63 protein-coding genes (1 of these 63 running past the window's edge) are annotated in these 57,671 nt (G+C 53.0%); 58 read left to right on the top strand and 5 right to left on the bottom strand.

Translation table 11 applies throughout. The features are described 5' to 3' along the window. On the top strand, positions 1–869 hold the 3' portion of the coding sequence (locus EVJ22_RS04015; protein WP_071399634.1) for an ABC transporter permease. It extends 91 nt beyond the left edge of the window; only the last 869 of its 960 coding nucleotides appear in the window; its start codon lies beyond the left edge, outside the window; the stop codon is at positions 867–869. 83 nt (positions 870–952) lie between these two features. Next, positions 953–1,762, top strand: a complete 810-nt coding sequence (locus tag EVJ22_RS04010) for a thermonuclease family protein (RefSeq protein WP_131443337.1) — start codon at positions 953–955, stop codon at positions 1,760–1,762. A 38-nt stretch (positions 1,763–1,800) separates the two neighbouring features. Here EVJ22_RS04010 and EVJ22_RS04005 read toward each other — a convergent pair whose 3' ends face one another. Then, positions 1,801–2,049 (bottom strand): ferredoxin, encoded by a 249-nt coding sequence (locus EVJ22_RS04005; RefSeq protein WP_016510114.1) that lies wholly within the window; start codon positions 2,047–2,049, stop codon positions 1,801–1,803. A gap of 144 nt (positions 2,050–2,193) precedes the next feature. Between EVJ22_RS04005 and EVJ22_RS04000 the strand changes: the two genes are divergently transcribed. From EVJ22_RS04000 to EVJ22_RS03970, 7 genes are all read left to right on the top strand, one after another. Next, positions 2,194–3,216, top strand: a complete 1,023-nt coding sequence (locus EVJ22_RS04000) for a YpbB family protein (protein WP_071399636.1) — start codon at positions 2,194–2,196, stop codon at positions 3,214–3,216. After that, a complete protein-coding gene (locus EVJ22_RS03995; protein ID WP_131440210.1) occupies positions 3,200–4,627 on the top strand; it encodes a RecQ family ATP-dependent DNA helicase in 1,428 nt (475 codons plus the stop codon). The genes EVJ22_RS04000 and EVJ22_RS03995 overlap by 17 nt, the downstream gene beginning before the upstream one ends. A 41-nt stretch (positions 4,628–4,668) precedes the next feature. Then, a complete protein-coding gene (locus EVJ22_RS03990) occupies positions 4,669–4,872 on the top strand; it encodes a hypothetical protein (RefSeq protein ID WP_070327448.1) in 204 nt (67 codons plus the stop codon). A gap of 170 nt (positions 4,873–5,042) precedes the next feature. After that, positions 5,043–5,900 (top strand): MerR family transcriptional regulator, encoded by an 858-nt coding sequence (locus tag EVJ22_RS03985; protein ID WP_071399644.1) that lies wholly within the window; start codon positions 5,043–5,045, stop codon positions 5,898–5,900. Between the two features lie 60 nt (positions 5,901–5,960). Continuing rightward, the gene (locus EVJ22_RS03980; protein ID WP_071399645.1) at positions 5,961–6,542 is read left to right on the top strand and encodes an adaptor protein MecA; all 582 of its coding nucleotides are present in this window, start codon (positions 5,961–5,963) and stop codon (positions 6,540–6,542) included. Positions 6,543–6,638: 96 nt separating this feature from the next. After that, positions 6,639–7,556, top strand: coding sequence for a D-alanine--D-alanine ligase (locus EVJ22_RS03975; RefSeq protein ID WP_070327445.1), 918 nt, complete (start codon positions 6,639–6,641; stop codon positions 7,554–7,556). A gap of 147 nt (positions 7,557–7,703) precedes the next feature. After that, positions 7,704–8,972 (top strand): Glu/Leu/Phe/Val family dehydrogenase, encoded by a 1,269-nt coding sequence (locus EVJ22_RS03970; protein ID WP_070327444.1) that lies wholly within the window; start codon positions 7,704–7,706, stop codon positions 8,970–8,972. A gap of 76 nt (positions 8,973–9,048) precedes the next feature. On the opposite strand, the gene EVJ22_RS03965 is transcribed toward EVJ22_RS03970, so the two are convergent. Both EVJ22_RS03965 and EVJ22_RS03960 read right to left on the bottom strand, forming a co-directional pair. After that, positions 9,049–10,059, bottom strand: coding sequence for a YpdA family putative bacillithiol disulfide reductase (locus EVJ22_RS03965; protein ID WP_070327443.1), 1,011 nt, complete (start codon positions 10,057–10,059; stop codon positions 9,049–9,051). A 28-nt stretch (positions 10,060–10,087) separates the two neighbouring features. Further along, complete coding sequence (locus tag EVJ22_RS03960; protein WP_071399647.1) at positions 10,088–11,059, bottom strand: asparaginase; 972 nt, start codon at positions 11,057–11,059, stop codon at positions 10,088–10,090. 108 nt (positions 11,060–11,167) lie between these two features. Between EVJ22_RS03960 and prsW the strand changes: the two genes are divergently transcribed. From prsW to EVJ22_RS03825, 27 genes are all read left to right on the top strand, one after another. After that, positions 11,168–11,824, top strand: a complete 657-nt coding sequence (gene prsW, locus EVJ22_RS03955; RefSeq protein WP_071399648.1) for a glutamic-type intramembrane protease PrsW — start codon at positions 11,168–11,170, stop codon at positions 11,822–11,824. A gap of 19 nt (positions 11,825–11,843) precedes the next feature. After that, on the top strand, positions 11,844–12,509 hold the full coding sequence (locus EVJ22_RS03950; RefSeq protein WP_070327440.1) for a flagellar brake protein: 666 nt from the start codon (positions 11,844–11,846) through the stop codon (positions 12,507–12,509). A 74-nt stretch (positions 12,510–12,583) separates the two neighbouring features. Beyond that, positions 12,584–13,261, top strand: coding sequence for a (d)CMP kinase (gene cmk, locus EVJ22_RS03945; RefSeq protein WP_070327439.1), 678 nt, complete (start codon positions 12,584–12,586; stop codon positions 13,259–13,261). After that, entirely contained in the window at positions 13,258–13,881 is a 624-nt protein-coding gene (locus tag EVJ22_RS03940) for a lysophospholipid acyltransferase family protein (RefSeq protein ID WP_131443335.1), read from the top strand. Before cmk ends, EVJ22_RS03940 begins: the two co-directional genes overlap by 4 nt. Before the next feature lie 141 nt (positions 13,882–14,022). After that, positions 14,023–15,171, top strand: coding sequence for a 30S ribosomal protein S1 (rpsA, locus tag EVJ22_RS03935; protein ID WP_070327437.1), 1,149 nt, complete (start codon positions 14,023–14,025; stop codon positions 15,169–15,171). A 129-nt stretch (positions 15,172–15,300) separates the two neighbouring features. Then, positions 15,301–16,611: a ribosome biogenesis GTPase Der gene (gene der, locus EVJ22_RS03930; RefSeq protein WP_035386714.1), complete on the top strand. Its 1,311-nt coding sequence runs from the start codon at positions 15,301–15,303 to the stop codon at positions 16,609–16,611. Between the two features lie 17 nt (positions 16,612–16,628). Then, positions 16,629–17,657 carry an NAD(P)H-dependent glycerol-3-phosphate dehydrogenase gene (locus EVJ22_RS03925; protein ID WP_131443333.1) on the top strand — a complete coding sequence of 343 codons (1,029 nt, stop codon included), beginning with the start codon at positions 16,629–16,631 and terminating at the stop codon, positions 17,655–17,657. A 116-nt stretch (positions 17,658–17,773) separates the two neighbouring features. Then, positions 17,774–17,953, top strand: coding sequence for a DUF2768 domain-containing protein (locus EVJ22_RS03920; protein ID WP_233589594.1), 180 nt, complete (start codon positions 17,774–17,776; stop codon positions 17,951–17,953). A gap of 12 nt (positions 17,954–17,965) precedes the next feature. Then, a complete protein-coding gene (locus EVJ22_RS03915; protein WP_131443536.1) occupies positions 17,966–18,667 on the top strand; it encodes a hypothetical protein in 702 nt (233 codons plus the stop codon). Between the two features lie 107 nt (positions 18,668–18,774). Next, positions 18,775–19,050, top strand: a complete 276-nt coding sequence (locus tag EVJ22_RS03910; RefSeq protein ID WP_198010937.1) for an HU family DNA-binding protein — start codon at positions 18,775–18,777, stop codon at positions 19,048–19,050. A gap of 128 nt (positions 19,051–19,178) precedes the next feature. Then, positions 19,179–19,751, top strand: a complete 573-nt coding sequence (locus EVJ22_RS03905; protein WP_071399652.1) for a heptaprenyl diphosphate synthase component 1 — start codon at positions 19,179–19,181, stop codon at positions 19,749–19,751. A 20-nt stretch (positions 19,752–19,771) separates the two neighbouring features. After that, positions 19,772–20,473: a demethylmenaquinone methyltransferase gene (locus EVJ22_RS03900; protein ID WP_035386712.1), complete on the top strand. Its 702-nt coding sequence runs from the start codon at positions 19,772–19,774 to the stop codon at positions 20,471–20,473. 30 nt (positions 20,474–20,503) lie between these two features. Further along, positions 20,504–21,439 (top strand): polyprenyl synthetase family protein, encoded by a 936-nt coding sequence (locus EVJ22_RS03895; RefSeq protein WP_233589593.1) that lies wholly within the window; start codon positions 20,504–20,506, stop codon positions 21,437–21,439. Between the two features lie 91 nt (positions 21,440–21,530). Beyond that, a complete protein-coding gene (gene ndk / locus EVJ22_RS03890) occupies positions 21,531–21,947 on the top strand; it encodes a nucleoside-diphosphate kinase (RefSeq protein WP_070327431.1) in 417 nt (138 codons plus the stop codon). Positions 21,948–22,063: 116 nt separating this feature from the next. Continuing rightward, positions 22,064–22,843 carry a CheR family methyltransferase gene (locus EVJ22_RS03885; protein WP_070327943.1) on the top strand — a complete coding sequence of 260 codons (780 nt, stop codon included), beginning with the start codon at positions 22,064–22,066 and terminating at the stop codon, positions 22,841–22,843. A 10-nt stretch (positions 22,844–22,853) separates the two neighbouring features. Then, positions 22,854–24,017: a chorismate synthase gene (gene aroC, locus EVJ22_RS03880; RefSeq protein WP_131443331.1), complete on the top strand. Its 1,164-nt coding sequence runs from the start codon at positions 22,854–22,856 to the stop codon at positions 24,015–24,017. After that, positions 24,011–25,060, top strand: a complete 1,050-nt coding sequence (locus EVJ22_RS03875; protein ID WP_131443329.1) for a 3-dehydroquinate synthase — start codon at positions 24,011–24,013, stop codon at positions 25,058–25,060. Before aroC ends, EVJ22_RS03875 begins: the two co-directional genes overlap by 7 nt. Continuing rightward, entirely contained in the window at positions 25,060–26,310 is a 1,251-nt protein-coding gene (gene aroA, locus EVJ22_RS03870) for a 3-phosphoshikimate 1-carboxyvinyltransferase (protein ID WP_131443327.1), read from the top strand. Before EVJ22_RS03875 ends, aroA begins: the two co-directional genes overlap by 1 nt. A gap of 35 nt (positions 26,311–26,345) precedes the next feature. Continuing rightward, the gene (locus EVJ22_RS03865) at positions 26,346–27,617 is read left to right on the top strand and encodes a tetratricopeptide repeat protein (protein WP_131443325.1); all 1,272 of its coding nucleotides are present in this window, start codon (positions 26,346–26,348) and stop codon (positions 27,615–27,617) included. A 24-nt stretch (positions 27,618–27,641) separates the two neighbouring features. Next, entirely contained in the window at positions 27,642–28,175 is a 534-nt protein-coding gene (locus EVJ22_RS03860) for a ReoY family proteolytic degradation factor (protein ID WP_016509965.1), read from the top strand. 166 nt (positions 28,176–28,341) lie between these two features. Continuing rightward, a complete protein-coding gene (locus EVJ22_RS03855) occupies positions 28,342–28,782 on the top strand; it encodes a DUF2487 family protein (protein ID WP_071399659.1) in 441 nt (146 codons plus the stop codon). A gap of 110 nt (positions 28,783–28,892) precedes the next feature. Beyond that, positions 28,893–29,396: a QcrA and Rieske domain-containing protein gene (locus EVJ22_RS03850; protein ID WP_070327425.1), complete on the top strand. Its 504-nt coding sequence runs from the start codon at positions 28,893–28,895 to the stop codon at positions 29,394–29,396. 16 nt (positions 29,397–29,412) lie between these two features. Beyond that, positions 29,413–30,084: a menaquinol-cytochrome c reductase cytochrome b subunit gene (qcrB, locus tag EVJ22_RS03845; protein ID WP_016509980.1), complete on the top strand. Its 672-nt coding sequence runs from the start codon at positions 29,413–29,415 to the stop codon at positions 30,082–30,084. 33 nt (positions 30,085–30,117) lie between these two features. Beyond that, positions 30,118–30,912, top strand: coding sequence for a menaquinol-cytochrome c reductase cytochrome b/c subunit (locus EVJ22_RS03840; RefSeq protein ID WP_071399660.1), 795 nt, complete (start codon positions 30,118–30,120; stop codon positions 30,910–30,912). Between the two features lie 87 nt (positions 30,913–30,999). Further along, positions 31,000–31,617 (top strand): DUF1405 domain-containing protein, encoded by a 618-nt coding sequence (locus EVJ22_RS03835; RefSeq protein ID WP_071399661.1) that lies wholly within the window; start codon positions 31,000–31,002, stop codon positions 31,615–31,617. Positions 31,618–31,655: 38 nt separating this feature from the next. Continuing rightward, positions 31,656–32,339 carry a zinc metallopeptidase gene (locus tag EVJ22_RS03830; protein ID WP_071399662.1) on the top strand — a complete coding sequence of 228 codons (684 nt, stop codon included), beginning with the start codon at positions 31,656–31,658 and terminating at the stop codon, positions 32,337–32,339. A gap of 50 nt (positions 32,340–32,389) precedes the next feature. After that, positions 32,390–32,854, top strand: coding sequence for a GreA/GreB family elongation factor (locus tag EVJ22_RS03825; RefSeq protein ID WP_131443323.1), 465 nt, complete (start codon positions 32,390–32,392; stop codon positions 32,852–32,854). Between the two features lie 60 nt (positions 32,855–32,914). Here the strand turns inward: EVJ22_RS03825 and EVJ22_RS03820 are convergent, their stop codons facing one another. After that, positions 32,915–33,790 carry a YitT family protein gene (locus EVJ22_RS03820; RefSeq protein ID WP_016509982.1) on the bottom strand — a complete coding sequence of 292 codons (876 nt, stop codon included), beginning with the start codon at positions 33,788–33,790 and terminating at the stop codon, positions 32,915–32,917. Between the two features lie 113 nt (positions 33,791–33,903). Between EVJ22_RS03820 and bshB1 the strand changes: the two genes are divergently transcribed. The 14 genes from bshB1 to nth all read left to right on the top strand — a co-directional run bounded on the left by bshB1 (position 33,904) and on the right by nth (position 47,539). Continuing rightward, positions 33,904–34,587 (top strand): bacillithiol biosynthesis deacetylase BshB1, encoded by a 684-nt coding sequence (gene bshB1 / locus EVJ22_RS03815; protein ID WP_131443321.1) that lies wholly within the window; start codon positions 33,904–33,906, stop codon positions 34,585–34,587. Then, positions 34,584–35,705, top strand: coding sequence for an N-acetyl-alpha-D-glucosaminyl L-malate synthase BshA (gene bshA, locus EVJ22_RS03810; protein WP_131443319.1), 1,122 nt, complete (start codon positions 34,584–34,586; stop codon positions 35,703–35,705). Before bshB1 ends, bshA begins: the two co-directional genes overlap by 4 nt. Next, positions 35,702–36,841: a CCA tRNA nucleotidyltransferase gene (locus EVJ22_RS03805; protein ID WP_131443317.1), complete on the top strand. Its 1,140-nt coding sequence runs from the start codon at positions 35,702–35,704 to the stop codon at positions 36,839–36,841. Before bshA ends, EVJ22_RS03805 begins: the two co-directional genes overlap by 4 nt. Continuing rightward, positions 36,814–37,776: a biotin--[acetyl-CoA-carboxylase] ligase gene (locus tag EVJ22_RS03800; RefSeq protein WP_131440168.1), complete on the top strand. Its 963-nt coding sequence runs from the start codon at positions 36,814–36,816 to the stop codon at positions 37,774–37,776. Before EVJ22_RS03805 ends, EVJ22_RS03800 begins: the two co-directional genes overlap by 28 nt. Positions 37,777–37,990: 214 nt before the next feature. Beyond that, complete coding sequence (panB, locus tag EVJ22_RS03795; RefSeq protein ID WP_070327416.1) at positions 37,991–38,827, top strand: 3-methyl-2-oxobutanoate hydroxymethyltransferase; 837 nt, start codon at positions 37,991–37,993, stop codon at positions 38,825–38,827. Next, on the top strand, positions 38,824–39,654 hold the full coding sequence (panC, locus tag EVJ22_RS03790) for a pantoate--beta-alanine ligase (protein ID WP_131443315.1): 831 nt from the start codon (positions 38,824–38,826) through the stop codon (positions 39,652–39,654). Before panB ends, panC begins: the two co-directional genes overlap by 4 nt. A gap of 5 nt (positions 39,655–39,659) precedes the next feature. Beyond that, a complete protein-coding gene (gene panD / locus EVJ22_RS03785; protein WP_070327414.1) occupies positions 39,660–40,043 on the top strand; it encodes an aspartate 1-decarboxylase in 384 nt (127 codons plus the stop codon). A gap of 116 nt (positions 40,044–40,159) precedes the next feature. Beyond that, positions 40,160–42,970 carry an ATP-dependent DNA helicase DinG gene (dinG, locus tag EVJ22_RS03780; RefSeq protein WP_131443313.1) on the top strand — a complete coding sequence of 937 codons (2,811 nt, stop codon included), beginning with the start codon at positions 40,160–40,162 and terminating at the stop codon, positions 42,968–42,970. A 64-nt stretch (positions 42,971–43,034) separates the two neighbouring features. Further along, positions 43,035–43,220 (top strand): YpmA family protein, encoded by a 186-nt coding sequence (locus EVJ22_RS03775; RefSeq protein WP_016509977.1) that lies wholly within the window; start codon positions 43,035–43,037, stop codon positions 43,218–43,220. After that, positions 43,217–43,696: a hypothetical protein gene (locus EVJ22_RS03770; protein ID WP_131440158.1), complete on the top strand. Its 480-nt coding sequence runs from the start codon at positions 43,217–43,219 to the stop codon at positions 43,694–43,696. Before EVJ22_RS03775 ends, EVJ22_RS03770 begins: the two co-directional genes overlap by 4 nt. 22 nt (positions 43,697–43,718) lie before the next feature. After that, positions 43,719–44,906: a pyridoxal phosphate-dependent aminotransferase gene (locus EVJ22_RS03765; RefSeq protein ID WP_131440157.1), complete on the top strand. Its 1,188-nt coding sequence runs from the start codon at positions 43,719–43,721 to the stop codon at positions 44,904–44,906. 20 nt (positions 44,907–44,926) lie between these two features. Further along, positions 44,927–46,228, top strand: coding sequence for an asparagine--tRNA ligase (gene asnS, locus EVJ22_RS03760; RefSeq protein WP_070327410.1), 1,302 nt, complete (start codon positions 44,927–44,929; stop codon positions 46,226–46,228). Positions 46,229–46,289: 61 nt separating this feature from the next. Further along, entirely contained in the window at positions 46,290–46,877 is a 588-nt protein-coding gene (locus tag EVJ22_RS03755; protein WP_070327409.1) for a DnaD domain-containing protein, read from the top strand. Continuing rightward, positions 46,877–47,539 (top strand): endonuclease III, encoded by a 663-nt coding sequence (nth, locus tag EVJ22_RS03750; RefSeq protein WP_071399673.1) that lies wholly within the window; start codon positions 46,877–46,879, stop codon positions 47,537–47,539. The genes EVJ22_RS03755 and nth overlap by 1 nt, the downstream gene beginning before the upstream one ends. Positions 47,540–47,573: 34 nt before the next feature. On the opposite strand, the gene EVJ22_RS03745 is transcribed toward nth, so the two are convergent. Continuing rightward, positions 47,574–48,425 carry a DUF3800 domain-containing protein gene (locus EVJ22_RS03745; protein WP_083273962.1) on the bottom strand — a complete coding sequence of 284 codons (852 nt, stop codon included), beginning with the start codon at positions 48,423–48,425 and terminating at the stop codon, positions 47,574–47,576. A gap of 351 nt (positions 48,426–48,776) precedes the next feature. Here EVJ22_RS03745 and recU point away from each other — a divergent pair, with 351 nt between their 5' ends. The 8 genes from recU (at position 48,777) to EVJ22_RS03705 (ending at position 57,516) form a co-directional block, all read left to right on the top strand. Continuing rightward, positions 48,777–49,373 carry a Holliday junction resolvase RecU gene (gene recU / locus EVJ22_RS03740; protein WP_083273961.1) on the top strand — a complete coding sequence of 199 codons (597 nt, stop codon included), beginning with the start codon at positions 48,777–48,779 and terminating at the stop codon, positions 49,371–49,373. Between the two features lie 20 nt (positions 49,374–49,393). Further along, on the top strand, positions 49,394–52,006 hold the full coding sequence (locus EVJ22_RS03735; protein ID WP_131443311.1) for a transglycosylase domain-containing protein: 2,613 nt from the start codon (positions 49,394–49,396) through the stop codon (positions 52,004–52,006). Positions 52,007–52,095: 89 nt separating this feature from the next. Then, complete coding sequence (locus EVJ22_RS03730; protein WP_233589592.1) at positions 52,096–52,656, top strand: hypothetical protein; 561 nt, start codon at positions 52,096–52,098, stop codon at positions 52,654–52,656. An 18-nt stretch (positions 52,657–52,674) separates the two neighbouring features. Next, entirely contained in the window at positions 52,675–54,924 is a 2,250-nt protein-coding gene (locus tag EVJ22_RS03725; protein WP_131443309.1) for a DEAD/DEAH box helicase, read from the top strand. Further along, positions 54,921–56,078 carry a ribonuclease H-like domain-containing protein gene (locus EVJ22_RS03720; protein WP_131443307.1) on the top strand — a complete coding sequence of 386 codons (1,158 nt, stop codon included), beginning with the start codon at positions 54,921–54,923 and terminating at the stop codon, positions 56,076–56,078. Before EVJ22_RS03725 ends, EVJ22_RS03720 begins: the two co-directional genes overlap by 4 nt. Then, complete coding sequence (locus tag EVJ22_RS03715) at positions 56,075–56,620, top strand: SLOG family protein (RefSeq protein WP_016509942.1); 546 nt, start codon at positions 56,075–56,077, stop codon at positions 56,618–56,620. The genes EVJ22_RS03720 and EVJ22_RS03715 overlap by 4 nt, the downstream gene beginning before the upstream one ends. Before the next feature lie 5 nt (positions 56,621–56,625). Continuing rightward, entirely contained in the window at positions 56,626–56,922 is a 297-nt protein-coding gene (gene gpsB, locus EVJ22_RS03710) for a cell division regulator GpsB (RefSeq protein ID WP_051121542.1), read from the top strand. An 18-nt stretch (positions 56,923–56,940) separates the two neighbouring features. Then, positions 56,941–57,516, top strand: a complete 576-nt coding sequence (locus tag EVJ22_RS03705; protein ID WP_070327404.1) for a nuclease-related domain-containing protein — start codon at positions 56,941–56,943, stop codon at positions 57,514–57,516. Positions 57,517–57,671: the final 155 nt, after the last annotated feature.

The following is a 57,671-nucleotide window of genomic DNA, read 5'->3' as shown; positions in this document are numbered from 1 at the left end:
GTGAACGTTCGGGTGTCGTCAACATCGCTCTAGAAGGTATCATGGTCATCGGTGCGGCGACGGGGATCATCGTCACGCTCACATTGACCGATATGGGATTTGGCGGCCTCAGCCCGTGGCTCTCACTGTTGATCGCCATGGTCGTCGGCGCGCTGTTCTCGCTGTTCTTGGCCGTTCCTGCCATCCTCTGGCGGGCTGACCAAACCGTTCTCGGTGTCGCGATCAACATGCTCGCCGTCGGGCTCGCCATCTTCGTCGTTCGGGTTCTTTACAATAAAGGACAGACCGATTTCATCGAATATCGGATCGCTAAAGAGAACGTGCCGATTCTGTCAGACATCCCGGTGCTCCGCATGTTCTTCATCAACGTCCAATACACGTCGTTCATCGCGATCATCCTCGCGTTCGTTGTCTGGTTCGTCATCTTCAAGACGCCGTTCGGTCTTCGCCTTCGTTCAGTCGGTGAACATCCGATGGCGGCGGACACGATGGGAATCAACGTCACGAAGATGCGCTTCATGGGCGTCATGCTCTCAGGTGCGTTCGGTGGTTTGGCTGGTGCGGTCTATGCCGTCACGGTTACGACCAACTTCAGTGGGACGACGATCGTCGGACAAGGCTTCCTCGCCATTGCCGCGATGATCTTCGGGAAATGGAACCCGCTCGGTGCCCTAGGCGCTGGTCTATTCTTCGGGTTCGCCCAAGCGCTGTCAATCATCGGCAGTAACTTGCCGGTCATCAATAACGTACCGCAAGTATTGCTCTTGATCGCGCCGTACGCGTTGACGATCCTCGCCCTAGCAGGTGTCGTCGGACGAGCGGACGCTCCGAAATCAGTTGGTATCCCGTATATTAAAGGGAAGCGCTGACGAGGGAAAGGACATATGTCTCGTTTTGCCAAGGTTGTTTGACGCTTAAGTCAAACAACCTTTTTTGTTATACTGGTGTAGAGGTGAGACAATTGAAACAATGGTGGCAACTACTGCTCGTTCTCGTGCTGAGCGTTTCGTTAGCCGGTTGCTCGGTCGATGATTGGTTCGCCGAGCAAGTCGAGCCGCCGGAATCACTCGTCGAACTCGAGGCAGATTACCCGGCAGCGGACGTCGGAACAAAAGTCCGAGTGCCGATCGGCAAGACGGAGACGGTCACGTTAGACCGCGTCATCGATGGCGATACGCTTAAAGTCGAGTTTGAGAGCGGTGCGACGGAGTCGATTCGACTCCTGCTCGTCGACACGCCTGAGACGAGTCATCCGACGTTGCCGGTCCAACCGTTCGGTGAGGACGCGAAGGCGTTCGTCACGCGTTGGTTGCCGGAAGGTGAGACGATCGTCCTCGAGTACGACGTCGGGCGGTACGACCGCTATCAGCGGACGCTCGCTTACGTATGGTATGATGATGCGATGCTCAATGAAGAGCTGCTGCGTCGCGGTCTCGCACGAGTCGCATACGTTTACGCCCCGAACACCCAGCACGTCGATGCATTCCGCGATGTCGAACGCGCGGCCCGGCGCGAGCTGCTCGGCATTTGGAGCATCGAGGACTACGTGACCGGCAACGGTTTCGACCATGAAGCGGCGCGACCGGCGAAACCTCGACCGGAGCCGAGCGAAGCGTGTGACATTAAAGGGAACATTAATCGGGAAGGCGAGAAAATTTATCACGTGCCGGGCGGTGCGAGCTATGAACGAACGATCGCTGAAGAGATGTTCTGTTCGGAAGACGAGGCCGAGACGGCCGGGTTCAGAAAAGCGGCCCGTTAAAAAAAGACATGTGTGTCAACTTGACACACATGTCTCTCTTATTCGTATTTGAGTGCGTCGCCATCAAACGATTCGTCAGCGACTTTGATTGAGTCGGTCGGACATCCTTCGAACGCGTCCATCAAATCTTCCGACAGTTCGTCAGGTACTTCGACTGTACCTGTGTTGTCGTCCATCAAGTTGAAGGCGAGACCTTCGTCATCATAGTCGAAGATGTCGGGAGCAGCTGCTCCGCAAGCACCACATGCGATACATGTATCTTTGTCAACGATAGTAAATTTTGCCATTTGTAACCCTCCATACGTTTCGTCTCTCTGCATAGAAATGACTTTCTACTGACTATGAGTAATTGTAGTCTACATACCCTAATATTTCAATGAGGAAACGAATAACGTTTTGGAGGGATAGTGATAATGAGAGAGGGTGGAAGGATGGTTCATTTAGCCGACGGAGTGTTGCTCTTATCGATTCAACGCTTAAAAGGGGAGCGCAGCGAACGCAGTCTGTTCCACGTTTTAAACGGAAAGCGTTCGGCGACGACGCTCCAAGATGCTTTTTTTTATGACCTTGAACCGATTTTCGGACTGTTCCCTTATACGAAATATGATTATGAGAAGTTGTTAGCCTCGTTTGAGAAAAGAGGCTGGCTCAATCGGGCGACGTTCACGTTAACCGAAGCCGGAAGTATGCTCGCTAGTCCGGACGCGGTCAATCAGTTGTTCGACCGGCTCGGAGGCGAGTATCGTGACTACACGACGATGACATGGAAACGTCTCAGTTTATTTATCCAAACGTTCATGTCACTCGAACACGAGCGCACATTTTATCCGGTCCAAGCCGATCGGATGGCCGAGCGGTGGGTCAAGCAAATCGTGCGAACGGAACGAGATTGGAAAGAACTGATCGCCTCGTTTCATCAAGAACTTGAAACGGCGCTTGAAACGGTCGGTGATCCATATGCGACGGCAGTCGTCTATCGCTTCACCGGGGCGTTCGAGACGGGATACACGTATGAACAGATCGCGACGCTCCTTGACGTCGATGCTCGGACGGCACGACTTTATTTCTTGGCCGGATGGAACGCGCTGTTACGGACTGTTCCGCGAGACGCCAAAATACTAGGGTTTGCCCACGGATTGTCGGATGAGCGGATGACGTTATCGGCGCGCGAATCGTTCGATTTATTTTTGGCCGGTCGCACGTTCGCGCAAGTACAATCAATCAGGCGCTTGCGCACGAGCACGATCGAAGACCACGTCGTCGAGATGGCGATGTATTTGGACGACTTCCCGCTCGATCAATTCGTACCAGCCGACGCGATTGCCGAAGTCGAACGGTTACGGGAAGAAGACAGCTGGGCGCTAAAGCCGATCTTCGAGAAAACCGACAATCTCAGTTACTTCCAAATTCGGTTAGTGTTCGCGAGATTGAAACGAGGTGAGACATTTGTATGAAAAAACGTTAAAGCGTGTGTTCGGTCACGAGACGTTTCGTCCCGGACAGCGTGACGTCATCGAAGCGGTCGCCGAAGGGCAGGACGTATTGGCGATCATGCCGACGGGTGCCGGAAAATCATTGACGTTCCAACTCCCGTCGTATTTAAAGAACGAAGGCTTGACGATTATCGTCTCGCCGCTCTTGTCGTTGATCGAAGACCAAATGCTCCATATTCGGGAGCGCGGCGAGCGGGGCGTGGCGAGGCTGACGTCGATGGAGACGTTAGAAGAGAAACAAGACATATTGAATCATTTGAAGCGCTATCGGTTCTTATACCTATCTCCCGAACAACTCGCCGTGCCGCACGTGACCCGAGCGCTCGCAAGGACTCCGATTCAAATGCTCGTCATCGATGAAGCGCACTGCATCTCGCAATGGGGTCACGAGTTCAGGCCGGAATACGCACGGCTCGGGGAGCTCCGTAAACAACTCGGTAGCCCGCAATGCATGGCCGTCACGGCGACGGCCCCGGAAAACGTGAAACGGGACATTATTGAAAAATTAGCTTTATTCTCGCCGTCCCAGTTCGTCCATTCGGCCAATCGGCCTGAGATCCGTCTTATCGTCGAACGGCTCGAGACGGAACGGAAGATGCCGCGACTGATCGAACTCGTTCGAGAAGTGCCGACACCGGCCGTCATCTATACGGCGACACGACGGGAAGCTGAAGCGCTCGCGCTTCAACTCGATGACGCCTTGTTTTATCACGGTGGGATGTCGACCGAAGACCGGCGCCTCGTTCAATCACAATTTTTACGCGATGAAGTCGCGATCATGGTATGTACGAGTGCGTTCGGGATGGGCGTCAACAAAGATAACGTGCGCTCTGTCATCCATTTCCAACTGCCGGCGACGCTCGAGGCGTATATGCAAGAGATTGGTCGGGCCGGCCGGGACGGCGAACCGGCGTTTGCCGTCTTACTGTATGCCGAAGGGGATGAACGGATCCAACAGTTTTTAATCGATCAACAGTACCCGAAAGATAAAGACATCCGCATAGCTTATTTAGAACGGGACAACGGCACGAGCTTGTCGCAATTACCGCGGCTGTTGAAAATGAACGAGGAAGACCCGGTATGGGGCTTGCTAAACCAAATGCTCGCTGAACGCACGCTTGCCGATGCGGTCGATTGGGTAAAAGAGAGAAAGCGGGCCCGGTACCGCCAGCTCGGTCAAATGATCGACTACGCGCTCATCAAGAAGTGCCGGCGTGATTACTTGCTGAATTACTTTTCAGAGCAACCAGTCAAACAAGCCGATTGCTGTGACGTCTGTGGTGAGATTTCATTCCCGCCGTCGGTTCAAGTTGTGTCTAAAAATGTGACAGATTGGAAACATCGGTTGGCACGCATCTTTTCCTTTGATTGATATCATAGTAAAATGATAAAAAAGGTAAAGGAGGGCACACGTTGCGACATCGAAACCAAGCAGATTCTCTTCGTGAAAAAGTCGTGGACACGTTGCCGTCTCGGTCGGAACGGCAAGAGCACGAGCGGAAAGAAAAATTGAATGATAATTGGTTGAAACGACCGCTGGCTATGATGCTGACTTTGACGATGTTTGCGATTATCCTCGCATTTTTATATATAGGACGTCATACATTATTTTTCTGATGATACGGTGGAGACGCCGTATTTTTTTATTTTGTTTCAACATCCTCGCGATGTTTACTTGAATTGGAAAAGTCACACCTGTTTCTCACAAATTTGCACAATAAAACAGGTAAAGCTGAAATGATGGGTCTATACTTAAAAAGAAGAACCTGTAGGAGAGGAGGGCTGCTATGCCGAAGTACTCCATCAAGACAGTCGCGTCACTGACCGGTGTGAACCCGACGACGATTCGGGCTTGGGAGCGTCGTTATCAGTTTATCGAACCGAGTCGGACCGATTCGGGTCACCGGTTGTATTCCGACCAAGACGTCGAAAAAATCAAATGGGTCGTTGAAAAACAACGGGAAGGGTTGACCGTCTCGCAAGCGATTCAGCAACTTCATGAGGCACCGAAGCCGAAACCTGCTCGTCTCTACGATGAAGAATTGAAGGATGGATTAATGGACGCGCTGCTCAAATTTGATGAACGGAAAGCGCACGATTTGATGAACCGTGCCTTCAACACGTTCAGTTTTGAAAAAGTGACGAAAGATATCATTAGCCCGTTGCTGATGGATATCGGCACACGCTGGGAAAATGGGAAGGTCACGATTGCACACGAACACTTTGCGACGTCTTTTTTCCGGGCCCGCTTGTCGACGTTGTCTCTTCAAATGCCGATGAATCCATTTTTGCCCCGAATCATTTGCGTCTGCGCCCCGGGTGAGATGCATGAAATCGGCCTTTTGTTCGTGACGCTCTATTTAAGACAATACGGTTTTGACGTCATTTTCCTCGGAGCGGGGTTCCCGAAAGAGGATTTGAGCATAGCGCTCCATGATATCGACGCGAAATGTTTAATTTTTTCATGTACGTTAACGGAGCACATTGCCAATCTTCAAGAAGCGATGCGTTACATTCAAGCGGAGCACCCAGACCTCGTCATCGGTGCGGGTGGATACGCCGTCAGTCAACAAGCGTCGCAATTTGAAGGGGCGTTTCTAGGAGATACGCCCGAAGCTTGGAACGAGTGGTTGTCAACCATTTGACAGGTCGACAAAACGGGAGTAGCTTATTAAGTAGAATGATTTTTCTTTGGAGGTTTTCGTTTGAGATTTGAAAAACAGACAAAAGAACATTTGAGGGTATACTTGACTGCGAGCGACTTATCGATTCGAGGGATCGCCATCGATACGATTGTCGGAGAGAGCGGTCAAGAACTATGGCGGGAATTGCTTGAAACGGCCGAGGCCGAATATGGGTTCATGCCCCAAGGTGCTGTCGACTTGAATGTGACGATGTTTCCACGCGATGGACTCGTCATCGATGTCCAAAAAGTCGATGCGGTCGTCGCCGAGTCGGATCAAGAACAAGTCGAGATTCGCTTGACGATCGATGTGATCCATCATTTGATTTATCAGTTTGACGATATTGAAGACGTGATCAATGCGTCGATCCGTGCGTTTCCGCATATGCAAGACACCGACCAAGGTGGGGCACTCTATCATTATGACGGCCGCTATTACTTACATTTTGTGGAAGTTCTCAAACCGCAAGTCGAGGAACGGCTCGCCGCCATCCTGTCTGAATATGGCAAGACGACGACCGTCAGCCCGTATCTCATGATGGAGTACGGGAAGACCATCCAAACTGAACAAGCAGTGAAACAGCTGTACGATACGTTCGCGTAAGTACGGCTTTTTTACTATTCTGTTTCTATTGTTTTCAGCTGACACATGGTATGATAAAACTTGAATTTTTGAGAAGTTAGCTGAAGGAGAGATATGATGAAAGTCGCTGTTTTATATGGTGGAGTATCGGGTGAGCGTGAAGTGTCGCTTACGAGTGGTAAAGGTATGATCGAAGCGTTAGAGGCACGGGGTCATGAAGTCGTGGCCATCGATTTTCACCCGGATCGGGCTGAAGAGTTATTGACGCTTCAAGCAGACGTCGTCGTCAGTGCCCTGCACGGCAAGTATGGAGAAGACGGTCGCGTCCAGTCGCTCCTCGAGATGGCGCAGCTCCCTTATACAGGGTCGGGCGTCTTGGCTTCGGCTCTCGCGATGGACAAGGCGCGCGCGAAAATCATTTTCGCCGCTTCAGGTATTCGTGTCGCCCGTGACGTCCTCGTCCAAGCAGGGGATGACCTCGATTTGAAAGTGGCCGAATGGGGCGGTGAGTTTCCTTGTGTCGTCAAACCGGCGCAAGAAGGCTCTTCGAACGGGTTGACGATCGCGACCGACGAGTCGATGCTACGCGCGGGCATCGCCAAGGCGTTCCAATGTGATACGGCCGTGTTGGTCGAACAGTACATCAAAGGTCGTGAGCTGACCGTTCCGGTGCTCGGCAACCGTGGGAACGAGCACGCCCTCCCGGTCATCGAGATCATCCCGAAGAATGAATTTTACGACTACGAGTCTAAGTATTCGGAAGGCGGGTCGATTCACGTCTGTCCGGCGGAGTTGCCGGAGGCGTTGACGAAAGAAGTGCAAGCGGCCGCGATTGAGGCGCACCGTGCCCTCGGCTGCAGCGGCTATTCACGTTCTGACTTCTTAGTGTCGGAGCAAGGATTGGCCTACATCCTCGAGACGAACACGCTCCCGGGGATGACGCCGCTCAGTCTGTTCCCGGACAGTGCGAACGTCGCCGGTATTTCTTACGGTGAATTGCTAGAGCGTTTCATCGCGCTCGCCTTAGAGAAATAAGAAGGGATTCCCCTTCTCCGCTTTTTAGAAAACGCTTTCATTATTTTTGTAAAACCCTTTCAAAATGCTTGCTTATCGGCTATACTTTTAAACGAATACGAGGTTGATTCTTGGGGGAGAATTGACAATTTAGGGGAGGAAACCTTCATGATTACGGATCAAGAAAAAGGTCATCAAAAACGAAAAAACATCCTTGAATCGACACAGGAAGTTGTCCACGAGGCGCTCGAGAAACTCGGTTATCCAGAAGAGATGTACGAGCTGTTGAAAGAGCCGCTTCGGATGTTGACCGTGCGTATTCCTGTCCGCATGGACGACGGTTCGACGAAGATCTTCACTGGCTATCGGGCGCAACATAACGATGCTGTCGGCCCGACGAAAGGTGGGATTCGCTTCCACCCGAGCGTGACGGAAGTAGAAGTCAAGGCGCTGTCGATATGGATGAGCCTGAAGGCCGGTATCGTCGACCTTCCTTACGGTGGCGGTAAAGGGGGCATCGTTTGCGATCCGCGTGAGATGAGTTTCCGTGAAATCGAACGGTTGAGCCGCGGCTACGTTCGAGCGATCAGCCAAATCGTAGGTCCGACCAAGGATATCCCGGCGCCTGACGTGTTTACGAACTCGCAGATCATGGCATGGATGATGGATGAGTACAGCCGTATCGATGAATTCAACTCACCGGGCTTCATCACCGGTAAGCCGCTCGTACTCGGTGGTTCACACGGTCGCGAGACGGCGACGGCCAAAGGTGTCGCCATCATGATCCGGGAGGCGTCGCTTCGCCGGGGGATCGAGTTGAAAGGTGCGCGCGTCGTCGTCCAAGGATTTGGTAACGCCGGCAGCTTCTTATCGAAGTTCATGCACGACGTGGGAGCGAAAGTCATCGCTGTCAGTGACGCATATGGCGCGATCTATGATGAGAACGGACTCGACATCCCATACTTGCTCGATCGGCGCGATTCGTTCGGGACGATCTCGACACTGTTCAAAAACACGATTTCGAACAAAGAGATGCTCGAGCTCGACTGTGACATTTTAGTCCCGGCCGCGATCGAGAACCAGATCACTGAAGATAACGCCGATAACATCAAAGCGTCGATCATCGTCGAGGCGGCGAACGGACCGACGACGAACGAAGCGACGCGTATTTTGACAGAGCGCGGCATCTTGCTTGTCCCTGACGTCCTCGCTTCAAGCGGTGGCGTGACAGTCTCTTACTTCGAATGGGTCCAAAACAATCAAGGTTATTATTGGACGGAAGAAGAAGTCGAAACGAAGCTTGAAAAAGTGCTCGTCCATTCGTTCAATACGGTATACAACACATCATCAGCCCGGAAAGTCGACATGCGTCTCGCTGCCTATATGGTCGGTGTCCGTAAAATGGCGGAGGCCTCACGCTTCCGTGGCTGGGTGTGATGGCGACTTGCCGATGAACATCGCAAAATGAGGAAGGACCCGCAGTCGGGTCCTTCCTCATTTTAGTTGAACAAGTTTATGACGATGTCACACCGATGCGCTCCCGAAGCGCTTCGGCGATCGCTTGGCCGTGAAAACGGCCGTTTTCGATGAAGATTTTGTTGGCATCGTTCCCGGCCGCGACGACGCCGGCGATGAACAGGTTATCGACGTTTGTCTCATACGTCGCCTCATCAAACTGCGGGATGCCGGTCTCGTCGTCGACGAGCACACCGGCTGCCGAGAACAGCCCATGGTCAGGCAAGTAACCGGTCATGGCGAGGACGTGGTCCGTTGCGACCCGTTTCTCTTCGCCATGTTGTCGATAGACGACATGGTCCTGTTCGATGCGAATGATCTCGGCCTCGAGCTCAAGACGTACTTTTTCATGACGAACGAGGGAGTCGAAAGCGGGTAGTACCCATGGTTTGACCGATGGGCTATAGCCGTCACCGCGGTAGAGCACCGTGACGTATGCCCCGGCTTTCTCGAGTTCGATGGCCGCATCGACCGCCGAGTTCTTTCCGCCGATGACGGTGACGTGTTGCCGATAAAACGGATGTGCTTCTTTGAAATAATGGGTCACGTGCGGGAGTTCTTCTCCCGGGACGTCTAACTTGCGGGGCCGTCCGTAGTACCCGGTCGCGAGAACGACGAAGTCGGCAAGGCGTTCTGTGACGCCGTGGCGGTCGTGACGGGACCGGACGATGAATTTGTCGGCACGACGGTCGACCGATTCGACCGTCTCGAACGGTTTGACGACAAGCCCGGTCCGGCTCACGACTTCACGATAATAGACGAGCGCGTCTTGGCGATGTGGTTTTAAGTCTTTACAGATGAACGGGATATCCCCGATTTCAAGCAAAGTGGCTGATGAGAAAAACGTCTGATGGGTCGGATAGCGGTAAATCGCATCGACGATGTTGCCTCGTTCGATGATCGTGCACGAGATACCGACCCGTTCTAATTCGATTGCCGCCGACAGGCCGCACGGGCCGGCGCCGACAATGATCGCGTGTTTGTCCAATGAAATCACCTCATCCCTCATTGTATGGAACGAAGGCTGAGATGGCAAGTCACTGCTGGAAGCTGAAGCTGTGTTCCATGACCGGTTGCGACGAGCCTGATTCGAGCTCGACGAGGAGACGGAGCCGTGCTTTTTGCGAATTGAGACCGTTCGAGAAGATGATGCCCATCTCTTTCAGTTGTTTACCGCCACCCTCATACCCGTACACGTCTTGAACGATACCGTTAAAACAGCGGCTGACGATGACGACCGGGATGTGGTCGACGAGTCGTTCGAGTGCCGGGACGATCGACGGTGGAACGTTTCCTTGACCGAGCACTTCGAGGACGAGCCCGTCATAGCCAAGGTCGAGCACGGCTTCTAGCAAGTCAGGTTCCATGCCGGCGACAACTTTCAATACGGCGACCCGTTTCGTGATCGTTGGAATCATCTTCGGCTGTCTCGTCGTCGGTTGGCTGTAGATGAGGACGTGGTCCTTCGTCACCATCCCGACGTTTCCGAAGTGGACCGATTTGAACGTGTCGACGGAAGAGGTGTGCGTCTTCGTGACGTTGAACGCCGAGTGGATCTCGCCGTTGAAGACGACGAGCACCCCTTTGCCACGTGCGGCTTCGCTTCTTGCGACCCGGAGCGCCGTGATGAGGTTAAACTCGCCGTCCGACCCGATCTCGTTCGACGAGCGCATCGCTCCCGTCAAGACGATTGGCACGGGGGCACCGAGCGTGATCTGCAGGAAGTACGCCGTCTCTTCGAGCGTGTCGGTCCCGTGGGTGATGACGACGCCGTCATACGTGTCTTGCGTCAACTGCTGCGCGATGAACTGGGCGAGCTCGAGCATCTTCTCGGGCGTCATATGAGGAGACGGAATGTTTGAGAAGTGCTTCGTCGTAATTTTTGCGATGTCGGTCGCTTTCGGCAACGTCGCGTCAATCGGATTGACCTCGCTTGGTGAGACGTGGCCCGAACCGGTCTGCGACATCGCGATCGTGCCGCCGGTATGGATGAGTAATAGATGATTCATAGTCGACCTCCAACTTTTTTTGTCCTTTTCTTCCATTTTCTAGGCGTTAGCTACTTTTTCTTTCGGCTTATTCAGTGTATGCTTAACGATAGAAAGGAGAGATGCATCATGATTGCAATCGCCTTGTCTGCGGTTGCGCCAGGATTCGCCCTTCTTTCCTACTTCTATTTACGGCATGAGTTGGAAGCGGAACCGCTCGGCTATGTGATTCGTTCGTTTGTCGCCGGTGCCATTCTTGTCTTTCCGATCATGTTCGTCCAATATGCGTTTGTGGAAGAAGGGGTCCTTGTCGGCCCGTTTTGGCAAGCGTTCGTGGCCACCGCTCTATTAGAAGAATTTTTTAAATGGTTCATGATCTATTATACAATATACATACATAAAGTTTTTGATGATTACTACGACGGGATTCTCTATGCGGTCGCCTGTTCACTCGGCTTTGCCACGTTGGAGAATTTTCTATACTTGTGGGTTTATGACTCGCTCGAGATTGCGATTTGGCGAGCCGTCTTGCCGGTGAGCGGCCATGCGCTCTTCGCCGTGGCAATGGGCTTTTGTCTCGGTCGGGCCAAACATTCCGCGCATGAACGGTTTTGGCTGTTCACCGCTGTCATGTCGGCAACGTTGCTACACGGAATGTTTGACTATATCTTACTCGTTGAATCGACGAACAAGATGCCGGCCGTGCTCTATATCGTCATTCTATGGATGGTCGCGCTCTTGCTCGTCCGCACTGCAAATCGATCAAATCGTCGTCAATACAAATAGATAAAAGGGGAACGGGTTCATGTTAAAAGTTGGTCAAGAGTTACGAGTTGAAGTTGAAGGGAGAAACGAAGGGAAGACGAAAATCGCTGCCATTAACGGCGGTGTCGTCTGGATCGAATCTCCGAGCGAGATTGCGACGCTAAAGACGTTTTTTTTGCATGAGGATGAACCGATGCGTTTGTACTTTTTCAAAGGCGAAGATCAACTGTACGCGTTCGATTCAGTCGTCACGAAACGGATCAGTGACGCCCAGCTGACGCTTCGCTATGCGTTTAACTTGCCGGACGAGAAAAAAATCAAGCGCGTCCAACGTCGCGAGTACTTGCGCGTGCCGGAGATGATCAACGTGACGGTGCTCGCGGCAGACGGCGAAGCGTTTCCGTCATTTGAGACGACGTCACTAGACGTGTCGGCCGGCGGGATGCGTGTCGTGGCGAACCGTTCGCCGGTCGACGTCGATGAGTCGGTCATCGTCGTATTCCGGATCGAGGACGAGCGAGGGACGCCCCAGACGTTCCGTGTCAAGAGCCGTCTCGTCCGGGTTCAAGAGCAGGCCGTAAAGCACGAGCTGTCACTTTGTTTTGAGGATTTGACGCCTCGTGATCAGGAGACGATTTTACGTTATTGTTTCCGGGCCCAGCTCGAAGCCAGAAAACGGACCGGCTCCGTATTTTCTTCACGTTAAAAAACTGGTATGATGTTCTCGGAACAAACGACCGAGAGGAGGTGGGTATCGGAATGAGCCGATACCCAATTTTTATGACTAAACCGCTACAAATCGCATTAGATGGGCCGGCAGGAGCCGGCAAGAGCACGATCGCTAAAACGCTCGCTAAAAAATTAGGTTACGTGTACATCGATACCGGGGCAATCTACCGGGCTGTCACATATCGCGCGCTCGAGCAACACGTCGGATTAGAAGACGGCCCCGCCCTCGCTGAGATGATCGGCAAGATGGAGTTACGTCTCGTCCCGAGCGAGAGCGGGCAACGCGTGTTTGACGGTGACGAGGAAGTGACCGAAGTCATTCGGACGAGTGAAGTGACGAACAACGTCAGTTTTGTCGCAAGACAGCCCGAGGTCCGGGACGCACTTATGGATTTACAACGGGACTTGGCTCGGGACGGCGGCATCGTCATGGACGGTCGTGACATCGGGACGCACGTATTGCCTGAGGCAGACTTGAAAGTGTTCATGACCGCGACCGTCGAGGAACGTGCCCGTCGTCGCCACGAGGAGAACGTGTCAAAAGGTCTCCCGAGCGATTTCGAACAATTGAAACAAGAGATCGCCTTGCGTGATAAACGGGACTCAGAGCGCGTCGTCGCTCCACTCCGTCAAGCGGATGACGCCCACTTCCTCGACACGACCCATTTGTCGATCGATGGTGTCGTCACGGCTGTTGAACAGCTCATGGAACAGGTGGTCGGACGATGAAGCCGCTCAACAACGGTCCGTTCGGGATGTATCGGTTAACGGTCGGCGTCGTTCGAATCATGCGTCTGCTCAGCTTCCGCGTCGAGTATGTCGGTCGTGAGAATGTACCTGAGGACGGCTCGATCATCGTCTGTTCGAACCACCAGTCGAACTGGGACCCGGTCTTGTTGGCCAGTGCCATGCCGAAGCAACGGCCAATTCGTTTTTTTGCAAAAAAAGAGCTGTTCGATGTCCCGGTTTTAAAACGGATTTTGACACGCTCCGGGCAAATCCCGGTGTCACGCGGGGAAGGAGACCGTCAAGCGCTGCGTACTGTTCTTCAGAAGTTGAAAGAGGACGAGGTCATCTCGATCTTTCCGGAAGGGACCCGTTCGAAAGACGGATCGCTCGGCAAGGCACAGGCCGGTGTCGGTTTTTTCGCCCTCCGTTCAAACGCTGCCGTCCTTCCGATCGCAATTATCGGTAAATACAAGTTCCGTTCGAAGTTGAAGGTCGTCATCGGCGAGCCGATCGACTTCTCACAGCTGAAAGCGGACAAAGCGAGTGCCCAAGACGCCGCCGATTTGATCATGGCGACAATCGCCGAACTGTACATGACCCATTCACAGAACGTTCGTTAATTTCAGGTTTAATCTGTTGCAATCAGAGGAACAAACCTGATAACACCTTGACAAATCTGTCGAATTATAAGAAGTTTATACTAGGTGTTAAGCGCCTTAGGGCGCTCCTTTTTGTACTCATCGTGAGGGGGTAGTGTTGGAATGGTCGAAGAAATGAAAGATATGCCTGATTTTGAAATTAATCGAGGTCAAATCGTGACCGGTATCGTCGTCAAAATCGAGGACAAGCAAGCGTTAATTGATATCGGTTACAAAACCGAGGCGATTTTGCCAATCAGCGAAGTATCAAGCATGCATTTAGACGATTTAAACGAATCACTCCATGTCAACGACGAAATCCGTGTCAAAGTGAAAAAGGTCACGGATGAAGAGGTTGTCGTATCGAAGAAAGACGTAGATGCCGAGGCAGCTTGGGATCAAATCGTTGAAAAATTCGAATCGGGCGAAGTATTTGAAGTCATGGTGAAAGATAAGGTCAAAGGCGGTCTTGTCGTCGATATCGGCATCCGCGGCTTTATCCCGGCTTCACTCGTAGAAAACCACTTCGTCGAAGATTTCTCATCATACTTGCATAAGCCGATTACGGTTAAAGTCGTCGAGATGGACCGCGAAAAAAATCGCGTCATCTTGTCGCATAAAGCGGTGGCAGAGGCAGAGATGAGTGCGAAGAAGGCGGAAACGCTTGAATCGCTCGAGGTCGGTCAAATTATCGAAGGAACCGTCCAACGTCTGACTGACTTTGGTGCGTTCGTCGATATCGGCGGCGTCGACGGTCTCGTCCATATTTCTGAGATGGCTCATAGTCGTGTTGAAAAACCGAGTGATGTCGTCACAGAAGGTGACAAAGTGAAAGTGAAAGTACTTGGTCTTGACCTCGACAATGAAAAAGTGAAATTGTCGATCAAAGAGACGCAACCGGGACCGTGGGAATCGGTTGAAGGCAAGATTCAACCTGGGGACGTGATCGCGGGGAAAGTCAAACGTATCGTCACGTTTGGTGCGTTCGTCGAAGTCGCGCCGCAAGTCGAAGGGTTGCTCCACATTTCTCAGATTGCGAACCGACACATCGCGACGCCATCTGAAGTCTTGTCTGAAGGACAAGAAGTGAAAGTGAAAGTGCTCGACGTCCATCTCGATGAGAAGAAAATCTCATTGTCGATGCGTGCACTCGAATCAGAAGACGGTTCACGCGATGATGAAGAGCAGTCTTTGCTTGACGAATATAGCGATCAAGGCGGATTCTCTGTATCTGAACTGACAGGTGAAAACGCCTCGGACGATTCTAAATAAGACGGTCGTTCAAGCGGGAGTCATACTCCCGCTTCTTTTTGTATGGTCACTAATATTCGACTGTGCTATAATTGTGCAGTTGCAAATAGGAACGATAATTTTTTGAATGAAAGTTAAAGAGGTGTTTATATGGGAATTCCAGCAGTGGCCATCGTAGGCCGCCCGAATATTGGGAAATCCACGATTTTCAACCGGATCATCGGTGATCGCGTATCGATCGTCGATGACAAACCGGGAGTTACACGCGACCGTATTTACGGTACGGGTGAGTGGTTGAACCGAAAGTTTCATTTGATCGACACAGGCGGGATCGAGGTCGGCGATGAGCCGCTTCTCGTTCAGATGCGTCATCAAGCCGAACTCGCGATCGATGAGGCGGACGTCATCGTCTTCATGGTAAACGGTCGTGAAGGGATCACGGCAGCGGATGAAGAAGTCGCGAACTTGTTGTTCCGTTCGAACAAGCCGATCGTGCTTGCCGTCAACAAAGTCGATAACTTCGAGATGCGTGAACTCATGTATGAGTTCTACTCGCTCGGGTTTGGCGACCCGTTCCCGATCTCGGGAACACACGGACTCGGTCTTGGTGATCTGTTAGATCGTGTCCTCGAACTCGCGCCGGACAAAGACGATTACGAATACAACGAAGATGTCATTCAGTTCTCGCTCATCGGACGCCCGAACGTCGGGAAATCGAGTTTGACGAACGCGATTCTCGGTGAAGAACGTGTTATCGTCTCGGCGATCGCCGGAACGACGCGCGATGCGATCGATACACCGTTCACTCGTGATGGACAAGAGTACGTCATCATCGATACGGCCGGTATGCGTAAGCGCGGCAAAGTGTACGAATCGACAGAACGTTATAGTGTCATGCGTGCCCAAAAGGCGATTGAACGTTCGAACGTCGTCCTCGTCGTCATTGACGGCGAAGAAGGCATCATCGAGCAAGACAAACGTGTCGCAGGACTTGCCCACGAAGCTGGGAAAGCGATCGTGCTCGTCGTCAACAAATGGGACGCTGTCGAGAAAGACGACAAGACGATGAAGAAGATGGAAGAGAAGATCCGCAAGGAATTCCTATTCCTCGACTACGCGCCAATCGTATTCTTATCGGCACTCACGTCGAAGCGGTTGCAAACGCTTCTTCCTGTCATCAATCAAGTTGCCGAATCACACCGTCAGCGTATTTCGACGAGCGTGTTGAACGATGTCATCGTCGACGCGGTCGCGATGAACCCGACACCAACGGACAAAGGACAACGACTCAAGATCAACTATGCGACGCAAGTGGCGATCGAGCCACCGACGTTCGTGTTGTTCGTCAACGATCCTGAGTTGCTTCACTTCTCGTACAAACGTTATCTAGATAACCAGATTCGCCGCGCGTTTGACTTTACTGGTACACCGATTCACATCGTGGCTCGTCAGAAAAACTAGTAATGGGGGTGCCTCACATGGCAAAAGTAGCTGTCATTGGTGCAGGAAGCTGGGGAACGGCATTATCGCTCGTCCTCGCTGACAATGGACACGACGTCGTGCTCTACGGACGTGAGGAAGATCACGTCCATGAGATCAACACGTCGCATACGAATTCGACTTACTTGAAAGATGTGCAGCTTCCGGCGTCGATCCGGGCAACGACCGATTTGAAAGAGGCGGTTCTAAATTGCTCAATCATTTTCCTCGTCGTCCCGAGCTCGGCGATTCGCCCGGTTTCCCGTGAAGTGAACGATTTGCTCACGGAACCGGTCACGATCGTTCATGCCGCAAAAGGGATCGAACCGAAGACGCATAAGCGCTTGTCTGAGATCATCGCTGAAGAGATCGATCCGTCAAAACGTCGAGCCATCGGTGTATTGACGGGTCCGACCCACGCCGAGGAAGTGGCCGTCCGCAAACCGACGACGATCACCATCGCGTGTGAGGATTTATTTGTCGCTGATGAGATTCAAGAACTGCTCACAAACGATCAGTTCCGAGTCTATTTGAACTCTGACGTCATCGGAGCGGAATACGGGGGCGCGCTTAAAAACATTATCGCCCTTGCCGCCGGGATGACCGACGGGCTCGGATACGGCGACAATGCGAAAGCTGCCCTCATGACGCGCGGAATCGTCGAGATCGCTCGGCTCGGTGTCAAACTCGGCGCTAACCCGGCCTCGTTCTCGGGCTTGACTGGGATCGGTGATTTGATCGTGACCGCGACGTCACAGCACAGCCGAAACTGGCGAGCTGGTAACGCCATCGGACGTGGGGAGAAGCTTGAAGACGTACTCGATCAGATGGGTATGGTCGTCGAAGGTGTGCGTGCCTGTGAAGCGGCGCACACACTTGCCCGCGAAGCCGGCGTCGACATGCCGATCACGGAAGCGCTTTACAACGTGCTGTTCGAAGGAAAAAGTCCGCATGATGAAGTGAAAAAGTTGATGAGACGCCCACAAAAACACGAAATGGAAGAAGTTTTCCATTTCGAGGGCGAATAACAACAAAGGAACTGACGTTTTCGTTCAGTTCCTTTGTTTTTTTTGCTACACTAAATTACGGAGTAAGATTTATAGAGAAAGTCGAGGGGATAGACGTGACACCGTCACTCATCAAGATGTGGATTTCATTTGCGGGGATTGGGGCATTTGCCGTCGCTGCGCTCATGGTGGCAGTCAGCCACACGAAACTTTCAGGCTGGTTTGCGGTGCTCATTCGAGTCGTCGCATTCGTGATTTTTCTATTCGGAACGATCATTATGATTTATGTGGTCGCTTCTGGACCGACAGGAGGGTAAACCGTGAAACGAATGTTTTTAGCCGTCAGTTTGGCGACGGCGACGCTGCTCGCCGGATGCATGTTCCCGGAAACAAATCGGGTCGACAACGTGCCTTATGAGGACCAGTTGAAATCGGTCCAGACGGCGGTCGACTCGTTCAAAGAGACGACCGGTGTCTTACCGATCAAAACTAAGCCGGCCGAGACGCCGCTGATGGAACGTTACCCGGTCGAGTTTAGCCGCCTCGTCCCTGGCTATTTGGCAGATCCGCCGGCAAACAGTTTCGAAGGGGGCGGCTTGTTCTTATACGTCCTTGTCGACGCCGAGACAGAGCCGACGGTCAAGCTGATTGACTTGCGGGTGACCGAGCGCCTCCAACAACTGCAGACGAATATCAATTCGTTCCGAGTCAAAGAAGGGAAATATCCGTTCAAAGGGTCGCTCGGAAAAAATCAGTTTACGATCGATTACGATCTCGTTTTCGTCTCCGAAGAACCGTTCATCCCGAGCCCATACACGGAAAACGAGTTGCCGATCTATGTGGATGGGACTGGTCAATTGTTCGTCGATTACCGGGCTGACATCGAAGCCGTGCTCGAGAACACGGATGCCGAGCCGAAAGTAGGAGAGGATATTCGTTATTTGCTCTACGATGACGCACCGTTCGCCCCGGCTTATTCGCAAGGGTATACGATTAATGACCAAGGTGAGGTCGAGTTTTTAAACAATTGAGTCGAGCAAGGTGTCCGCTTATGACCTTTTCGCTTAAAAAATGTTGTCATATCAACGTTTGTACGATATGATTAATCCCGTAAACTCTCTGTGAGAGGAGGTGAATCGTGATGAACAAAACTGAATTGATCAACGCAGTTGTCGAGAAAGCAGATGTGTCTAAAAAAGACGCAACGAAAATCGTAGAAGCAACGTTTGAATCAATCACTGAAGCACTCCAAAGCGGTGAGAAAATTCAATTGATCGGTTTTGGTACTTTTGAAGTTCGTGAACGTGCTGCCCGTAAAGGTCGCAACCCACGTACGAAAGAAGATATCGAAATCCCTGCAAGCAAAGTTCCTGCCTTCAAAGCAGGTAAAGCGCTTAAAGATGCGGTCAAATAATGAGCAATACATAAGTCGCCGAGAGGCGGCTTTTTTTGTAGTTGAAAGCAAGTTCACATGGCGTGAATGTGACAAAAATGTGCTATACTATGTCAGAATGACAACGAAGAGGACGAGGGGGGGATAGCATGGAGCAGTTGACAAACGAAAGCGTTGTCACCGACCTTGCTCGTCAAATCGAACAACGTATGACTCATCCGTATTTGACGAGACACGAGATTGTACCCGCGGTCGACATGCCTTTACTTCGTTGGATGATCGACATGATTGAACTCGAATCGCATCAACATCGACAGCTCGTGCTCGCGACTTATTTTGCCCATCAAGCACTCGAGCTGCACGATCAAGTGAAGGAGTGCCCGAACGGGTCCCTTGAACGGCAACTTAAAGTGCTCGCCGGAGATTACGCCTCGGCTCAATTTTATAAAATATTGGCGATGTTTCCAGCGGACTATAGCAACCGTTTCGGTCGAACCGTGCAGCTTGTGAACGGCGCGAAGTGCACACTCGCCTTAGGGACGGACGTCGCTGTTGTGACGTGGATGGAAGCGAACTTCGGATTAATCAAAACGTTTTCCGAACTGCTAGGTCAATCTTATTTGACATCGTACGGGAAAGAAATCATCGAACAGAAGGCAACAGAACTGCGCCAAGAAAAAAGAGAACAGCTATCGACACTACTCGCGCATGCTGTCGCTTAGAACGGAAAGGGTGTTACGTGTTGCAACCGAAAGAGAAAGAGCAAAAAGTATATGAAGTATTTCAAACGATCTCGCCAAGCTACGATACGATGAACTCGATCATCAGTTTCCGTCTGCATAAATGGTGGCGCAGAGCGACAATGCGGCGCATGCAAGTGTTCCCCGGCGCAAAATGTTTGGACGTTTGCTGCGGGACGGCCGATTGGACGATTCAACTCGCCGAGGCGGCCGGAAACACCGGGGTCGTCAAAGGACTCGATTTTTCTGAAAATATGCTCGCTGTCGGACACGAGAAAGTGGCTGATTATCCGATGATCGAACTCATTCACGGGAACGCGATGGAGTTGCCGTTCGGAGATCATTCATTCGACTATGTGACGATCGGATTTGGCCTTCGGAACGTACCGGATTATATGACGGTCCTCCGGGAGATGCACCGCGTCTTAAAACCGGGCGGGACAGTGGTCTGTCTCGAGACGAGCCAACCGACGGCACCACTATTCAGCGGGCTCTATAAATTTTACTTTGGATCAGTCATGCCGCTATTCGGCAAAGTGTTTGCCGGGTCGTATGATCAATACAAGTGGCTGCAAGAATCGACGGATCAGTTCCCTGACCGGTTGACGTTAAAGCGCATGTTTGAAGAAGCCGGGTTCGAGCAAGTCGAAGTCAAGGCGTTTTCCGGTGGTGCGTGCGCCATGCACCTAGGAAAGAAGTGGTGAACGATGTCTTTAAAGCGACTTTATCGCCACATGAACCGAGAAATCGAACAGATTGATCGGTTTTTGTCGACGCGGGTCCACACGGAACATCCGGTGATCGAAGCCGCATCGAAACAATTGCTAGATGCCGGGGGGAAGCGGATCCGTCCGGCGTTCGTATTGCTCAGTGCCGGATTTGGGACTGGGAATGATATTCGTCTGACGAAAGTTGCGGCGAGCCTCGAGCTGATTCATATGGCGTCACTCGTTCACGATGATGTGATCGATGACGCGACACTGCGCCGCGGAAAACCGACCGTGATGGAACGATATGACGAGAGCGTCGCCATGTATACCGGTAATACGTTGTTCGGGGAAGCGATTCGGCTCGTGTCCGAAGTCGATTCCCCGGAAGTGATGCAAATCATGGCGGAGACGATGGAACTGATCTGTATCGGCGAGATCAATCAAATTCAAGACCAATATGACTGGGCGCAATCCCCGAAGCGGTACTTGGACCGGATCGCCCGGAAGACGGCACTCTTGATCGAGACGAGTTGCGCGGCCGGGGCCGTCGTCTCCGGGGCGTCACCTGACGTCGTCAAACAACTTCGGTTGTTCGGCTACGATATCGGGATGGCGTTTCAGATGACGGATGATTTGCTCGATTTCACGGCGAAGAGTTTTCAACTCGGTAAGCCCGTCGGTGAAGATTTGAAGCATGGGCATAAAACATTGCCGCTCTTCTATTCATCAGAAGATCCTGTGTTTTATGAGCGGTTGCAGCAAGTCACGAACGCCTCGAACGATGAGATGACCCGGACGCTCGTCCGCGAAGTGCAACGGAACGGTACGCTTGAACGAAGTCAACGCACGATCGACCGTTACGTGAACCGGGCGATTCAGCGACTCGATTCACTGCCGGATATTCAAGACAAACGGTCGTTGATTGAGATTGCCGAATATATCGGCAAACGAAAATGGTAGTTCACACCTTGTAAACCCTTTCAAAAATGAAGATGACCGTGTAAACTGATAAAGTACATGGTACACATATTGATTTAGGGGGACTAGGGGTATGGAAAAGACATTTTTAATGGTAAAACCTGACGGGGTGAAGCGTGGTTTGATTGGGGAAATCATCACACGTTTCGAGAACAAAGGGTACACGTTGAACCGTCTCGAAATGCTGACGCCGTCAGTTGAGGTTGCAGAATCGCACTATGCGGAACATAAGGAAAAACCGTTCTTTGGAGAACTCGTCGCATTCTTGACGTCAGGTCCGGTCGTCGCGATGGAGTGGGAAGGCGAGAACGTCGTCGCCGTGTCTCGGTTGATGATTGGCAAGACGAACCCACTCGACGCGCAGCCGGGAACGATTCGTGGCGACTTGGCCTCGACAATGTCACAAAACGTCATCCATGGTTCAGACAGCGTAGAAAGTGCCGAGAGAGAATTATCGCTCTGGTTCGCGACTGAAACATCACACGTTTGATGACGATAAAAGGGACGGGGCCTCCTGTCCCTTTTTCTATTTGCATTAAAGCGCTTTCGTATGTTCGGACACGACATGATCTAGGATAAGAGAAAGAATTGAGGTTAGAACTGGTGATAAATGATTATGCGATCTTCGTAAAAAAGTTTTATTTAAAGTCTGGAATCGACTTGAATTTATACAAAGAAGCACAAATGAAAAGACGAATGGTCGCGCTCCGCGAGAAGAAGGGCTACGCCACATTTATCGAGTATTTTAAAGCGATGGAGTCAGACCGAGGTTTGTACGACGAATTTTTAGACCGGATGACGATTAACGTCAGTGAGTTTTATCGAAACCCGGTCCGCTGGCAACAGCTCGAGACGGACGTGTTGCCTGAGCTCATTCGTAGAAGCCAAGGGAAACTCCGGGTCTGGAGCGCGGCTTGTTCGACGGGAGAAGAACCGTATTCACTTGCGATGTTATTGTCGAAGCATTTGTCACCCGCCCAGTTCACGATCACAGCGACTGACCTAGATGACTTGGTGATCGAAAAAGCGAAACAAGGCAAGTATCATGAACGGGCGCTCGTCGATTTGCCGCCTGAGTTTCGAGATCGTTACTTCACCCGTCGAGATGACGACTATTTTGTCTCGGACGAGATTAAAAAACTCGTGACGTTCAAAAAGCACAACTTGCTCGCTGACGTCTACGAACGTAACTTTGACTTGATCGTCTGTAGAAACGTTTTGATCTACTTTACGGAAGAGGCGAAAGAGAAAGTGTACAAGTCGTTCCACCGCTCGCTTCGTCCGGGCGGGGTCCTCTTCGTCGGAGGGACTGAACAAATCTTCCAGCCGAAGCGTTACGGATACAAGATGAAACAAAGTTTCTTCTACGAAAAATTTGAGGAGTGAGGTGGCGCATATGCGTTATTTGACAGCGGGAGAGTCACACGGACCGGGATTGACTGTCATCATCGAAGGAGTCCCGGCCGGCTTAAGCGTCGACGTCGAGGCAATCAACGGCGAGTTGGCGAAACGTCAGTCGGGCTACGGCCGTGGACGCCGAATGCAAATTGAATCAGACAAAATCGAGGTGAGGGCTGGGGTTCGTCATGGGATGACGACCGGAGCCCCTGTTTCGTTTTGGATTGAAAACAAAGACCATGCGCATTGGCGGAACGTCATGCAGGCAGAGCCGGTCGACGACCAGTTTGAAATCAAGCGCCGGGTCGTTCGGCCTCGTCCGGGACATGCTGACCTTGTCGGCGGTCTTAAGTATGACCACCGAGACCTTCGGGACGTGCTCGAACGTTCGAGTGCCCGCGAGACGGCGGCCCGCGTCGCTGTCGGTGCGCTCAGCAAACAGTTGCTCGACGCAGTCGGCATGTCGCTCGTTAGCTATGTGAAAGTGATCGGCGGCATCGAGTCCGCGCCGAAGCACTACGCAGCACTCGAAGAACTACGGACCGTCATCGAGGCGTCACCCGTACGCACGACTGACGAAACGTCCGGTGAAGCGATGATGCGTTTGATTGATGAAGCGAAAGCGGCCGGAGATTCACTTGGCGGCGTCGTCTGCACCGAAGTGCATGGCGTCATCCCAGGGTTGGGTTCTTACGTCCAATATGATCGCAAGCTCGATGCGGCCATCGCTCGCGCCGTCATGAGCGTCAACGCCATCAAAGGAGTTGCCTTTGGCGATGGATTTGACATGGCGTACCGTCCAGGATCGGAAGTGATGGACCCGATCGCCTATGACGAGTCCGGGTATACGAGATTGAGCAACCATCTAGGCGGTTTTGAAGGAGGGATGACGACCGGGATGCCAATCGTCTGCAGTGCCGTGATGAAGCCGATTCCGACGCTCTACAAACCGTTGCAATCGGTCGATATCGATACGAAACAACCGTTCCTCGCTCAAATCGAACGAAGTGACGCTTGTGCCGTCCCGGCTGCGTCACTCGTCGTCGAGGCGGTCGTCGCGTTCGAACTCGCACGTGAGTTGTGTGAGACGTTCGGACACGACACCGTCAAACGAATTCAGTCGCGGGTCGCGGCGTATCGTGAGGAAATCCGGTCGTGGTGACGATTCATGTTGACGCATCCGTCCCTTATGACGTGTCGATTGAGCACAGCGACGCCTGGTTGGACCGCGTCGATTATTTCCCGGCTTGCTCGACGGTATGGGTCATTACAGACCGGACGGTGGATGCGCTACATGGCGAGGTGTTCAAACAACGTCTAGCCGGCATTCATCCGCAGATTGTTTGGTCGGTCGTCACGCCAGGTGACGGCTCGAAATCACTCGAGACCGTTGAAAAACTCGTGACAGACGGGTTGACCGCACGCTGTGACCGCGACACGCTCGTCGTTGCTTTTGGCGGGGGCATGATCGGGGATTTGGCCGGTTTTCTCGCGAGTGTGTATATGCGAGGGGTCCGTTACATCCAAGTACCGACGACTGTGCTCGCCCATGATTCAGCGATCGGCGGCAAAGTCGCCGTCAACCACCCGTTGTCTAAAAATGCGATCGGTGCGTTTTATCAACCGATCGGTGTGCATTATAACGTGTCCCGTCTCGAGACGCTGAGCAATCGTGACGTCTTGAGCGGGCTCGGTGAGTTGATTAAACATGCTTACTTGTCACGTTACGTCCTCGCTGCTTCATTCGAGGATGAACTGTTTCAGGCGTTGTCAGTTGGTACGCTAGACTGGGAATTGTGGCTTGCGCGCGGGATTGAAGTGAAACGTGTCGTCGTCGAGGCAGACGAACGGGAACATGGAGTCCGGGCGTGGCTCAACTTTGGTCATACGTTCGGGCACGCTTTAGAGTCGGTCGAACGGTATCGGCTGTCGCACGGGGAGGCGGTGCTGTATGGCATGGTATACGCCTTTCTCGTCGGAGGAGACACGGATCGGGCCAGTAAGCTCGCCGCTTGGATGCGGGCGCGCCGCGTCAGCCGGGTTGAATGGAAACCGTTCGAGACGTATTTGACGGTGATGGGGCTCGACAAGAAAAATCGAGATGGACAAGTCCGTTTCGTGTTGCTCGGTGAAGCGGTTACCGTTGAGGCGGTGCCGTCCGAGCGGCTTGCTGAAGCATACATACAGTTGAAAGGATGGTTCTGATGGGGTTGAATGGATTGATTCGAGTACCGAGTGATAAGTCGATCACGCACCGCGCGATCTTATTCGGCGCGATAGCGAGCGGGGAGACGGTCGTCATGAATCCGCTCCTTGGGGCAGATTGCCGTTCGACGATCGATGCGGTCCGCAGTCTCGGGGCAAGCGTCGAAGAACTCGACGAGCGTCTCCGAATCAAAGGTGTCGCGTCAGTCGTTCCGGCCACGCTTGACTGCGGGAATTCGGGGACGACGATGCGCCTGCTCTCGGGTCTCGTCTCCGGATATTCGGGTGAGTTCACGCTCGTCGGAGACGACTCGCTCTCGAAACGGCCGATGCGTCGAATCACTGAACCGCTTCGACAGATGGGGGCCGACATCGACGGCGAATTCGCCCCTGTTCGGATCAAGGGGCGGCGCTTGAGCGGGATCGATTACACGTTACCGGTCGCGAGCGCGCAAGTGAAGTCTGCTATCCTATTGGCCGGTCTTCGCGCTGACGGGACGACGATTGTCCGGGAACCGATGCTGTCACGCGACCATACGGAACGGATGCTGCCGCTGTTTGGTGGACGAGTCGAGATCACGAACGAAGATGGCGTGCGGACGATCCGGCTATCGTCAAGTCACCTCGACGGGGCGACAGTCGACGTGCCAGCCGACCCGTCGTCGGCTGCTTTCTTCTGGGCCGGGGCCGCCATCGTCCCAAACAGCCGCGTGACGACGACCGACGTCTGTTTGAACGAGACGAGAATCGGCTTTTTACGAACACTTGAGCGTATGGGAGCGAACGTCGAGATCACTCGGCTGCGACCACTCGGGGAAGAGACGGTCGGAGATGTGACGGTGACGACGAGCGAACTTCAAGGGGTGACGCTCGAAGGCGAGGCCATCCCACGACAAATCGATGAACTCCCACTCTTCGCTCTCGTCGCGTCGCAGGCGTCGAGCCCGTCAGTCGTAAAGGATGCGGGTGAACTGCGTGTGAAAGAGACCGATCGGATCAAGACGGTCGCGAGCGAGCTCGCGGCGCTCGGTGTCGATATCCGCGAGACCGAAGACGGGTTCAGCGTTTTCCCGAGCCGGCTTCAGGCTGGTCATGTGTCCTCGCATGCGGACCATCGTCTATCGATGATGCTACAAGTGGCAGCTTTACTGATCGACGAACCCGTCGTCATCGACGGGATCGAAGCCTCTGAAATCAGTTACCCTCATTTTCGTGACGATTTACAACGGCTCGGTCGTGAGATAGAATAACGGCAATACCTGAAAGTGGTAGGAGGAAATTAATTATGTTAGACGAATCAGTATTAAACCATATAATCAAGATGCTCGAAAAAGGTGAGACCGAGCACGCCTTGGCGCACCTTGAAGCGCTTGAGACAGAAGGTTCGGACGAAGATCGGTTGGCGATTGCCGACCTATATCTCGAACTGGGCCTCGCCGACCGGGCTGTGAATTTACTAGCAGCACTGTATGTCGACTACGCGGGCAACCCGCACGTGGCGCTGTCGCTCGCTGAAGCGTATCTCGACAGCGACCGGGAAGAAGAAGCGATCGCCGTCCTTGAAACGATCGATGCGAGCGACAAAGAGGCGCACATGAGAAGTCTCGTCTTATTAGCTGATTTGTATCAATCGCAAGGACTTGACGAAGTCGCGGTCAAGAAATTGATGGAAGCGTTACAGGCGAATCCGGACGAGCCGCTGCTCGTCTATGGGCTGGCCGAACTATACGCCTCGATCGGTTCGTTTGAACAGGCGGTACCGCTCTATGCTCGCTTACCGCACTTGCGATTACCCGAAGAACTCGATTATCAAGCCGATTACGCTGAAGCACTGACGATGATCGGCTCGTTTGAAGAAGCGCTCGATGAATTCGAGAAGACAGAGAACCGCAATCTGAACACCGTGTTCGGACATGCGATGACGGCCCACCGCATCGGACGTGATGAGGTCGCCATCAAACAGTTCGAAGAGCTCCGCTTGATGGACCCTGACTTTACATCGCTTTACTTGCCGTATACGGAAGCACTCGAGGAACTCGGTCGCATCGATGAAGCGCTCGAAGTGATCGATCAAGGGATCGACCGTGACGACTATAACGATGAGCTGCGCACTGTCAAAGCGAAGCTGTTCTTGAAGCAAGGCCGCACAGACGAAGCGGTCAATGAGCTCCGCGAAGCGCTCGCCTTGAACCCGGAATCGCTTCAAGCGACCGAACTGCTGTTGTCAATCTTGTTCGAAGCGGGAGACATGGAAGCCGTACTCGAGACAATCGATGCGCTCGAAGAGCACTCGACGTCGACGCTCATGACGTGGTACAAGGCGAAAGCCGCCTATGAACTCGAGGACTATGAACAGGCCGTCAATCTATACACTTCTATCGAACAAGTTTATAAAGAGGACGTGTCATTTTCGACTGAATGGGCTACACTATTGATAGAAGAAGGACAGCGTGACAAGGCGCAACGTGTGCTCGAGCAAACGCTTGCGCTCACCGTGGATATGATCGACCGCCAAATTCTCGAAGAGCGGATCGACTTGTTGACGGATCGCGATTAATCAATATAAAGGAGATGGGGTCATATGGTCGAGCGGAAAAAGAATTTTTTAAAGCGATTCCTCGCTCATCATACGCTTCGTAAGCGAGAGGCCAAATGGATCATTGATTATTGGCTTAGACATCCTGAAAAACTTGGGAACGTTCATTTCGTGACGAACGCCTCGGTTTCACCGCGCAGCCTCGTCATGACGGCGTACGGCTTCGAAGGGGAACCGTTCCGTTACCGACGAGGTGACCTCATCACGGTCAATCCGGAAAAGGCGTACCATGACATTCGGCTCCACGACGGGACGATTTATGTCGAACTAAACTTTCAAGGGATGATGATTGATGAGAGTTGGATCGACATCGTCGAGCTCAATCCGTTTGAGCCTGTCGCCGAGATTAAAGACGAAGTGACGAACTCGGCCCAGACGGTCATTCGAGCATCGGTCGCCCAGTTCGAGGAAGAGCGTCTGCTCGTCGAGATTGACGAGGCGCTTGATCGCCGGGACGAGAAGCTGTTTCGTAATTTGACAAGCAAACTTCATCAAGTGAGAGCATCGAAATTATTTTAGAAAAAACAAGCGCTTCCGTTATGGAAAGCGCTTGTTTTTTGGTATATTAATGACGTAGGAATACACAATAATTTCACATTTCGTTCATAACTTTCGAGAGGAAGCGAATGTAGGTACGCTACAATGGACATGATGATGTATGTCTTCTAAAGAGAGGAGGAGGAAGATGAGGTTCGATGGCATGGATGCGTTGAAATCGCTGACCGAACGCCAATACGTCGATACGCTCATCGTCCCACTCGTCGAACTGGCGTTTGATGAGGAGATGGTGCGTAAAGCCGAAAGCTACGAGGTCGTCCAAGCGGTGGCGCTTGAAACCGAACGACAGCTGTCTGGACGGACGATGCTGAATCCGACGCTTAGCTATCTCGATGTCGAGGCCGGGTACGAACTTGCATGCGCAGTCATGGCAAAAGCAACGACGGCCGGGTTTGCCCACGTGTTGTTCATCTCTTCAGACGTTCGCTTCAAAGCGTTCGAGTTACCGATCATATTCGTTCCGCCACTTGCCTTAAAAGGCATGTCGGGGGAGCAGTCGCACACGATGGTCCAAAATTTTGCGACACAAGTCATTACAGAGCTTTCGGGCCGTTGGATGGCGACATGAAGCGGTTGACGTAGAGGTTTTATTGATATACTATTTTGGTGAGTGAGAAATTTTTGTGAAGAATGCATAAAGAATTATGGGGTTATGCACACGAATGAGGGGGGAACCAAATGGCTCAAAATGGGTCAAAAGTCACACGCCGTCAGTTCTTAACGTATACGTTAACTGGTGTAGGTGGCTTTATGGCGGCAACATTGATCAGTCCGATGGTCAACTTTGCGATCGATCCGGTCTTGAAAAAATCGGGTGCGGGCGACAAAGTGAAGGTCATGAGTCTTGACGACATCACGACTGAGCCGCAACGTGTCGACTTTAAAAAACAAACGCAAGACGCTTGGTATGAATTTGAAGAAACACTTTCAGCATGGGTGTTCAAAGACGAGAACGGTGAAATAATCGCACTCTCTCCTATCTGTACGCATCTTGGCTGTCAAGTAGGTTATGGTGGAGATCCGACAAGACCGTCAGAGTTTTTCTGTCCGTGTCACTTCGGACGTTACGAAAAAGACGGAACGAACATTCCGGGTACACCTCCGACATCACCGTTGGCACGCTATGAAAAAGAAGAAAAAGACGGCTTCCTATACTTGGGCAGTCCAGTCGCACAGTTGTGAGAGGGGGAAATAGTCGATGTTACAAAAAATTTATGATTGGGTCGATGAACGCGTCGACATCACGCCGTTATGGCGCGACATCGCTGACCATGAAGTACCGGAACACGTCAACCCTGCCCATCACTTTTCAGCATTTGTTTATTGCTTCGGCGGTCTGACATTTTTCACGGTCGTGATTCAAATTCTGTCAGGGATGTTCTTGACGATGTACTACGTTCCAGATATCATCAATGCCCACGCATCGGTGTATTACTTACAGAACGAAATCGCACACGGACAAATCGTTCGTGGGATGCACCATTGGGGCGCATCGGTCGCGATCGTCATGTTGTTCTTACACACGCTCCGCGTGTTCTTCACCGGGTCGTATAAGAAACCACGCGAACTCAACTGGGTCGTCGGAGTCCTCTTGTTCTTCGTCGTCTTGGCGCTCGGTCTTACAGGTTACTTGTTGCCTTGGGATATGAAAGCGTTGTTCGCAACGAAAGTTACGCTTCAAATTGCCGAAAGTGTTCCTGTCATTGGTGGAATCGCCAAGACCCTTCTCGCCGGTGGTGAGATCGTCGGGGCACGGACGCTCACGAACTTCTTCGCCATTCACGTCTTCTTCTTACCGGCGGCCTTGTTCGGACTCCTCGGAGCCCACTTCCTGATGATTCGTAAACAAGGAATTTCTGGACCGCTATAAGCCGATTCGAAGACAAAAAGGAGGAGAAACGATATGCATCGCGGTAAAGGGATGAAATTTGTAACCGACTCTCGAGTAGGAATCGGGAATCGGAAACAAAATATTGCTAAAGACTATTCTGAATATCCAGGACGCACTGAAGCGTTCTGGCCGAACTTCTTGCTTAAAGAGTGGATGGTCGGTTCGGTCTTCTTGATCGGATTCATCGCCTTGACAATCGTCGAGGCAGCACCGCTCCAAAATATTGCCGATCCAACGAACACGTCATACATTCCATTACCAGACTGGTATTTCTTGTTCTTGTATCAATTGCTCAAGTACCAATTCGCGGCGGGAGACTGGATCCTGCTTGGAACGGTCATCTTGCCTGGAGTCGCGTTCACGGCTCTCTTGATCGCACCTTGGCTTGATCAAGGACTCGAACGTCGTCCGGCCAAACGACCGGTCGCGATCAGCTTCATGCTGCTCGGGATTCTCTCGATCATGTACTTGACGTGGGAATCTGTTCAAACGACGCATTGGGATCAAGTTCATGAGCAAGGGATTCTTGAAGTTCCGGGCGAAGGACCTGAAATCGACACAGCCGCACCTGGCTATGAGATTTATGCAGCCCAATCTTGTGTGAACTGCCACGGTCAAAACCTCGAGGGCGGGGCGGCAGCTCCAGGACTCGTCGGAACGGTCTACACGGCTGAAGAGATCGCGGATATCGCGGTCAATGGTGTCGGTACGATGCCGGCCGGTCAGTGGGACGGTTCGGATGAAGACCTTCAAGCCATGTCCGAGTTCATCGCTTCATACGGTGAAGGCGGCGAAAATAATCAGTAAGCAATCGAGTGTAGTCCTTTATGGGCTACACTCTTTTACTTATCGGCAACGAAAGCTACAATAAAGAAAAAAGGACGGAATAATTTCATGAACTATACGCTGTTGCTTCCCTTTCTAAAACATAAAGCCGTTTTAACGTTCCTCTTCATCGTCAATCTGCTCGGCACGATTTACGGATACGTCTGGTATGAACCACAGCTTCGCGACACGCCGCTCATCTATTGGCCGTTCGTACCGGACAGCCCGACGGCGTCACTATTTTTCACAATCGTCCTGGCGCTGTGGCTGCTCAAAAAAAGTTCACCGCTCATCGAGACGCTCGCCTTCATTACACTCGTCAAATACGGGGTATGGGCCGTCGTCATGAACGTCTTGTTCCTCATGAAGCTAGGAGACGACGCGGATACGTTCATCGTGCTCATGGCCGTCATGCTCATGCTGTCTCACGGCGCGATGGCGGTCCAAGCGTTTCTATACGCTCCGTTCATGCGTTGGACCATGTCGTCGTTCGTCTTGACGCTCATCTGGGTCATCCATAACGACGTCGTCGACTACGTGCTCGGACAATGGCCGCGTTATCCGTCGCTCGCCGAGCATATTATGTGGATCGGCTACGGGTCGTTCTGGTTGACGGGAATATGTTTTTTTGTGGGATACCGACTCATCCTGCGCGCTTCGCTTGATAATAAGTTCATAAGAATGTAAAATCGAGATATCAAATATACGCAGAGGTGATATAGAAAATGTCATTAGGTGGCTATATTTTCTATCTCGCGCTGATCATGCTCATCCCGTTATGGGCTCAGATGCGAGTGAAAAGTACGTACAAAAAGTTTTTACAACAACCGATTCAAAGCGGTGTCACCGGCGCTCAAGTCGCTGACTTCATCATGAAACAAAACGGTGTGCACGATGTCCGCATCGAGATGGTCGACGGTTTGATGAGTGACCATTACGACCCGACAAATAAAGTCGTCCGCTTGTCACGAGAAGTATATCAAGGGGCGACAATCTCGTCGGCGGCGATCGCGGCCCATGAGATCGGCCACGTTATCCAAGACGCAACCGATTACAAGATGATGCGTGTCCGCCATCGGCTCGTGCCGGTAGTGAACATCACGTCAAACTTGTCGTTCCCGTTGCTCATAGGAGGTTTCCTCTTAGGTGCGATGGGACTCGCCCAGCTCGGTGTCGTCATGATGCTCGGGGCGGTCTTGTTCCAACTCGTCACGCTCCCGGTCGAATTTGACGCCTCGAAACGCGCCATGGCCGAATTGACGAGTCACGGGATCGTGACCGCGACGGAAGAGTCAGGTGCCCGTAAAGTGTTGAACGCGGCTGCTTGGACTTATGTCGCAGCGACACTTGTCGCGGTTGCCGAACTGATCCGTCTCGCACTGATCGTCTTTATGCCACGCGATGAATAGAATCGATCCCGTCGACTGACGGGATTTTTTTGTATGAGGAGGGGAATTGTATGGCAAAACCACAGTTGACGAAGTCAGGCCGTCTTCGTCTCATCGAACAGCTCGAGTCGCTCCGCGGAAGCGGCCGGAGCGAGGCGCTCGAACGAGTGAAGATGGCGCGCAAATTTTGTGACTTTAGAGAAGACGTGACGTACTTTGAGGCGGTCCGGGAACAAGAGCGCATCGAGGCGAAAATTGTTGAACTCGAGCGCGTGCTTGCCGACGCGATGATCGAGGATGATGCGCCAACGGATCGCGTCGGTTTCGGAGTGGAGGTATGGATCAGGGAACTGCCGGACGGTGAGGACGAGACGTATCGGATCGTCGGTGAGCTCGAGGCTGATTTGGCGAACGGGACGATCTCGGTCTCGTCCCCGCTCGGAAGCGGCTTGATCGGAAAACGAGTCGGGGAGACGGCTAGTATCGATTCGCCGGGCGGTGCTCTTTACTTTGAAGTCAAACGGATCGAACGATAGAGAAGGCGTCCGCACAAAAGAGACGAACGCATCCTTAGTTTGGGGATGCGTTCGTCTTTTTTATTTGAGCGGTACGCGATTCTCGTCGAACGTGAACCCTTCGCCGCCGACTTCGTATACGTGATGGAACGTGACGAAAGCGTGCGGGTCGATCTGTTTGACGATCGTCTTGAGGCGGTTGACCTCGTTGCGTCCGACGACGACGTAAATCACTTCGAGCTCTTTATTCGAATAGCCGCCTTTCGCGAGCAGACGAGTCGTCCCGCGGTTCATCGTCGCGTGGATGCCGTCGGCGATGGCGGTCCGGTGGTCGCTGATGATCATCGCGGCCTTACCGGCATATGTGCCTTCCTGCATCGAATCGATGACGCGGGCGCCGATATAGACGGCTAGGAGCGTATACATCGCCTCGCGGATGTCGAGATACGTCAAACTGAGGACGATGACGAAAAAGTCGAACACGAGGAACGTCTTGCCGATCGACCAACCGACGTAACGTTGGACGAGGCGAGCGATAATATCGATGCCCCCGGTCGTCCCGCCGTTGTTGAAAATGATGCCGAGACCGACGCCGATGAACAGACCTGCGAATAAACTCGCGAGCACCATGTCATCGGTCAAATCGATGACGAGGTTCGAGTACTTGGCGATCAGCCCATACCAGAGCGAAAAGCTGAACGTCCCGACGAGCGTATAGATGAACGTCGTCCGCCCGAGCAGCTTGTAGCTGACGAAGAAGAGCGGCAGATTGAGCGCCAAGTTCGTGATCGATGGCGACCAACCGAACAAGCCGCGCAGAATCAACGTGATCCCGGTGAAACCGCCTTCGGCCAAGTTGTTTTGGACGTTAAAATGAAACACGCCGAACGCAAAAATGAATGAACCGATGAGAATAAAGAATATATTGCGAAACCGAATCGGTAATTGTACCGTCATGTGGTTCACCTCCCATCCATAAGCGTACTCGAAAAACCTGTGGATTGCCTACCCTGAACATATGACATTCGCCAGTGAGTCCGATATACTTTTCACAGAAGAGGTGATTTTTTATGAAAATAGTAGCAATCGGGGCCCATCCGGACGATATCGAAATCGGCATCGCCGGCATGACGGCCCAGTGGACGGGTGATCGCGTCCCGGTCCTGTACGTCGATTTGACGCGGGCCGAACTGTCGTCGAACGGCGATGTCGTTACGCGGGCACAGGAAGCGGCGACAGCCGATAGAATTCTCGGCGTCCGTCGCATCAATCTTGGTTTCCCTGACCGTGGCCTGCTCGGGACAGCCGACCAAATTGAAGCGCTCGTCCGCTTGATCCGGACCGAACGACCGACGCATCTGCTCTATCCGTACGGCGTCGACCGCCATCCCGACCACGGGGCGTGCGCCCGTCTCGTCGAAGAGGCGCTGTTCAACGCCGGGATTCGCAAATATATGTCTGACGTCCCGGCTTACCGTCCGGACAGCGTCTATCAATACATGATCAACGCCCACGTGCGACCGGACGTCTGCATCGACATCACGGCGACGCTCGATAAAAAAGTGGACGCGTTGACGTCATACGCAAGTCAATTCACACCAGTTGACGGCGTCGACACACCATTGACCGATGCGTACGTCGACCGCGTCGTCGCGCGCGACCGTCACTTCGGTAGCTTGATCGGCACGGACTACGCCGAAGGGCTCATGACCGTCAAACCATACGTCGTCACGCAGGCGGGTGAGCTCGCATGAAGCTACGTATCGGAGTCCTCTGTTATCCGTCGGTCGGAGGTTCAGGCATCCTCGCGACCGAGCTCGGGATGAAACTCGCCGACCGGGGGCACGACGTCCATTTCATCACGTCGAGCATCCCGTTCCGGTTGAATGCGTATCATCCGAACATCACGTTCCACCAAGTCGAGATCAACCAGTACTCGGTGTTCCGCTATCCGCCGTACGATATCACGCTCGCCTCGAAGATCGCGAGCGTCATCCGTGCGTTCGGCCTCGACGTCATCCACGCGCACTATGCGGTGCCCCATGCGGTTTGTGCCGCGCTCGGACGCGAGATGGCCGAGAGCAAGACGCCGATCGTCTCGACGCTCCACGGCACCGATATTACGGTGCTCGGGGAAGATGAAGAGTTGAAACCGGCGATCCTGTACGGTTTACGCCAGTCGGACGCGATCACGGCCGTGTCCGACAGTTTGAAGCGCGAGACGCTTGAGCGGATCGATGCAGGCCTTGAGATCGATGTCATTCATAACTTTATCGACGAATCGGTTTATCAGCCGCAAGCCGAGCCGTCGCTCCGTGAACGTTACGGCTTGTCAGCAGCCGACCGCGTCGTCATCCATATCTCGAACTTCCGACAAGTGAAGCGGATCGACCTCGTGCTCGAGGCGTTCCAGCGGATGAGCGTCCCGGGCAAGAAGTTGCTCCTCGTCGGTGACGGACCGCTCATGGGGGCGATGCGTCGACTAGTGAGCGAGATGGCGCTCGAAGACAGTGTCATCTTCGCCGGGAAACAAGAACAAGTCGCGGCGTTGTTGTCGATCAGCGACGTCCATCTTCTGTTGTCTGACAAAGAGGCGTTCGGTCTCGTCGCTCTCGAGGCGTTAGCGACAGGCGTCCCATCGGTCGTCAGCGATGCCGGGGGCTTGCCGGAAGTGATCACGGACGGAGTGGACGGTTTTGTCGTCGCGCGCGGCGACGTCACAGCGGCCACGACCGCGCTCGAAGCGATCTTGCTCGACGATGCGCTCCATGCGAAACTGCGTGCCGGCGGGCTCATGAAAGCGAGACAGTTCGCGTCTAAAGACATCGTCACGCAATATGAACGACTATACGAACAGGTGGTGCGCCGATGACAGAATGGGAGTATGCGAAACAAATCATAAAAAAAATCAACGACCACGGGGGCGAGGCGTACATCGTCGGCGGTGCCGTTCGTGACTACGTGCGCGGCACGCTTCCTGATGACATCGATATCGCGACGTCGTTGTTCCCGGAAGACGTCATGAAACTGTTCCCGAAATCGGTCCCGACCGGAATCGATCACGGGACGGTCACGGTCATCCTCGATCATCATCCGTTCGAGGTGACGACGTTCCGTTCGGAAGGGACGTATTCGGACTCGCGACGCCCCGACCACGTCTCGCTCGGCGTCACGCTCGAAGAGGACATGTTGCGCCGCGACTTCACGATGAACGCGATGGCGTTCCATGACGGCAACGTCGTCGACTTGTTCGGCGGCCGGCTTGACCTCGAGGCGCGGATCATCCGTACCGTCGGGAGCCCGTATGAACGCTTCAACGAAGACGCGCTCCGGATCATGCGTGCGTTTCGGTTCATGTCCCAGCTCGACTTCACGCTCGCTGATGATGTGCGGAACGCGGCGCGGACGCTCGGCCACAAATTGCAAGACATCGCGATGGAACGCATCGCCATCGAGTTCGAGAAGTTGATGACGGGACCTGCTTACCGCCGGGCGCTGATCGACCTTGTCGAGCTCGGCATCCATCAGTACTTACCTGACGTGTCCAAACAGCTCGTCCATCGTGTCGTCGCCGACAGACGGGCACCGATCAACGCGGTCGGAGGCTGGGCGCTATTCGTCTATCACGCCGGAGACATCCGTTGGCTCTCGCCATGGAAGCGTTCGAACGCCTTGAAGCGGGAGGCGGGCGTATTGGCCAACCTGTTCGACTCCGGGCTCGATACGCTCACTGTATATGAGACGGATCAAGCGACGCTCGAGACGTATTTGCGGATGACCGGGAGCACGGAATCGTCCGACGCCTTAAAACGTGTGCTCCCGATCCAGTCACGGCGGGAGCTCCGGTTCGACGGTCGCGATGCGCTACAGGTAGGGGCGAGCGGCGCACGGATCAAGCACTTGCTCGCCGACCTCGAACGGCGCGTCGTCCTCGGCGAGTTAGCTAACGAGGAACAAACGTTACGAGAGGAGGCGGTCATGTGGCTTCAACGAGAGGAAAGGTCTTAAACTTGCTCCAAGACGGGGCGGTGTGGAGCGGGCAGGAATTGGCCCGCCAATTAAATATTTCACGTACCGCCATTTGGAAACACATCGAGACGTTAAAACAAGACGGTTACGACATCGAAACGATCCCGCGTAAAGGGTATCAACTGTTCGGACGGACGGACCGGCTCGATGAACCGGCGTTCGTCTCGTTCCGGCACGGCCGGTTCGGGCAACACGTCTACGCCTACGACCAAGTCGACACGACGCAGCGCATCGCCCACGAATTTGCCCAAAAAGGGGCGCTTGAAGGGACGCTCGTCATCAGCGAAGAACAGACGGCAGGGCGCGGCCAACTTGGGCGCAGTTGGCACAACCCGAGCCACGTCAATATCGCGGCTAGTATCATCCTTCGTCCGGCGCTGCCGATTCGGGAAGCGTCGAAGCTGACGCTCATGGCGGCGAGCGCTTTCGCCCGGTCGCTAAGGCAACAAGGCGTCCCGGCATTTATCAAATGGCCGAACGACCTGCTCGTGAACGGGAAGAAGATCGGCGGGATTTTGACCGAGATGCAAACTGAAGGCGACCGCATCCAAGCCGTCATCCTCGGCTTCGGATTGAACGTCAATACGGAGTCGATCCCGACTGACTTGGTTCACCGGGCGACGTCGATCAAATTGGAGACGGGCGTCGCATTACGACGCAGTGAAGTGCTCGCCGATCTATTGGCCGAGCTCGAGACCGAATATGACGCGTTGCTCGAATCCGGGTTCGGCCCCGTCCGCGACAACTGGCTAGAGCACGCCGCTTATTTGAATGAAGAAGTGACGTTGACCGCCTCGGGGGAGTCTAAACGCGGTATCATGCGCGGCATCTCAGAACAGGGGGCGCTCCTGCTCGAGCGTCATGGTGCCATCGAAGCCATCTATTCCGCTGAAATCGCAGTCTGGAATGATTGATGGAAACGTATTCGTGGTCTATAATGAACGTGTCGGACGCTATCGCAAGAAGTGTACCGGAATTGCAGACCGTCGTTTTAGTTAATTGTCTGCCTTGATCATTTTGACAGGGACAGAAGGACACTCAACCTTGAGTTCGTTTTCGTGCGCCTTCTTGCCAATCGTGTAAGAAGGCGTTTTTCCTTTCCTGTCTCCACATTTAGGAGGAGAGCATATGCATACGATGACTTCATTATTGAAAAAAATGAAGCAAGAAGAGAAGTTGGTCATGTTGACCGCTTACGATTATCCGTCGGCGAAATTGGCCGAAGCGGCGGGAGTGGACATCATTCTCGTCGGAGACTCACTAGGAATGGTCGTGCTCGGTTACGACTCGACGATCCCGGTGACGATTCATGATATGGTCCACCATGCCAAAGCGGTGCGCCGCGGGGCGAAGGACACGTTCGTCGTCGTCGATATGCCGTTCGCGACGTATCACGGTGATTTCGACCGAACGCTTCAAGCGGCGGCGACATTGTTCCAAGACGGACACGCCGACGCCATCAAACTTGAAGGGGCGGGCGAAGTGCTCGAGACGATCGAACGGTTGACGAAAGTCGGCATGCCGTGTGTCGCCCATCTCGGACTCACGCCACAATCAGTCGGTGTGCTCGAAGGCTATAAAGTCCAAGGGAAGTCGCTTGAAGATGCCGAGCAATTGATCAACGACAGCCTCGAGGCCGAACGGGTCGGGGCGAAAATGCTCGTCCTCGAGTGTGTCCCGCATCAACTCGCTAAAAAAATCGCCGAAGCGCTTCACATCCCGGTCATCGGGATCGGTGCCGGTGCCGACGTCGACGGCCAAGTGCTCGTCTATCACGACGTCTTGAAGTATGGCGTCGACCGTCTCCCGAAATTTGTCGAGGCGTACGCCGATGTGAACGCGGTCGCGACGAGTGCGATCGGCTCTTACGTCCAAGCGACGAAAGACGGCTCGTTCCCGCTCGAGCGCCACACGTTCACGATGGATGAGACGCTGCTCGACACGTTGTACGGTGGCAAAGCATGAGGATCGTCACCGATCCGATGTCGTTACGTGAAACTCTGTCCGACGGGTTGACCGTCGGCTTTGTGCCGACGATGGGTTACCTGCATGAAGGACACTTGAGTCTCGTCGAGGCGGCCAAACGCGAGAATGATCGCGTCGTCATGAGCATCTTCGTCAATCCGACCCAATTTGGGCCGAATGAAGACCTCGATCGTTATCCGAGAGATTTTGAACGGGACGAACAGTTGGCGCGAGAAGCGGGGGTAGACGTACTATTTTATCCAGATACCGCGACGATGTATCCGCTCGATATGGCGCGCGTGACGGTGCGTACCGGAGCCGACGTCCTATGCGGCGCCAGCCGGCCCGGTCATTTTGACGGTGTGTTGACGGTCGTCTCAAAACTGTTCAACTTGGTGCGGCCGACGCGTGCTTACTTCGGCTTGAAGGACGCCCAACAAGTCGCACTGATCGAAGGATACGTCCGGGACTATTTCGTGCCGGTCGAGATTATCCGCTGTCCGATCATTCGTGAGGACTCGGGACTCGCCAAGTCGTCGCGTAACGTTTACTTGTCTGAAACGGAACGGATTGACGCGAGCGACATCAATCGAGCACTCATCGAGGCGCGTGACGCGTTGACTGAAGGGGATGCGATCACGTCGGTACAAGAACGGCTCGTCGAACGGCTGTCGGCCATCCCGAACAGTACGATCGACTATGTCGAACTGGTCGACTATCCGACGCTTTCGCAAGTGACAGACTCATCGATAGAACTGTTGATTGCAGTGGCGGTGCAGTTTGAACGCGCCCGCTTGATTGATAATATGATTTGGAAGAGAGGGTGAATCAAATGATTCGAACATTTATGCACGCCAAGCTACACAAGGCGACCGTGACCGAGGCGAACTTACACTACGTCGGCTCGATTACGATCGATGAAGATTTGATGGACGCGGTCGGGATTATGGAAAATGAGCACGTCCACATCACGAACAACCATAACGGCGCCCGCATTGAGACATACGTCATCAAGGGTGAGCGCGGTTCAGGCGTCATCTGCTTAAACGGAGCAGCGGCCCGCCATTTCCAAGTCGGCGATGTCGTCATCATCATGGCCTACGGTCAGATGACGGCTGAAGAGGCGAGATCGCATCGTCCGAAAGTTGCGGTGTTGAACGATCGCAACGAAGTCGATCAACTATTGTATGAAGAAATCGCACATACGATTCTATGAACAGAGCGGGGATGCCCTTAGAGGCAACCCCGTTTTTTCGTGCATCGTTCTATGGTAAGATGAGACAGACAGAAAGAGACAGAAAGCACGAGCGTGCCGAAGATGGGATGGATGTTATGGACACTTATGTGATAGTGGATTTAGAGACGACCGGTCATTCCGTCAAATCCGGCGATGAACTGATTGAATTCGCGGCGGTGGTCGTAAAAGGTAGTGAAGTGATTGAGCGCTACAGTACGTTGATTCGACCGAGTCGTCCAATCCCTCCTTTTATCACGCAGTTGACGACGATAACAGATCAGGATGTGGCGTCCGCTCCGGCGTTTGAAGACGTCATCCCTGATATTTGGAAGATGTTAGATGGGCGAGTGTTCGTTGCCCACAACGTTTCGTTTGATTTGAATTTTTTAAATGAGAGTTTAGAACTGGCAGGATATTTACCTTTCCAAGGGCGGGCCATCGATACGGTCGAACTCGCGCGCATCTTGTATCCGACACTTGAAAGCCACGCGCTCGAGTCACTCGCCGACACGTTCGACTTGGTGCACACGGACGCGCACCGCGCCCTCAGCGACGCCGAGGCGACCGCGGAGTTGTTTATTCAACAACTCAATCGTCTGCGGACGCTACCGGTCGTGACGCTAAAACAGTTGCGCCGTCTGTCCGAGTCGTGGACGAGCAACATCGAGCCATTGCTCGATGATCTCATCGTCGAGATCGGTATTCGTCCAGATGACGAGACGACGTACGATATCCACCGGAAAATCGCACTCCGTCGCCTGACTGATTCGTTTGAGCCGGCGGTCGAGCGCGAACCGTTCGAACCGTTCCTTCATCGGACGATCGAAGAGACGCTTCCGTCACTGTTCGACCAATTCGAACCGAGACAAAGTCAATTCGAGATGATGCGGCACGTCTATAAAGCGCTCGACGATGAGGCGACGCTTCTCATCGAGGCCGGGACCGGCACAGGCAAGACGTTAGCCTACTTGATCCCAAGCGCGCATCACGCCCTTGAGACGAAACGCCCGGTCGTCGTCAGCACGCATACGATCCAATTACAAGAACAGCTGCTCAACCGGGACTTGCCGATCTTAAAAGCCATCTTCCCGGAAATCGAGTTCACGCTTTTGAAAGGAAGACGCAACTATATCGATCTTCGGAAGTTTGAGATGGTGCTCGAGGAGACGAATGACGGGATGCTCTCGGCGATGTGTAAGGCGATGGTGCTCGTCTGGTTGACCGAGACGGAGACAGGGGACTTGGAAGAGTTGTCACTCCCTGGAGCGGCGACACAAGGACCGGCTTCGTTCAAACGGCTCATTCAAGCCGACGCGGCAACGGATTTCGGCCGCTTCGATCCTTGGTATAGCCGTGACTTCTTCACGCGGGCCGTCCTGCGTTCGAAAGAGGCGGACATCATCGTCACGAATCACGCGTTGCTCTTCTCGGATTTGCAGCATCAGGCCGGGATTCTTCCGACCGACACGCCGCTCATCTTGGACGAGGCGCATCAAGTCGAAGAGGTCGCCTCACATCATTTCGGTGTCACGTTCGACGCGATCCAGTTCGATCGCTTATTCAAATGGTTCGGCTACGGGGCCGACGGGAAGTTCCACTCCCGGCTGCTGCAACTTGCCGACTTGACGTCCGTGTCCGAAGAGACGGAAGCGTTCAGTAAAGAGACCGACCAGGCGTTAGCCCAAGTCGATGTCGAACTAGACGACCTGTTGACGGCACTCCAGTCGCTCGGCAAGAAAAAAGATCAACGGCAAACCGTTCGCTTCGAACGGGAAGGTGACGTGTTCCGACCGATCCGTGAAGTGGCGAAGCGGCTTGAGAACCGTTTACGGACGCTTCGGATGTCGCTCCGGCAGATGCTTCGTCTTCTCGATGAGCATAAAGAGCATATGACGTTCAAGCAACGCGCCGTGATCGGTGACTTGAAGGCGTTCATCGGGGACGTGCGGGAGATTGAGAGCGTGCTGTATGAAACGATGCTCACCCGCGACGACGACGCTGTCAGTTGGGTCGAGTTGAATTTGGCCAACCGCAAATTGACCTCGGTCTATACGCAACCGGTCGAAATCGGACCGTTGCTCCATGAGCGCTTGTTTGCGAAACGGCCGACGATTTTGACGTCGGCGACGATGACCGTGTCCGGTCGCTTCGGTTTTATCGAGCGCAGGCTCGGTCTCGACGGTCAGGATGTGAGACGGGTCGTCCTCGCTTCGCCGTTTGACTTCAAGAAACAGGCGAAATTGTTCGTCCCGTCAGACATCCCGTTGATCAACGAAGTGCCGTTACCGCATTTTGTCGATCAAATCGCCGCTTCGATTGCCCGGATTGCTAACGTGACGAAAGGACGCATGCTCGTCTTGTTCACGTCGAACGAACTGTTACGTTTGACGCACGAGGCGGTGAGACATCAGCTAGACGACGCGTATACGTTGCTTGCCCAAGGCGTCAGCGGCGGCTCGCGCAGCCGTTTGACGAAGCAGTTCAAACGAATCGATCAGTCGATTTTGTTCGGGACGGCCAGCTTTTGGGAAGGGGTCGATATCCCGGGAGAAGCGCTCACCTGCCTCGTCATCGTGCGTCTCCCGTTCGCCCCGCCCGACCAACCGGTCATTCAGGCGCGGTCTGAAAAAATTGAAGCGACCGGGAAGTCGTCGTTTTTCGAACTGTCACTTCCGCAAGCGGTCATCCGCTTTAAACAAGGCGTCGGTCGCCTCATTCGCTCGAAAGAGGATTACGGCGCCATCTTCGTCTTCGACCGCCGCGTCGAGACGACGCGTTACGGGAAACAGTTTCTCAATAGTCTCCCGGCCGTCGACCGGATCGAAGGATCGCTTGAGACGTCACTGGCCGAGCTCGAACTGTTTTTAGATGAGAAAGAAGAGACGACTCTAGGAAATCAGAGATAACGCTAGGCAGCGTGAAATTATCGCTTTATAATGATGGGTATAGTGTTTTGAAGGAGGAGTAAACATGAATTCGAATATTGAGACGCTCGCGACCGTTCGGATCGAGCCGACGGCAGACGTGTACAAAATCGTCGACCTATTGAATCGTACACTGAAGAGTCAAGATTTGATGTTCGGTCTTGCACTAGAGAAAAAAGTGAATGATCCGAAGAAAGAAGAGATGGTGTTCACCATCTATCGGACAGAATGACGCGGAAGACAAAAGTAGTGATTGCTCTTATGACGGCACTCATCGGTGTCGTCATCGTGTTTAGTGGGATTTATTGGTTCACGGTCGGTCATACGGAACGGACAAAACAAAACATGATCGCGGAAGCGCGCGATCGTCTTGAGGCCGAACAGCCGACGGTCCAGATCGAACGGGCTGAGCTCTTTAACGGGACGGAACCGTACGTCGTCTTCGAGGAGACGGACCGTGTCCTGTTCGTGCCGGTCGACAGCAAGCAACCGATCGAGACACGTGAGATCGCGTCGGTCGACTTAGATCAAGTCTGTGCCGATTCGCTCGAGGAGACCGGTGGTACGCTCGTCAGTTGTAAGTACGGGTTCGATGAGCGTGCGCTCATCGAAGTCGTGACGAAATCAGGGGCGACGTATACGTATTCCTATTACACGCTTCAAACCGGAGACTTTATAAGACGGGTCCAACTGGCGGATTCGAACTGAACGAGATTAGAGGAGGATATCGATGGAACATCTATTGGCAAGACGTGTAAAACAGTTAACACCTTCAACGACGCTCGCGATCACGGCGAAAGCAAAAGCGCTGAAAGCCTCGGGACAAGACGTCATCGGGCTCGGGGCCGGTGAGCCGGACTTCAATACGCCTGAACGAATTATTGAGGCCGCATGCAAGGCTGCACGTGACGGCGATACGAAGTATACGCCTTCAGGCGGAACGGTCGCTTTAAAAGATGCCATCATCGAGAAGACGAAACGCGACAGCGACCTCACGTTCGAGCGTAACGAGGTCATGGTCGCCTCAGGGGCGAAACATGCGTTATACGCCTTGTTCCAAGCGATTCTCGACGAAGGTGATGAAGTCATCATCCCGGTCCCGTATTGGGTGAGTTATCCGGAACAAGTGAAACTTGCCGACGGTGTCCCGGTCTATGTGGAGACGACAGAGGCGACGACGTTCAAACTGACTCCAGAGTCACTTGAAGCCGCCATCACAGACCGGACGAAAGCGGTCATCTTGAACAGCCCGTCCAACCCGACCGGTATGATCTATACGGAGTCAGAATTGGTCGCGCTCGCCGAGGTCGTCAAACGGCACGACCTGCTCGTCGTCAGTGACGAGATCTATGAGAAGCTCGTCTATGGCGATAGCGAGTTCGTCTCGATCGCCACGCTTCCTGACATGCGTGAGCGGACGATCATCATCAACGGGGTTTCGAAGTCACATGCGATGACTGGGTGGCGCATCGGGTACGCGATCGGAGACAAGACGATCATCGAAGCGATGACGAACCTCGCATCGCACTCGACGTCGAATCCGACGTCAATCGCCCAAGCGGCGGCCGTCGAGGCGTACAACGGCTCGCAAGATGACGTCGAGATGATGCGGGTCTCATTTGAAGAGCGCCTCGAGATCGTCTATGAGCGATTGATCAACATACCAGGCATCACGTGCCTAAAACCGCAAGGAGCATTCTACTTATACGCCAACGCCAAACAAGCCGCATCGATGAGCGGCTACGACTCGGTCGACGCATGGTGCGAAGCAGTGCTCGGTGAAGCATTCGTCGCGCTCGTGCCGGGATCGGGCTTTGGGCAGGATGATTACGTCCGCTTGTCTTATGCAACAGAATTGAAGCGAGTACTAGAAGCGCTCGATCGAGTGGAAAACTTTATCAAGAGTAGCGCTCGATAAGCGAAAGGATGGATATGAACATGACAACTATTTCAATTAGCCAATTTAAAGATTATGAAGGACAATCGGTCCGGGTCGGTGCCTGGATCGCCAACAAACGTTCGAGTGGTAAAATCGCCTTCCTTCAACTCCGGGACGGGAGCGGGTTCGCCCAAGCCGTCGTCGTCAAAGCAGAAGTTGCGGAAGAACTGTTCGCCCTCGCAAAAGGCGTGACGCAAGAGACGTCAGTCTGGGTGACGGGTAACGTCAAATCGGACGGCGGCCGGACGCCGCTCGGCTTCGAACTTGAAGTGACAGCGATGGAAGTCATCTCGGAATCGATCGACTATCCGATCACACCGAAAGAACACGGGACGGAGTTCTTGATGGACAACCGTCACCTTTGGCTCCGGTCGCGTCGCCAGCACGCGATCATGAAAGTCCGGAACGAATTGATCCGGGCAACATACGAGTTCTATAACCAAGAAGGATTCGTCAAGATCGATCCGCCGATCATCACGTCGAGCGCACCGGAAGGGACGACGGAGTTGTTCGAGACGGACTACTTCGGTCAGCCGGCCTACTTGTCGCAAACAGGTCAGTTATATATGGAAGCCGCAGCGATGGCGCTCGGAAAAGTGTTCTCGTTCGGTCCGACGTTCCGCGCTGAAAAATCGAAGACACGTCGCCACTTGATCGAGTTTTGGATGATCGAGCCGGAGATGGCATTCTTCGACCATGATATGAGTCTTGATCTGCAAGAGCGTTACGTGTCGTACATCGCGAAGTCAGCGCTTGACCATTGCCGGAACGAGCTTGAGTTGCTCGGTCGCGACTTGGAGAAACTTGAAAAAGTTCAAGCGCCGTTCCCACGTATTCGTTATACGGACGCGATCAAGTTCTTGAAAGAAGAAGGCTTCGATGACATCGAGTACGGGGATGACTTCGGGGCGCCGCACGAGACGGCGATCGCCAACGCGCATGATTTGCCGGTGTTCATCACCCATTGGCCGAAAGAAATCAAGCCGTTCTACATGAAAGTCGACCCAGAGAACCCTGAACTCGTCCTTTGTGCCGATTTGATCGCACCTGAAGGTTATGGCGAGATCATCGGCGGTTCGCAGCGTGAAGACGACTACGACCGTTTGAAAGAAGAGATTGTCAAAGAAGGACTGGATGAGACCGATGCGTATGACTGGTATCTTGAGTTGCGTAAGTACGGCTCGGTCCCACACTCGGGCTTCGGGCTCGGCCTTGAGCGGACCGTCGCTTGGATCAGCGGAATCGAACACATCCGTGAAGCGATTCCGTTCCCACGTCTATTGAACCGAATTCACCCATAATCGCCAATCGGGGATGACTAATTGTCTTCCCCGATTGATTTGTCTAGAAAGGATGTGCGACATGGATGCACATAATCTGATCAAGCTGTTTGAACAAAGTCCGGTCGTCGTTCCGAGGAAACTGTTCACCGATGCACGTCGTCTCAATCTCAACCCGGTCGAGTTTTGTCTCGTCGTCCACTTGTTGGAGTTGACGGGAGAAGGCATCGAGATGCCGCTTCCGAGCGAGCTCGGCGACCGGATGAACGTTCCCGAGAGCGAGGCACGCTCTGTTCTGCTCGGGCTGCTGCAAAAAGAGCTCGTCGCCATCGATGCGTCGGCGGAAGTGGAGCGTTACAGTCTGCTCCCTCTTTTCCAAGCACTCGAAGAAGACGGCGCCCCTGAAAAAAATACGCAGTCGCTAAACGAGAACCTCATCCATACGTTCGAGCGGGAGTTTGGGACGATCACGCCGTTTGAGATCGAGCAAATCGTCGGCTGGTTGACCGAAGACGGTTTCAGCGAAGAACTCATCTTGGCCGCGCTCCGCGAGGCGAAACTGCGTAACGTCCGCAACTTCAAGTACATGGATAAAATCTTGAGCGTCTGGCAAGACCATAAAGTCGAGTCACTTGAAGACTTGGTCGAGTATCAACGGAGGAAAAAGTGATGTTGACGAGAGCTCAATTGAACGAAATCTCGGAGACGATGCGGCAAATGTTCCCGGACGCCCATTGTGAGCTGACCCACCGCAACCCGTTCGAACTCGTCGTCGCCGTGGCGCTGTCCGCGCAGGCGACGGACGCGCTCGTCAACCAAGTGACGCCTGGACTGTTCGAGGCGTTCCCGACGGTCGAGGCGATGGCTGCGGCTGACGTAGCGGAAATCGAGTCGCTCATTAAACGAATCGGTCTGTTTCGAAACAAGGCCAAAAACGTCAAAGCGCTGTCGATGCGAATTCTTGATCTGCACGGAGGGATCGTCCCGGACGACCGGGAATCACTCGAGGCGCTGCCTGGAGTCGGGCGCAAGACGGCGAACGTCGTGTTGTCGGTCGCCTTTCATGAACCGGCATTCGCGGTCGATACCCACGTCGAGCGTGTGTCCAAACGGCTCGGCATCTGCCGTTGGAAAGACAACGTCCGTCAAGTCGAAGACACGCTCATGAAGAAGTTTCCCCGTGAAGAATGGTCGCAGCTCCACCACCAGTTCATCTTTTTCGGACGGTATCACTGTAAGGCACAACGGCCCGGCTGTGAGACGTGTCCGCTCTTGCATATGTGCCGCGAAGGCAAGAAGCGAATGAAGTCGCAACAAGCGACGAATTCATAAAAAAATCGCCTCGTAGACGTCTACGAGGCGATTTTTAATGGTTCCAGGGATGGTCGCTCCATTCGCGACGTTTTTTCGTGATCGGGACTTTTTTGAAGCCCCAGTTGCGGAAATCTTGGTCTGGACTGTCTTTACGAATGTAAATCTTGTCCTTGATGGCTTTGAAGATTCGGTTTTCATCCCCATAATGGACGAACCGTGGTTTCACTTCGATCACGCCGCGGCGCACGCGCGAGAGCGGCAGGCAGACGAGGTCAGCGATTTCAAGACCAGATTGATAGATCGTGCTTTGTTTCTCTGAGAAGATGAACCCTTTGATTTTTTGTCGGCTCTTCTCGACGTCGAGATGGACCGTCCCGGAATTGAAGATATCGAAAAATGCTTTTTGAATGAGCAGGTTCTGATAATCGTCGCGCGACTCGAGGACGACACGGGCGCTGACAGCTTCCGTCTCTTCCAAAAATGCATAAAACGATTTCATCAAATGGGCGAAAGCGACGACATAAGGGTCTTTCGGTGTCGAGTAGAAATCGTGAAGCTTCTGTTTATCGACCTCGACACTGACGATCGTGCAATTGATATCGCGCAAGAAGTCTGGGAGTTTGTTCCAAAAATCACGGAGCATATCGATTGTGATCCCATCGTCTTTTCCATATGGATGCTCGGCCTTTAAAATTTCTTTTAAATGCAGTGGGATATTTTCCGTTTTGAAGACATCTCGTTTGAACGCTTGTAAGCGTCGCTTCAATTCGCACGGCATTCCGGCCTCATCGGCGTCAATCGCATACTTGTATTCCATCAATACCCCGGTCAAGTTGAACTGGGTGTTGCCTTTTGGTGTACCTGTCTCATCGACGAACATGACATACTTCTTTTGTGTCTCCATCTTACTCCTCCAACAGGGCTTAGGGATGTGGATTCCAAGCCGCCTAGTTTATTTCCAGTCCTCGCGAAACGCTCTCGATCGCTTACTTTTTTAAAGTCTCGTCAATCAGCGTTTAGCCTGTTCACATTTCGGTTAATAAGTAGAGGACTTATTGTAGAAAAGTATTCAGTGACATCGTAACAAGGTCGTGTCAATTTGAATACACAATGCACTACACACTAGTTTAACATACGGGAGTTTGGTACGATATGGATTGCGGAAAATCCACGGAGGAGTCGAGCGACATAACTCGACAATCAGACTTCAGACGGAAGGAACGAGTGGATCAACCTGTTAAACTAGTAATTAGGGGTGACGACATTGTTTCATTATCCAAACGGGAAGAAACCGAGAGCGGCCGAGATGCCGGCAAAGTCCAGTCCGCCAACGTATGCGAATCGAGGCATGAATTTAGAGACGCTTCTGAACGATACGAACGAGTTTTATCGACTCCATGGAAAAGCGGTCATCCATAAAAAACCGACCCCGCTCCAAATTGTCAAAGTCGATTACCCGAAACGGAGCGCGGCCAAAGTGACCGAGGCGTATTTTAAGCAAGCTTCGACGACCGACTACAACGGGGTCTATCGCGGGAAATACATTGATTTTGAAGCGAAAGAGACGAACAATAAAACGTCGTTCCCGCTCGGAAACTTTCATGACCATCAAATCAATCACATGCGCGAGTGTGAGCGCCACGGAGGGATTTGTTTTGTCATCATCCGGTTTAGCCGCTATAATACGCAATATGTGTTATCAACGGAGCAATTATTACACTGGTGGGAACAGCGGGAGACGGGACGAAAGTCGATCCCACTCGCATACATTGAACAAGAGGCAATCGAAGTTCCAACACGAGCCCTTCCAGCCATCGATTATTTGACGGCGATTGAAGCGTGGCTCGATTGAATAGAAGGAGTGAAGTGTGAATGGAACGAAGTCGGATGGCGCGTCGACAAGATACGACGAAAAAGCCAAAGCAACAAACGAAAAAACCAAAACAACAAACAAAGAAACCGATGTGGAGACGCATCCTACTTATTATAGGATTGTTGTTGATCGTCGGAGTGGTCGTCGGAGGAGCTTATACAGCCTACGCGATTGCGACCGCACCGCCGCTCGATGAGGAGAAATTAGTCGATACGTATCCGATTCAGCTACTGTCGGCTGAAGGTGAACCGCTTGAAGAAAGCGGTCAGATCCGTGAGTACGTGTCAATCGATGATATTTCAGAAGTGATGCAGCAAGCGGTCATCTCGATCGAGGACCGTCGCTTCTATGAGCATAACGGGATCGACTTGCGCCGCATCGGCGGTGCCGTGCTCGCGAACGTGACCGACGGTTTCGGGTCTGAAGGTGGTTCTACAATCACGCAACAGCTCGTCAAACAGTCGTTCTTGTCGACCGACAAGAAATTAAAACGTAAATTACAAGAGCAGTGGCTCGCCGTGAAACTCGAGCGCGAGTACACGAAAGAACAGATTCTCGAGATGTACTTGAACAAGAACTACTATGGTTCAGGGGCGTGGGGTGTGCAAGCGGCCTCGAAGACGTACTTCAATAAGCCGGTGTCAGAAGTGAACTATCAAGAAGCGGCTATCTTAGCGGGACTCCCGCAACGACCGAGCGCTTATGATCCGATCGCTGGCGACCAAGAACTCACGCGTTACCGTCAAGAACAAGTGCTGTCGGCAATGAAGCGGGACGGTCATATCACAGAACAACAGTATAACGAGGCGCTCGACGTCGAGATTGCCGACGTCATCTCGCCGGGTGCGCAGACAGAAGAAGAGTCGTACACCCGTTCGATTTACGCTCGTGTCCAAGCAGAGCTCGAAGAAGACTACGGCTTAGAGCAGTCTGATATTTACGGGACGGGTTTGAAAGTATATACGTCTATCAATAAAGAACTGCACGCGAAATTCAATAAAGATATTAAGACAGATAACGTGAACATTCCAAACGGTGAGTTCCCGGAAGATCTCCGCATGGGAGCGACCGTGTTGAACACGAAGACGGGTGAGATCATCGCCGTCATCGATAGCCAACAGGCGGAACAAGGCGACAAGAACTACCGCGACTATTCGCGGGAGAAACGCCAAATCGGTTCGACGGCGAAACCGTTCTTCGATTACGGTCCAGGGATCGAGAACGCGCAATGGTCGACCGGGAAGATCTTGATGGATGCGCCGTTTGATGAAGGCGAATTCAATCCAGAGAACTATTACAGAGACTATCGCGGCGCCAACACGATGCGTTACTATTTGACGATTTCCGGCAACACGCCAGCCGTCCGCGCTTTCTATGAAGTACAGGACGAGTTCGGTCCTGAGGCGATCGAATCGTTCGTCGAGAACGTCGGCATCGAGCCGGCGCGTGCGGGTGACGAGATGGTGCCCGCGAACAGTCTCGGTGTAGCAGAAGCGAGCACGACGCAAATGGCGGCCGCCTATGCGACGCTTGGTGCGAACGGGATGTACACGAAGCCGCACTTAATTCAAAAGATTGAGTTCAACGACGGATCGACGATCAACTCACCTATTAAAGCGAAGCAAGCGATGGAAGACTATACGGCGTATATGTTGACCGACATGCTTCGTGACGTCGTCAGTGGTTCGAACGGGACTTACAAGCCAGGTGCGTTCCCGTGGGACGTCGCCGGTAAGACCGGGACGACGAACGATGATAAAGGTAATGAGAACGACAAGTGGTTCACGGGTTATACGACCGACTACTCGATTTCTGTCTGGACCGGAAAAGCAAGTGGGGCTGGCGATAATGCGCTTGCTGAGGACCACGCTCAGTACTACTTCGAGTATATGATGCAAGAAGTGACGAATGCGACGGGAAGCCCAGACCGCTTCCAGCAACCGGATTCTGTCTTGTCGCTCGGTAACGAACTGTACGTCAAAGGGACGAAGCCAAAAGACTTAGAACCTAAAAATCTTCCGGCACCGACCGGCGCGTCAATCAATTACGATATTCCGGCTGACAGCGGGACGTTGACGTGGTCATATAATCGAGAAGCAGTCGAAGCGGACGGCTATCAAGGTCTCTCGTTCACCGTGACGGAGAAACGTCCGGACGGCAGCGAACGTGTCGTCGGAACGACGGAAGACACGAGCATTCCTATTTCGGGCCTCCAGAACGGGACGACGACGTTCACGATCGTCGCGACTGCTTCGAACCAGCTCGTAGGGGAGCAACAGTCGAGTCCGGCCCAAACGCAATACACGGTCGAACGCAGTCAGGAACCGGCTGAAGAAGAACCGGTAACAGAAGAACCACCAACCGAGGAAGCGCCGCCGGAAGAAGAGCCGGCTGAAGAAACGCCACCGAATGAGACTGACAACAATAACGGTAATGGTAACAACGAAAATGGAAATGGGAACAATGAAGGCGGTGAAGGAGAGACGACAGAAGAGCCGGCGACAGAAGAGACGCCTCCGGCTGAAGAAGAATCTTCGACCGAGCTCGAATCACAGTCCAACTCAGACACGTCTGAATCAAACCAAGACCGTGAAAATGACAATCGCGAATGAATTGACTTACTTTAAACAGGGCGACATCAACGCCCTGTTTTTCTGTGTGGTTTGTTATAATGAAAAGAAAGCGAATAGGATGGTGACATATGGTTCAACTCTCTCTTAAGCGAAAGATGAAAGTGTTGTTTGTAATCGATCGACTGCAAGACGATGATCTTGGCCTACCCCTTCACGGCGTCAATGGATTGAAGATGGGACGCATTCTGTTAGAAGAATCGATCCCGTTCGGACGATTGATCGATGATTCGGCCGTGGCAGAGGCGATCGGCCATCCTTATTTGAAACGGATCGGCGTCGAGACGATGTTTCTCGGCGATGAATCTTTTTATCCAGAACTTCTTCGCGGCAAGCGCCAAGCGCTGACGACGCACGAGGATTATCATAAAGCGGTGCAACGTTACACGAAACATTTGCAAGCAGTCCATTCGAAATGCACGAAGTTACATACCATCGTCTTGTTCGGCCGTTCGACGCACCTGTTATACAATGATGCGATGGAGCGGCTTGAAGAAGAAAATGAGCATGTCGCCGAGGCGTTCAAAGCGATGGAGGTGCTACACTTGCCTGCGGTTCATCGTCTCTTGCGTGACGAACGAATCAGTCAAGTGAAGACGATCGTGGAGCGACTTGCACCTTCAAAATCATGAAATAAGTTGGTGAGCACTATGCGGAAAAAACGTTCCGTCGAAGAGATGATTAAGACATTAAAGACCGACCCGAGTTTTTCCGCCAATGTCACACACTGGCATACGGTCGAGGCACAACCTGCAAGATACGCGGCCATCCCGTCGAGCGTCCCAGACGATCTTGTCCGGGTGTTAAACAGTCGCGGCATCGAGCAATTGTACACGCATCAGGCCGAAGCGGTCGAACAGACGTCACGTGGGAACTCGACTGTCATCGTGACGCCGACAGCTTCTGGTAAAACGCTCTGCTATAACTTGCCCGTGCTGTCTAGAATGATTGAGAAACCGACGGCACGAGCCCTCTATCTGTATCCGACGAAAGCGCTCGCGCAAGACCAGAACAGCGATTTGATGGAGATGGTCGAGGCGCTCGAAGGCGACCTCCGATGCTTCACGTATGATGGGGACACGTCGCCGGCAGCGCGGACGAAAGTACGGGACGCCGGCAACATCGTTATCACGAACCCGGATATGCTTCACTCAGGGATCTTGCCGCATCACACGAAATGGATCCGGTTGTTTGAAAACCTCGAATATATCGTTGTCGATGAACTGCATACGTATCGCGGCGTATTCGGGAGCCATGTCGCCAACGTCTTTCGGCGGCTCAAACGAATCTGTGCTTACTATGGAAGTTATCCGAAATGGATCATGACGTCCGCGACAATCGCGAACCCGGTCGAGCTGGCCGAGCTGTTGACCGAGGAAGAAGTGACGCTCGTCAACAATAATGGAGCTCCGCAAGGGAGAAAACACCTCATTTTCTATAACCCTCCGGTCGTCAATGAAGCGCTCGGGATTCGTCGGAGCGCCACGCTCGAAACGAAGCGGATCGCATCAAAACTTGTCGAAGCCGATATTCAAACGATCGTCTTCGCTCGGTCACGGGTCCGTGTCGAGGTGCTATTGACGTATTTGCAAGAATTGACGAGACGTGAACTCGGACCGAAGTCGATCGTCGGTTATCGGGGCGGTTATCTTCCGTCAGAGCGGCGTGAGATTGAACGCAGGCTCCGGAACGGTGAAATCAAAGCCGTCGTTTCGACGAACGCGCTCGAACTCGGTGTTGACATCGGTCAACTCGAGGCGTGCGTATTGAACGGATATCCCGGCACCGTCGCCTCGCTCTGGCAGCAAGCAGGAAGAGCCGGCCGTCGCCAGTCGGAATCACTCGTCATCTTCGTCGCCTCGTCGTCATCACTCGACCAACTCGTCGTCGAGCAACCAGACCTGATTTTAGAGCGTTCGCCTGAGGCGGCCCGTCTTGACCCGAACAACTTGATCATTTTAGTCGATCATATGAAGTGCGCCGCCTTCGAGCTCCCGTTCCAAAAAGGGGAGCGCTTCGGTACGGTCGAGACCGAGGATATCCTTGATTTCTTGACGGACGCGCAAATCTTGCATGAGCGTGCCAATAAATACTATTGGATGACGGACGCCTTCCCGGCCCACGACATCTCGCTGCGGACGAGCGATCAAGAGAACGTCGTCATCGTCGACCAGACGGCGAAACATCAAGTCATCGGCGAGATGGACACGTTCAGTGCGATGACGCTGCTTCACGACGAGGCGATCTATTTGCATGGGGCCGAGCAATATCAAGTCGAGAAACTCGATTTTGAAGAGAAGAAAGCGTACGTGCGGCGCGTCGATGTCGATTACTACACAGATGCGAACTTGGCCGTGGAGTTAAAAGTGCTAGAAGAAAACAAGACGAGCGGTGCCAAGACGTTCGGTGAAGTGTCGGTCATCGCGATGGCGACGCTGTTCAAGAAAATCAAGTTCGGGACGCACGAGAATATCGGATCTGGTCCGATTCACTTGCCGGAACGGGAGCTGCATACGACGTCGACGTGGTTCACGCTCGATGACCGGTTCGCTTACTCGGAAGCCGATATGGAAGAACAGCTCGAGGCCGTCAGCGACTTGTTACGCCGGCTCGCCCCGCTCTACTTGATGTGCGACACGCTCGACTTGTTCACGACGATTCAAATGAAAGCGACCCATACGAATAAACCGACCGTCTACTTGTACGACCGCTATCCGGGCGGTATCGGCTTGAGCGAAGCGCTCTTCCGAGACGCCGCTGAAATTTTAGACGCAGCAATCCGCACGGTCGAGGATTGTCCGTGTGTGAGCGGATGCCCACGTTGCGTCGGGATGATCGGCTACGGTGACTTTAAAGACCAAGTTGTTAATCAGTTGACCGCATTGAAAGGAACGATATGAAAGCGAAGCTATCACGACTCATCAAAACAAATGAACCGAAACAAGCGACGGTCACACCAGATGACGCGGAGCAAGCCAAGTGGATTGCGCGAGGTGGCGAGATCTTGACGTTTGAAAGCGAGTGGTGCGTGCGCTTGAAAGAGATTTATCCGCTTGAAGCGACGTATCACGACTTTACGTTCGACGCGGCGAAACGTGCCCTCGGGACGGCAGACCATCCGTTCTTCACGGTCGACGTGCCGTATGACCAAGTGTTGTTCATGGATACGGAGACGACCGGGCTCCGTGGTGCCGGGACGTCCATCTTTTTGATCGGGTTCGCCCGCTTCAAGCCAGACCATCTCGAGATGATTCAGTACGTATTGCCGCACCCGGCATTTGAGACCGCGTTCTACTATCACTTTCTCAATGACATCGGCGACGAGGTCCGGTTCGTGACGTACAATGGAAAATCGTTCGATTGGCCGCAAATCAAGACGCGTCATACGTTCGTCCGGACGAAAGTGAAGGCGTTGCCCGCCGTCGGTCATGTCGATCTGTTGCATGCGTCAAGGCGTCTGTTGAAGCCGACACTCGAGTCGGTCTCGTTAAAAGCGGTCGAGGCCCATTTTGGACATGCCCGAACGGACGATCTGCCAGGTTTTCTCGCCCCGATGCATTACTTTCAATACGTCAAAGAGCGGGACCCTGATATTTTACAACCGGTCATCGAGCACCATCACGCCGATTGCTTGAGCCTCGTGTCGCTTTATAAGCGGCTCTGTCACCTCGTCGAAGCAGACGAGCCGACGTTTGGAGAAGAGCGGGCCCATTGGTTGAACGATCTAGGGAGTACGGATGAGGCACTCAAACAGTATGAACGGATCGAGCAACCGACAAAACGAGCGAAAATGCGTCAAGCGCTGCTGTTAAAGCGGACCGGCCGCATCGTCGAAGCGCTTCCTCTTTTCAAAGAAGTCGGGACGACCGAGGCGTTGGTCGAGCTAGCCAAGTATGCAGAACATCAGCAAAAAGATGTCGTGTCAGCCATTCGATATACCGAGCAGGCGATTGCGATCGTGGAACAGCAAAAGACGGTCTTGAAACAGACCGTCCAAAAACAGCAACACGCGCTCAACCATCGTCTAGCTCGGTTAGAAAGGAAGAGGTTATGAAAGTTGTTGCGATTACCGGGTATCGGCCCCATGAGCTTGGGATCTTCAAAGCCGACCATCCCGGCATCGAGATCATCCAAGAAGCGTACCGCCGAAAGATCACAGAAGCAATCGAACTCGGGGCCGAATGGTTCATCTTCAGTGGAACGAACGGTTGTGAATTGTGGGCAGGACAAGTATTGTTAGAGTTAAGAGAAACACATCCGATTAAAATCGCGGTGTTTCCGCCATTTTTAGAGATGGAAGAACGGTATAAGCCGTATGAACAAGAGTTGTTCAGCCAGTTGCGGCTCGAAGCCGATTTTTTTGAACCGCTCACGCAACGTCCTTATGAAGACCCGAGTCAGTTGCGCGCAAAAACGGCGTTCTTTTTAGACAAGGCAGCAGGATTAATTACGTTGTATGACGAAGAGACGGGAGGAAGCCCCCGTTTCCTCGTTGAAGGGGCTAAACGAAAACACCAGATGGAACTATTCATGATCACACAAGACGACCTGCGTGTGATCGAGGAAGAAAAACAGTGGGAACAACAGTGGGAGTGAAGACTATGCAAACCGAATTAACAGCCGAAGCAATCTATAAACAAGAATTCAAGACGGCCCTCCGCGGCTACTCGCAAGAAGAAGTCGATCAATTTTTAGACGTCGTCATCCGGGACTATGAGAAGATGGCGAAAGAGATCGAACGTTTGCGACAAGAGAACGAATCGTTGCGCCGTGGTTCAAGCGAACCGACCGAGCCGGTGAAACCGGCCCAACCTGTCGCCTCGAACTACGATATGTTGCGTCGGATTTCAAACTTAGAAAAGGCCGTCTTCGGAAAACAAGTCGGACCTAGCGAATAACGAGAGGAGGTGGAATAGATGTTACAAGTGTTGACGGCCGTCAAGAAAGAGCCGGTGAAACGACAGACGAAAGGATTGTTCCGAACGAAAGAAGAGGTCATCTTGCCGCCGAAATCGTATACGGATGAGATCGTAGAAATCATTCGGCACACGTGTCGCTTCGATTGGATGATGATTGAACGGGTCGAAATCGGTGACAACGTGCTCGACTACGTGCTCGTCGGACCGAAAGGCGTCTTTTTAGTCCAAATCAATCGGACGACGACGGCCGTCCATGTGACGAACCGAGAGTGTCGGTTAGAAACTTCACTCGGGTGGAAAAACATCTATCCGCATCCAGTCGAAGGGCTCGAGCAGATGACGAAACAAGTTCGGAGCCTATTAAAAAAAGAATGCGGCAAGGCCGTACCGGTCACGTCATTTTTAATTTTTCCAGAAGCATCACGTCTTAAAGTCGAACGTGTTAAAGCGAACTGTGAAGACTCGTTCGAAGCAATCGACAAAGTCATCGCCAAGACGAAACTCGAGCTCCTATCCGAGGCGACAATCAAACAAATCGCTTATTATTGTTCAGAGCGCCAGTTACATAAGTAAAAAAGGTGCCGCGGCACCTTTTTTACTTTCAGGCTGTTGACGAACCAAATCGCCCATCGCGATTTGGTTCGTCTCTTTTTGTGTTCATCGAGCTCGAGGCGCTCTGCCCGGCATAAAATTGAAGAAATGCTATGTAGACGGTCTTTTTCGGCCAA

Origin of the sequence: Exiguobacterium sp. SH0S7, from assembly GCF_004337195.1 — a bacterium.
Lineage (GTDB): Bacteria > Bacillota > Bacilli > Exiguobacteriales > Exiguobacteriaceae > Exiguobacterium > Exiguobacterium aurantiacum_A.
Note: the sequence above shows the minus strand (reverse complement) of the source record. Positions and strands in the feature narration are given on the sequence as shown.

Coding starts and splice junctions, on each gene's coding strand:
- EVJ22_RS03755 (WP_070327409.1), top strand. CDS start 46,290: ATGGATGCACATAATCTGATCAAGCTGTTTGAACAAAGTCCGGTCGTC.
- EVJ22_RS03855 (WP_071399659.1), top strand. CDS start 28,342: ATGAGGTTCGATGGCATGGATGCGTTGAAATCGCTGACCGAACGCCAA.
- EVJ22_RS03940 (WP_131443335.1), top strand. CDS start 13,258: ATGAAGCCGCTCAACAACGGTCCGTTCGGGATGTATCGGTTAACGGTC.
- der (WP_035386714.1), top strand. CDS start 15,301: ATGGGAATTCCAGCAGTGGCCATCGTAGGCCGCCCGAATATTGGGAAA.
- EVJ22_RS03905 (WP_071399652.1), top strand. CDS start 19,179: ATGGAGCAGTTGACAAACGAAAGCGTTGTCACCGACCTTGCTCGTCAA.
- EVJ22_RS03920 (WP_233589594.1), top strand. CDS start 17,774: ATGTGGATTTCATTTGCGGGGATTGGGGCATTTGCCGTCGCTGCGCTC.
- EVJ22_RS03840 (WP_071399660.1), top strand. CDS start 30,118: ATGCATCGCGGTAAAGGGATGAAATTTGTAACCGACTCTCGAGTAGGA.
- aroA (WP_131443327.1), top strand. CDS start 25,060: ATGGGGTTGAATGGATTGATTCGAGTACCGAGTGATAAGTCGATCACG.
- qcrB (WP_016509980.1), top strand. CDS start 29,413: ATGTTACAAAAAATTTATGATTGGGTCGATGAACGCGTCGACATCACG.
- aroC (WP_131443331.1), top strand. CDS start 22,854: ATGCGTTATTTGACAGCGGGAGAGTCACACGGACCGGGATTGACTGTC.
- EVJ22_RS03850 (WP_070327425.1), top strand. CDS start 28,893: ATGGCTCAAAATGGGTCAAAAGTCACACGCCGTCAGTTCTTAACGTAT.
- ndk (WP_070327431.1), top strand. CDS start 21,531: ATGGAAAAGACATTTTTAATGGTAAAACCTGACGGGGTGAAGCGTGGT.
- EVJ22_RS03745 (WP_083273962.1), bottom strand. CDS start 48,425: ATGGAGACACAAAAGAAGTATGTCATGTTCGTCGATGAGACAGGTACA.
- EVJ22_RS03865 (WP_131443325.1), top strand. CDS start 26,346: ATGTTAGACGAATCAGTATTAAACCATATAATCAAGATGCTCGAAAAA.
- cmk (WP_070327439.1), top strand. CDS start 12,584: ATGACTAAACCGCTACAAATCGCATTAGATGGGCCGGCAGGAGCCGGC.
- EVJ22_RS03770 (WP_131440158.1), top strand. CDS start 43,217: ATGACGCGGAAGACAAAAGTAGTGATTGCTCTTATGACGGCACTCATC.
- gpsB (WP_051121542.1), top strand. CDS start 56,626: ATGCAAACCGAATTAACAGCCGAAGCAATCTATAAACAAGAATTCAAG.
- EVJ22_RS03970 (WP_070327444.1), top strand. CDS start 7,704: ATGATTACGGATCAAGAAAAAGGTCATCAAAAACGAAAAAACATCCTT.
- dinG (WP_131443313.1), top strand. CDS start 40,160: ATGGACACTTATGTGATAGTGGATTTAGAGACGACCGGTCATTCCGTC.
- EVJ22_RS03895 (WP_233589593.1), top strand. CDS start 20,504: ATGAACCGAGAAATCGAACAGATTGATCGGTTTTTGTCGACGCGGGTC.
- nth (WP_071399673.1), top strand. CDS start 46,877: ATGTTGACGAGAGCTCAATTGAACGAAATCTCGGAGACGATGCGGCAA.
- EVJ22_RS03825 (WP_131443323.1), top strand. CDS start 32,390: ATGGCAAAACCACAGTTGACGAAGTCAGGCCGTCTTCGTCTCATCGAA.
- EVJ22_RS03730 (WP_233589592.1), top strand. CDS start 52,096: ATGGTTCAACTCTCTCTTAAGCGAAAGATGAAAGTGTTGTTTGTAATC.
- panC (WP_131443315.1), top strand. CDS start 38,824: ATGAGGATCGTCACCGATCCGATGTCGTTACGTGAAACTCTGTCCGAC.
- EVJ22_RS03925 (WP_131443333.1), top strand. CDS start 16,629: ATGGCAAAAGTAGCTGTCATTGGTGCAGGAAGCTGGGGAACGGCATTA.
- EVJ22_RS03775 (WP_016509977.1), top strand. CDS start 43,035: ATGAATTCGAATATTGAGACGCTCGCGACCGTTCGGATCGAGCCGACG.
- EVJ22_RS03705 (WP_070327404.1), top strand. CDS start 56,941: ATGTTACAAGTGTTGACGGCCGTCAAGAAAGAGCCGGTGAAACGACAG.
- asnS (WP_070327410.1), top strand. CDS start 44,927: ATGACAACTATTTCAATTAGCCAATTTAAAGATTATGAAGGACAATCG.
- EVJ22_RS03985 (WP_071399644.1), top strand. CDS start 5,043: ATGCCGAAGTACTCCATCAAGACAGTCGCGTCACTGACCGGTGTGAAC.
- bshB1 (WP_131443321.1), top strand. CDS start 33,904: ATGAAAATAGTAGCAATCGGGGCCCATCCGGACGATATCGAAATCGGC.
- bshA (WP_131443319.1), top strand. CDS start 34,584: ATGAAGCTACGTATCGGAGTCCTCTGTTATCCGTCGGTCGGAGGTTCA.
- EVJ22_RS03820 (WP_016509982.1), bottom strand. CDS start 33,790: ATGACGGTACAATTACCGATTCGGTTTCGCAATATATTCTTTATTCTC.
- EVJ22_RS03975 (WP_070327445.1), top strand. CDS start 6,639: ATGAAAGTCGCTGTTTTATATGGTGGAGTATCGGGTGAGCGTGAAGTG.
- EVJ22_RS03965 (WP_070327443.1), bottom strand. CDS start 10,059: ATGAGGGATGAGGTGATTTCATTGGACAAACACGCGATCATTGTCGGC.
- EVJ22_RS04005 (WP_016510114.1), bottom strand. CDS start 2,049: ATGGCAAAATTTACTATCGTTGACAAAGATACATGTATCGCATGTGGT.
- prsW (WP_071399648.1), top strand. CDS start 11,168: ATGATTGCAATCGCCTTGTCTGCGGTTGCGCCAGGATTCGCCCTTCTT.
- rpsA (WP_070327437.1), top strand. CDS start 14,023: ATGGTCGAAGAAATGAAAGATATGCCTGATTTTGAAATTAATCGAGGT.
- EVJ22_RS03735 (WP_131443311.1), top strand. CDS start 49,394: ATGGAACGAAGTCGGATGGCGCGTCGACAAGATACGACGAAAAAGCCA.
- EVJ22_RS03835 (WP_071399661.1), top strand. CDS start 31,000: ATGAACTATACGCTGTTGCTTCCCTTTCTAAAACATAAAGCCGTTTTA.
- EVJ22_RS03805 (WP_131443317.1), top strand. CDS start 35,702: ATGACAGAATGGGAGTATGCGAAACAAATCATAAAAAAAATCAACGAC.
- panD (WP_070327414.1), top strand. CDS start 39,660: ATGATTCGAACATTTATGCACGCCAAGCTACACAAGGCGACCGTGACC.
- EVJ22_RS03715 (WP_016509942.1), top strand. CDS start 56,075: ATGAAAGTTGTTGCGATTACCGGGTATCGGCCCCATGAGCTTGGGATC.
- EVJ22_RS03830 (WP_071399662.1), top strand. CDS start 31,656: ATGTCATTAGGTGGCTATATTTTCTATCTCGCGCTGATCATGCTCATC.
- panB (WP_070327416.1), top strand. CDS start 37,991: ATGCATACGATGACTTCATTATTGAAAAAAATGAAGCAAGAAGAGAAG.
- EVJ22_RS03915 (WP_131443536.1), top strand. CDS start 17,966: ATGTTTTTAGCCGTCAGTTTGGCGACGGCGACGCTGCTCGCCGGATGC.
- EVJ22_RS03960 (WP_071399647.1), bottom strand. CDS start 11,059: ATGAATCATCTATTACTCATCCATACCGGCGGCACGATCGCGATGTCG.
- EVJ22_RS03950 (WP_070327440.1), top strand. CDS start 11,844: ATGTTAAAAGTTGGTCAAGAGTTACGAGTTGAAGTTGAAGGGAGAAAC.
- EVJ22_RS03720 (WP_131443307.1), top strand. CDS start 54,921: ATGAAAGCGAAGCTATCACGACTCATCAAAACAAATGAACCGAAACAA.
- EVJ22_RS03860 (WP_016509965.1), top strand. CDS start 27,642: ATGGTCGAGCGGAAAAAGAATTTTTTAAAGCGATTCCTCGCTCATCAT.
- EVJ22_RS04000 (WP_071399636.1), top strand. CDS start 2,194: ATGGTTCATTTAGCCGACGGAGTGTTGCTCTTATCGATTCAACGCTTA.
- EVJ22_RS03725 (WP_131443309.1), top strand. CDS start 52,675: ATGCGGAAAAAACGTTCCGTCGAAGAGATGATTAAGACATTAAAGACC.
- EVJ22_RS03765 (WP_131440157.1), top strand. CDS start 43,719: ATGGAACATCTATTGGCAAGACGTGTAAAACAGTTAACACCTTCAACG.